This is a genomic window from Singulisphaera rosea, from assembly GCF_054877945.1.
In genome coordinates this window covers 230,687-288,048 of sequence record NZ_JBTYIP020000010.1, presented here as the reverse complement: position 1 = coordinate 288,048, position 57,362 = coordinate 230,687, and the positions used below count along the sequence as shown (strand labels likewise).

Below are 57,362 nucleotides of genomic sequence, written 5' to 3'. Positions count from 1 at the left end.
CGCCGAGAGGGGCTCGACCCGACCGTAGCCGAACAGCCCTCGCGAGGACATCCCCCGGCCCTTCGGCGCGTCGGGGCTCGGCCCCCCCGACCCCGAGACGCCGACGAGGGCGGTCAGGCCCCGGCCACTCGCGTCCCGGAACGTCTCCGGGTCGTCGGCGTGGCCCAGCACGAACGTGGTGATCACGGTCTCGACGACCCCTCGATTCGACGGGTCGTCCCAGGCGACGTCTTCCCCCGTCGTCTCCTGGCTGTGGAACCGGTCGGCCAGGTCGTTCCGGGCGAGGAAGGGGAGCAGCCGGGTGAGCCAGCTCGCCTGCTCCTCGACCGGCCTCCGGGACGCCGGTCTGCGGCTCGCGGGCTGCTGGGCGAAGTTGGCCACCGCGATGCCCAGCAGCTTCAGGTCGCGGGAGGCGGACGACCGGGACGACGGGGGCGCGTCGGACGACGCCCAGGACAGCCAGATCAGGGCGACGATGATGGTCGTCGGCAACCCCCAGCGGAGCGCACGCATTCGGTTCGGGCTCATGGTCTTCCCTCGCCGTTGCCTGGCCTTCGCGACGCGAGCGGGGTCGGATCCGTTCCTCGCCGGGTGTATCGCGAGAGCGTGACCACGCGAGGGACGGTGTCGTGTTCTGTCATCGTTTCCTGGAGGGTGTACGGACCTTCGACCGCGACGGGCGTCCCCTTGCCGGGCGCCTCGAAGACCCAGATCGTGGTGGCCCCTTCGAGGGGGCCGGGCGTCGGCCCGCCCAACTCGGCCTCCGCGATGGCAAACGGATAGAGAGAGGCGACGGTCGGTCGCTCGTTCAGGAGGATCGGCACCGACCCTCGGATAGCATGGGAGGCGGGGAGATACGTGAGGGGGGAGTTGCAGACGACCAGGTGCGAGGGCCTCGCCTCACGCCGGAGTCGGTCGATGCAACGCCCGATGCCGCCGGGGACCTCGCGGGCCGCCCAGACGTCGGCGGCGATCAGGGGGATGAGGACCCCGGCCGTCGCGGCGACCGCCAACGGGGCCGGGCGGACCCCGGCGAGCACCCGCGCGACCCCGACGCACGAGAACCCGAGCGACATCTGGAGGAATCGCGCGTGGAGCGTCGGGAGCCCGAGCGTCGCGCCGGTCGCATAAGCGATCACGCCGGGGACGACCAGGAGCGTGACCGCGAGCCGCTGGACGAGGTCTCGGCGCGCCGACCAGGCCAGTGCCACGAGCGCGACCATCGCGGCGAGGAGCATCGGCTCGTCACTCGAGGTCGGGAAGGCACCACCGCCGAGGAACGCGACCGGAGAGCTCCAGAAGTCGGCGAGATGGCGGACCGGGTTCGGGCGGAGGTGGGGGGCGATCAGCCAGAAGTTCCTCGACGCGACCCCAACCTGCCGGGCGAAGACCCCCAACCAGGGCGCGAAGGCGAGCCCGATCACGCCGTACGCCGCGGAGAGCGCGACGACCTCGCGACGCCAGGCCGGTCCTCGCCCCGACGCCCGCTCGACGATGCCGAACGCGGCGGCCGCGGCCAGGAACGCGAGCCCGAAGTAATGCGTGTAGGCGAGCGCCACGCCCGTGGCCACCAGCGCGAGTGTGGAGCGGGCCCGGGCCGACCCCCGGGTGAGCCACCCGAGGAGCGCCAACGCATGGGCGAAGCCGAGGGTCACGGCCAAGGGATAGGCCCTCGCCTCGCTCGTCGCGACGACGAGCGCCGGATTGGCCGCGACGAGCAGGGCCGCGATCCCCCCTGCCCCCGCCCACGCTCGAGATCCCTCCCCCTCGACGGTCGTCTCGCCCGGCGCCCATGCCGCGAGCCTGGCGGCCAGGAGGACCTGGGCCGCTCCCAGGGCGATCGACAGCCCGCGCAGGGCCGCGGACGAGTCGCCCGCGACCAGGGCGAACGCCTTCTCGACGACGAGGAACCCGGGGGGAAGGACGTCGGACTGCGAACGTCGGAGCATCTCGGCCCAACCGAAGGTGGTGAGCTTCCAGTCGGCGGCCTCGACGAGCCAGAACGATCGGGCGAGTGCCGGCGGGACCCGAAGCGCGACGGCCAGCGCGATCGCGGCGAACAGGGTGGCCCGCCGGATCGTGCTCATGCCGGTCTCCCGAGGTACGCCCGCCTCGCCGACTGCGCCGAGACCCACAACGCCGCGCCCGAGACGAGCAGCACATTCGCCCAGACGAACAGGTCGCGTGTGCCGGCCACCTTCGCCCGGATCCCCAGCGTCTTCACTTGCCGGACGCTCGACGTGACGGGGTCGGACGTCGGCGGCAGCTTGATGAGCTCGAGCTTGCGGATGTGGTCGGTGACGAGCGCCCCGTCGGGCACGTCGACCGCGAGCAGCGAGTCGTCGATGTCCGAGAGCTTCAGCGAGGTGATCCGATGGACCCGGCGGTGGGAGACCTTCCCCCAATTCTCCTTCAGGTCTTTCAGGCTGCAAAACTGCTCGACCACCTGCACGCGAGGGAGCCAGACCCCCGCCGGGCCGATCCGGATGTGGTCGAGGTTCTCGACCCGTCGGCGGAGCGGCTGGTCCAGGTACCACGAGGTCTCGCGGCGGAGGACGCTGCATCCCCGCTCCACGTCGACCCAGATCTTGTCGAATCCGGGATACTCGACCACGTGGCAAGGACGCCCATCGACGACCTCCGTGCTCGGGAGGACCCGGTAATGGCCCCGGTTCCGTCCGATCGCCTCCGGCAGCCACGGCTCGTTCTTGACGTTGTACTGCGTCGCGGTGACCACCTCGGGCAGTTCGATCCCGTCGTAGGTGTTGATGGAGAGAAAATCGGTATACATGTTGAAAATGAGGTGCCAAGAATTCAGGCCCGGGGTGATGTCGACGCCCATGTTGGTGCGGATCACGCCGACGCCGTCCTCGTATCCGCACCAACGCTTCAGGGGGGCCTCGCCCCGGAACCCGGGGTCGGAGCAGTAGGTGAAGATCCGGCCCCCCTTGCGGCCGTTGACCACGTCGATCCAGGGCCAGGCGAACTGCATGTCGCCGGTGAAGTTCTCGGCGGACACGCGATAAGACGCGTACCACTGCTTGTTGTCGACGAGGGCTTGTTTCCGACGCGCGAGGCCGGCCTCGATCTGGGATAGGCTCGAGGTCGCGGCCTTCTGCGCCTCGGCGGCCGGGGCGAAGGCCAGGTAGGTCAGCAGCAGGATCGTGGCCGGACGCGGGGAGTTCACGGGAGTTTACCTCGTCTTCGTCGGGCTCGAGGGGTGGAGGTACGCGTGGGGCTCGACGCCGCGGAGCAAGGCCAGCGCCCGGCCGGCGTGGGTCAGGGGGAAGCGGGCGTGGAAGCCGAGATCCGGGCTGCCGTCGAGCGAGCCGGTGTGCTCGCCGAAGTAGCGGATCGCCCGGGCGACGACCGCGTCGGCCGGGCGTTCGTCCTTCGGCGCGAGCGCGATCCATTCCAGGTGGTGCCCGGTTGCCGCCATCCGGTCGATCGGCAACGTGTATTGCACGCCCGACGGTTGCGGATCGCCCGACCAGTTGCGGTCCCAGCCCCCGCAGGGGAGTTGGGTCCGGTTGAGCTGGTCGGCATACTCGCGGAGGCGCTGGGAGATCCGGTGGCGCGTCGACTCCTGGAGGAAGGGGACGACCAGGTCGGCCCTCCGCAGGTTTACCAACCCGAAGGGGACGTGCATCCCTTCGCAGGCCCCTCGGCCGAACGGCTGGGCCACGAGCGCCTCGGCGACCTGATCGAGCGAACAATCCTGGCCGAACCGGTTGACCCAGGTCGACCGTGGCGGCAGGTAGCGCGCGTAGGCGCTGGCCGTGAACTCGAGCTCCTGGCCGCTCGAGAATCGGAGGAGTGAGTCGTGCAGGACGTCGCGGAGCGTGCCGGCCCGCCCGGACCGGGTGGCGACGGTCGTCGACAGCGGCATCCCGCACTCGCCCATGACCTGGAGGTACTTGTCGGGGTGGGTCGAGGCCGCGCGGCTCTCCAGGATGCGGTCCTGGTTGGTGACGACCCGGATGCCGTACTCGGACTCGAGGAGCAGGTCGTCGAGCTCTCGCCCGCCGAGCTCGTGGTAGACGCGGATGTCGCGCAGCATGCCGATCATCTGGTCGCTGCTAAACATCTGGTCGTGTTCATGTCCAATGTCTTTGAGGTTTCGAAAGTCGGAATCGGGACCCCAGAGCCGGAGCATGTGGAGGACCAGGGGGATGCCGACGGCCTGGAACCTCGGCAGGTTCATGCGGAGGACATGGTCGAGCTGGGCGTCGTCGACCTGGGCGGCGAAGTCGCCGTGCGGCCCGAAGGCGAGTGGTGTGGGGCGGCCGATCTCGGACGCGAGTCGCATGGCCGCCGCCGAGTCTCCGGCGGGGGCCCGGGTGCTGTGGATTTCCCTCGCGAGGAAGGGGGCGGCGAAGGCGCCGACCATCAGCGAGGAGAAGCCGAGGAGCCCCGCCATCCGGTGCTTGGTCACGGATTGGCCCCCAGGATCGCCGGGCCCCGGGCCGCCTCGACGCGGGAGGCTGTCGGGCGCCTCGAGAACGCGTAGATCTGGCACGCGACGACCCCGAAGAGCATGAGGCCCGTCAATCCCTTCGACGCCGCGATCGCGACCCGGAAGGGGGTGGCGGACGGGGGGATCAGGGCGTAGCCCGACCAGAGGGGCTCCAGGGTCGAGGGCTCGGCGTTATAGGTCGATCCCGTCGTGCCGTCGATGACCGCGAGGCGCCCCGCGCCGTCCCGGCCCGCCACGAGGATGTAATGGTCGCGATCGGACTTGCCCTTCTCGGAGAGCGATTGGTGCATGATAAACGGCGTCGGCAGGCTCGAGAGCTGGTCGGGGGTCGCGCGGATGACCGTCGTCTCGAGCCCGAAACGGCCGGCGAGTTGCCGCAGGTCCTCCAGCGATGCGCCCGAATCGCCGGGGGCGCCGGCCTCATCGAGCGACTCGCGTGGGGCCTTGATGTCGAACATCAACAGCATCGCCTGTAGCGCGTTCAGGCCGCAGTGCCCCTTGGCCTGCCATCGCCGTTCGAATCGCAGGGAGGGGGGCGTCTGGACCCCCTTGGGGTTGCTCCAGGTATACTTGTCGCCGGACTGGAGTCTCGGCGTCTCGGATGGGGCCTCCTGCCCGAGGGCGGTCGATGCGATCGCCATCCATCCCCATGCCGCCCGCAGCGTCCACTTCACTCGGCACCTCCCGGAGGTCCTCGGGCCAGGAATTGAACCGCCTCGGCCGCAACGGGGGAGGGCCCGAGGCCCTCGCCCCCCGTTGCGACCCGCGAGACCCGGCGATGCGACCGCTCCGGTCAGGAGCCGCCGCCGACGCACGTCCCGATATTCCACGTCGCCAGCACACACGTCGCGGCCGCGCCACACGTCGTGTTTGCCAGGTCCGACGGGCCCGGCGAAGTGCCGATCGTCGGGCCGAGGTAATAGCAACAGGTGAAGAAGCAGTAGAATTGTGTCCCCGCGGTCGTATAGCACGCCGCGCCGCGGACCCGACTCGCCTCCGCGGGGTCGACCGGCCGGTACTTGGGGCCCTCGGCGGCCCCGCCGATCTGCCAGCCGCCCGCTACGAGCGCGGCGACGACGAGCGCCGTTTCGAACCATCGCTTCATCTGAGACTCCTCCTCATACAGGGTCCAGACAGGTCCCCGGGCGTGACGATCTCGCCCGGTGGCTTGGGAAGCACCGTCCCGGGTGCTTGTGCGTCGGATCGACGGATGTGATAAAGAAGCACGCTGAGTGTGTCGGCCAAATTAATCGAGGTCAAGAGAAAAATCCGGAGATTCGAGAACGCCGAGTTCATTCTGAATTTAGTAGGTCTTGGGGCGTGACGAAAATTGATTTGGCTGAACCGTTTGTAGACGTCGGGGAGGCTCGGTGCGGCCCGCGAGGCGCCGGACGATCGCGGAATTTCCGGCGATTTTCGCCGCCGGGCCGCTTGTGGGTGTCCGATCGCCGTGATAGGAATAGAGGATGAGTGTACGATAGCTCATGCCAAATAGGCCGCGCACGCCCTCGGTCATGTCTCGCGGGATCGCGGGGGCCGCGGGCACATGAATGGCCTCGATATCTGGGATCGGCCAGGTCAGGCGTGTTTTGTTGTGCGCGAATCCTCGAAAAGTTCGGGATTGATGTCGAAGGGGTGGGATGGGATGCAAGGTCCAAGCCTCCTGGTCCGGGCCGTCGAATCGATTTGTGAAAGGATTCAGGAATGGATGCGCCCCGGGGAGAACGGCCGGGACCCGGAGGCCGTCGCCCTCTCCGCGCTGGCCCTGGAGGCGGGCGATGGGGACGACCCGAGGCTCTTGCCGCTTCGGAGGGCCCTGGCCGGTTGGCAGGGCCCCGACGGTGCCGTGTCCATGGGGCCCGGGGTGCCGCAAGCCTACTGGCCGACGGGTTGGGCGGCCCTCGCCTGGCGGAATGCCGGCGAGTTCTCGCCCCAACGCCGGAAGGCGACCCGGTTCCTGGCGGGCGTTTCCGGCCTCCACTGGCCCCTCGATCCCGGCAGCCCGTTCGCGCACAACACGTCCTTGCGCGGTTGGGCCTGGGTCGGCGGGACGCATTCGTGGGTCCAGCCCACCGCGTTGGCCGTCACGGTGATGGGCGTCGAGGGCCTCGGTCGTGACGGCCGGGTGGCCGAGGCGGTCGAGATGCTCTTGGACAGGCAACTCCCGGGCGGCGGTTGGAATTACGGCAATACCCGGGTCTTCCGGAACACCCTCCGGCCCCTGCCGGAGGATACGGGCTACGCGCTGGTCGCCCTCCGCCCGCACGTCGGCCGAGGCCAGGTGGATGCGAGCCTGGCCTACTTGTCCGACACGACCCGAGGCCTGCACGCCCCCGCGGCCCTGGCCTGGGCGGTGCTCGGCCTCGCGGCCTGGGAGGCCCGCCCGCCCGACGCGGACGACCGGATCGTGGAGTCGCTCGCGCGACAATCGCAATTCGGCGCCTATCCCGTGCGCTATCTCGCGCAGTTGGTCATCGCCTCGAGGCTCAAGGCGGGCCTCGTCTCTCTGTTCTCCCGGGGGGGATAAGCGGCATGGGCTCTCGACGATGGTCGTTTCCCGGCATGTTTTCCCGCCGCCGATTCCTGGGCGGGGCCGGCCTGGCCGGCGCGACGGCGGCCGGGGCCCTGGCGTGGAACGAGCTCGTCGTCCGGGACGCGGAACCCGTGATGATCGTACGTGCCCGGGACTACCGCGACGGCTTGAACGGGAAGCTGAAGGACGCGCTCCGGGAACTCGCGATCACCCCCGCCTTCGTCGCCGGGAAGCGCGTCGTCCTGAAGCCGAACCTGGTCGAGCCCCGCCGGGATGCGGAACATGTTAACACGCATCCGCTGTTGATCCAGGCCGCGGTCGAGGCCTTCCGGTCGCTCGGGGCCGCCTCGGTGACGGTCGCGGAAGGGGCCGGGCACGTCAGGGACCCTTACTATGTCATCGAGGAGTCGGGGCTGCTGCCCGTCCTCGCCGAAGGCCGGACGCCGTTCCTCGACCTGAATTTCGCCCCGACCGCGACGGTGGCGAATCGCGGCCGCCGGACCCGCATGGCGGAGCTGGTCCTCCCGAGGCCGGTCCTCGACGCCGACCTCCTGGTCTCGATGCCGAAGATGAAGACGCATCATTGGACCGGGGTGACGCTGAGCATGAAGAATCTGTTCGGGCTGATGCCCGGCTCGCACTACGGCTGGCCCAAGAACGTGCTCCACGAACGGGGGCTCGTCGAGTCGATCCTCGACATCAATGCCACCGTCCACGCCCATCTGGCGATCGTCGACGGGATCGTGGGGATGGGAGGGGACGGGCCCATCATGGGCTCGCCGGTGCCGTCGGGGGTGCTTGTGCTGGGGAGGAACCTCCCCGCCGTCGACGCGACGTGCGCGGAGGTCATGGGGTTGGTCCCGGCGGCCGTGGAGCACCTCCGCCTCGCCTCGGGGACGCTCGGGCCGATCGACCCGTCACGGATCCGGCAACGGGGCGAGCGCATCGAGGCCGTCCGGACGCCGTTCCCGCTGCTCGACTACATCCCGTCCCAACATCCCTTGCGGGCCTGAGCCGCCCCGGCCGATCGGGCCTCCCCTCACCCGCCCGGGGCCCATCCGGAATCGGTCAAGCAGGACGGGCAGAGCCCGCGTAAATAACCACCCTCTCGCCTCAGGTTGAATGCCGGCGCAATCCCCCAATGGCTCCCATGGTGATACGCGCACCTGTCGCAAAAGAAGCCGCCCGCCGATGACTCTCCCTCTCCTGGGACCGGGAGCTCGGGGCCCCGGTCCGATTTCCCATAAGCCTTGTGGATCTCGTCCGTCGAGGTGAGCGCCGACCTCGCGCGTCGTGCCCGAAACATCGCGACCCCCAGTGCCCCGAGACTCAGGGCCGCGATCATGACCACGAGGACGAGACGGTACGGCTTGCCTACCAACATCGGGGCCTCATCCTGCGGAGACGGATCGGCGGAACGTTTCTGTAGGGTGGGCACCGCTCGCCGATGTGAATCGGTGGTGTGTGTCGAAAATGGGTCTCTGCGGGTTTGGTGGTGCCCATGATATCAAATCGTACCAAGGTGATCGTGTCAATGTGGGGGATGCCCACCCTGCAAGGTCCGGTCGTATCGGGTGGGCGTCGCCCGTCTGTGTTGAGGAAAGGCCGGAGCCTGACGACCGGGGGCTGGGTGGTTCAGGGAGTCCCCGGGTTGTCGGCGTCGGCGTCGGCGTCGGCCCGTTGGCGGACGGCCTGGCGGATCCGGTCGCGGAGGCGCTCGGGCATCGCGTCGAGCTCCTCGCGGGAGAGCTTGCCGTCGCCGTCCTTGTCGAAGCGGCCGAGCTGCTCCTTGAACCGCTCGGGGATCGGGATCCCTTCGGCGGCCGGGTTGGGGCGACCCCCGCGGAGGATAGGGAGCCCGAGCCGTTTGGCGGCCCCGCCGAGGAGGGCGGCGCCGAGGCGGTTCCCGCGCAAGGCGAGGATCTTGAGGAGGTCGGCCGGGGTATCGGTGACGACCTGGACCCCCAGCAGGCACATCTCGTCGGTCGTCTGCTCGCCCCAGTGGACCGGCTTCGGGGGACGGCTCGGGTTGCTCGGATTGTCCTCGGAGTTGTCGTAGGAGGCCTCGAGCTTGATCACCGTCCCCTTCGCGAGCCGGACGGGCTCGCGGAACTGGTATTGGCCTTGCCAGTTGAAGTCCCAGTCCTTGATCCAGATCAAGGGGACGGTGCCGCCGTCGGGCGTCTCGGCCACCACCTTCATTTGCTTGCCGATGTAGTGCATGTGGGGCGCGACCCCGATGACGTCGACGTCGGCGGGGAGGGGTGGGCTCTGCGCCCGGACGCGATAGTCGCGGTCGCCGGGGGAGATGTCGAGGTCTCGGGTCCGGACGGCGATCCCGCCGACGATCTTCTTCGCCGGCGTCTTCGTGAAGTAGATCCCGACGACGGACTGGTCGGACTCGGCCTTGCCGTCGGGGTGGTAGTGGACCTGGAGGACCAGGTCGCTCCCCTTGCGGAGGGACTTGCCGATGCCGTCGGGCAGGAACCTCGGCATCGCCCCGGGTGCCCAGCCGCCGAGCCCTCCGGTCGGGAGGATGCCGGGGCCCGCGAAGCTCGTGTAGCCCGGGCCGGGATCGGCCTCGTCCCTCTTCCTCCCGGCGCCCGTACTATCGAGGAAGAGCAAGGCGTGGTGGACCACCCTCCGGCCCCCCGGCCGGAACTCGACGGCGGCGACCGTCTTGTTCGCGTCGATCGGGATCGGGATTACGAAGCATCGGTAGATGTCCGGCCCGCTCGCCGGGACCGGGAACGGCTCGCCCATCTTGAGCACCAGGTCGGGGGGCCCCAACTGCCACCCCTCGGGGAACGTCGGCGCGGGGGGCAGGTCCTTGGCGTCCCCCTCGGGGGCCCCGGCCTCCGCCCAGGCGGCGATCCGGGCGACTTCGGCGTCGGTCAACCGCCTCTCGTCGTGGAACGACCCGAAGCCCGGCGCCGGCTTCCACGGCGGCATCTTCCGCGAGTTGGTGACCTCCGCGAGGAAGTCCGCCCGCTTCGCCGCGTCCTTGTACGACAGCAGCGAGAACGGCCCCACCTCCCCCGGCCGGTGGCACCCCGCGCAGTTCTTCCAGAGGATCGGCGCGATATCCTTGGTATACGTCGGCTCGCCCGCCCCCGCAGCCCCGGCCCCCGACCCCACCAACCCCGCGACCACCACGATTCCCGCTAGACGCCCCATGGGCGGATCCCTCGACGAGACTCGATCTCCGCGGCCCGAAGAGGATCGGATCGCGCTACCCTGGAGATAACCCCTCAACTCGCCGAAGGTTTCCCGAAAACCGGATCCGATTTCAAGCAGCGACGCTGCGCCACCCTCTTTTCTTGAAACGGGAACAGGCGTATATAACGTGGATCGGGTCGATCTTCTTGTCGAACACGCCTTCTCGCTGGCCAATGCTTTTCCCGCTTGTTTGCTCCGTTGTTGCGCTATAGTTGGTGGGCAAACGTTTTTTTAGCTATTAATAATTTAAAGATTGAGATATTAAATATTTTTGCATGTGAATGTGGCGATGATAATGCAGGCTCCCAGCTTAAGGAGGGGGATAGCAAGGTCGCGGCACGGAGGGTCAAAGGGCATTGGGCATTCGGTCGGCTCTGCTGCGATGCTGGTGCGTGGGGAGACCACCAAACGACGTCGTCCTGGCCACCGGCCTGATCGTCGTCAAGTCGGAGGCGACCGAGTCGCGTGAAGTCCGCCGGTCGTTTTCGTCTGAGCCGGACTTCGGCGCCTCGAGCGCCAACGACCTGTTGGCGGCCCTGTCTGATCGACGACAATTATTTTTCCCGGTCAACGTCAATTAGAATTCCCGGCTCCTGACCCCTGGTAGGCTGTCCCATTTCGGCTTCTTCGAGCTGGAACACCGGGATGGTCACCGATCGACAATTCAGGAGGCTGCGGAAGTTGATCCCGACCGAATCGACTCTGGCCAACGCCGCCGACAGGGCCGACATCGACGAGAAGACCGCACGCAAGTATCGCGACTCGGACTTGCTCCCCAGCCAACGCCGCGTCCCTCACTCCTGGCGGACTCGGGAGGATCCGTTTCAGGAGGTCTGGCCCGAGCTCGAGGATCGGCTTCGGCTCAATCCCGGACTCCAGGCCAAGACCCTTTTCCTCGACCTGCAGCGTCGTTTCCCGGGGCGTTTCCCCGACGTCCAACTCCGGACCTTGCAACGGCGGATCAAACGATGGCGGGTCCTCGAAGGGCCCCCGAAGGAGGTGTTCTTCGGACAAGTCCACGAACCGGCACGCCTCGCCGAGAGCGATTTCACCCACATGGGGGGACTCGGCGTCACCATCGCGGGTGAACCATTCGACCATCTGATCTATCACTTCGTGCTCACCTACTCCAACTGGGAGACCGGCACGATCTGCTTCTCGGAGAGCTTCGAGAGCCTCAGCGAAGGGCTACAGAACGCCTTATGGGAACTGGGAGGGGTCCCCAAGCGGCATCGCACCGATCGCTTGTCCGCGGCGATCAACAATGATTCGGACGCCGAGACCTTCACGCGGAAATACCAGGCCCTCATCGCCCATTACGGGCTCGAGGCCCAGGCGATCCAGCCACGGAAAGCCAACCAGAACGGCGACGTCGAGCAGAGTCACCATCGCTTCAAGCAGGCCGTCGACCAGGCCCTCCTGCTGCGAGGGGGCCGCGACTTCGCCGGCCGTGGCGACTATCAGGCGTTCCTCCGCAAGCTCATGTCCGGTCGCAACGCCAACCGCAAGGGGCGATTCGCCGAGGAGCAGGCCGCCCTCCGCCCGTTGCCGACGAGGCGCCTGGAGATGAGCCGACGGGTCAAGGCGCGGGTCGATTCGGGCAGCACGATCCACGTCGGCGGCAACGCCTACTCGCTGCCGAGCCGCCTGATCGGCGAGCAGGTCGACGTCCACATCGGCCTGGAGTCCTTGGAGATCTGGCACGGGGCCCGCCTGGTGGACCGCATCCCTCGACTGCGGGGACGCGGCAAGCACCGCATCGAGTACCGCCACGTCATCGATTGGCTGGTACGCAAGCCCGGGGCGTTCGAGGAGTACCGCTACCGCGATGCGATGTTCCCCACCAGCCGATTCCGGATGGCCTACGACGCCTTGAAGGGCTGGCGGCCGGGCGGCGCGGTCAAGGAGTACCTGACGATCCTCCATCTGGCGGCGAAGGAGGGGGAGGGACTCGTGGACGAGGCGTTGCGATCCTTGCTCGATCGAGGGCGGCCATTCGACGGAGATGCGGTGTCCGATCTCGCCGGCGAGGGCCGGCGGCTCCCCGCGGTGACTGACGTCACAATTATTGATGTTGATTTAACGATGTACGATCGGCTCTTGGAGCCAAGGGAGGAGCATGGATCCCAGTACCACGGACCTGAAGGCACGACTGATCGCCCACCTCAAGGAACTCCACCTGCCGACGATGCGAGGCAGTTTCGAGGAGTTGGCGCGACAGGCGCAGCAGGAATCGCACAGCTATGAGCGCTACCTGCTCGAGCTGACGGAGCGGGAGCGCGAGGCCCGGCGAGGCCATCGGATCGAGCGTCTCCTGAGGGAGTCGCGGCTGCCGCCGGGCAAGGGCCTGGAGTCATTGGACCTGAAGCGGCTGCCGCCGAAGGTGGTCCAACAAGTGAGGGCGCTGCTGGACGGCTCGTTCGCCGACCGTTGCGAGAACGTCCTGGCGTTCGGCAACCCCGGGAGCGGGAAGACGCACGTCATATCGGCGATCGGACAAGAATTGATTCGTTCAGGAAGGAGGGTCTATTTCCGGAACTGCGGGCTGATGGTGCAGGACCTCTTGGCGGCGAAGCGTGACCTGAAGCTGAGCCGTTACTTCAAGAGCCTCTCACGCTACGACGTGTTAATCCTGGACGACTTGGGCTACGTGCAGCAGGGCCGAGATGAGATCGAGGTCCTCTTCAGCCTGCTGGCCGAGCGTTACGAGCGAGGGAGCGTGATGCTCTCGAGCAACCTGGCGTTCTCGGGTTGGGAGTCGATCTTCAAGGACGCGATGATGACGGCCGCGGCGATCGACCGTCTGGTGCATCATTGCGTGATCCTGGAGCTGAACGTTCCGAGTTACCGCGCGGAGCAGGCCAAGAAGGCCCGCCAAACACCCGTCGCGGCCCAATAACGACCGGTTTATGCGTCCGGGAAAAATAATTGACGCCAGCCGGGAAAAACAATTGACGCCAGACACCTGTCAGGTCAATCTGAGGATTCGATATGAGCAAGATGCCCAGGAAGGCACCCCGGAAGGCTGCTGCGATTAATCGCGGAGGTACAGGAACGCCGTCGCGAGCAGAATTCGATGAGGTATTGGCCTTCATCGAGGCTGCACGGTCCCGGGCGGTTGTCGCCGCCAACTCGACGTTGATCGATCTCTACTGGCAGCTTGGCGAGTACATCAGCCAGAAGATCACTGCCGCGGGCTGGGGCCAGGGGACCGTTGGGGCCCTCGCCGACCTCATCCAACGTCGCCATCCGGGGAGGTCTGGGTTTTCCGCCAGCAATCTGTGGCGGATGCGGCAGTTCTTCGAAACCTACCGCGACGCTCCAAAGCTCGCACCGCTGGTGCGAGAATTGCCCTGGACCCACAACCTGCTCATCATGAGCCGCAGCAAGCGTGAGGAGGAACGCGAGTTCTACCTGCGCGTTGCGGTGCGTGAGAGGTGGGGCAAGCGGGAACTGGAACGCCAACTCGCCGGGGCCTTATTCGAACGCGTCGTCTTGTCACCAACCAACCTTTCTTTGCCATTGCGGGAACACCATCCCGAGGCCAAGGAGGTCTTTAAGGACACGTATTTGGTCGAGTTCCTCGACCTTCCTCCCCTGCATACCGAGCCCGACTTGCATCGGGCGCTCATTGAAAAACTCAAGCAATTCCTGGTCGAACTGGGCCGAGACTTCTGCTTCATCGGAAGCCAATATCCGGTGCAGGTGGGTGGGCGCGATTTCGTCCTTGATTTACTGTTCTTCAACCGCGCGCTCAACGCACTGGTGGCGTTTGAATTGAAGGCTGTCGAGTTCGAGCCCGAGCATCTGGGGAAACTCCAGTTCTACCTGGAGGCCCTCGACCGGGACGTGAAGAAGCCCCACGAACAGCCTTCCATCGGCGTACTCCTCTGCGCCACGAAGAATCACGAGGTTGTCGAGTACGCCTTGAGCCGGTCCATGTCGCCTGCACTGGTGGCCCAATATCACACCCAGCTACCCGACAAGACGCTGCTCCAGGCCAAGCTGCACGAGTTCTACGAACTGGCCGAGTCGCAGGCTCGTCGCGAGACTTCGACGCAGTCTACGGCGAAATCGTCCGGCAAGATGTCACAAAAGGGCCGGAAAAGATCCTGACCACCGTCCCTACCTCGCTTCAACCAGACCGACGCGTTGAGGGCAGGCGCATCGCAAGGGGCTGCTCATCGCCGCTTTCAGGAGCAAGGCCAGGGAGATCGCGATGCAGGACCAGCCGAAAAGGTCGCCGATCCGGGCGTAGGGGGGCGGTTGGAGGTCCGGGATCGGGGCCTGGGCGAGGAGGGCCGGCGCCTCGGGCCCGCTCGGGGCTTGGGCGAGGACTCGGCCGTAGCGATCGCTGACGGTCATGTCGCCGCGTCGGGCGGAGCGGACGAGGGTGAAGCCTCCTTCGACGCCGCGCAGGACGGCCATTCGGCCGTGGAGCCAGGCGTCCTCGCCGAAGTCCCAGGCGGGGGCGGCGACGATCCTCGCACCTCCGGCGGCCAGGGCCCGGCTCGTCTCGGCGAAGTCGAAGTCCTTGCAGATGGCCCCGCCCAGACGAAGGTCCTCGACTCGCGTCGACAGCACGGGCCCCTCGCCGGGGACGACCTGTCCCGACTCCAGGCCCGGGATGAGGTAGCGCTTGTCGTAGGCCAGGCTCCGGCCGTCGGGCGTGAACATCAATAGGCGGTTCGACGCCCGGCCGTCCTTCCCGACGCGAAGGCCGATGACGAGAGTGGCTTTCGAGGCTTTGGCCCAGGCGCCGAGGTTATTTTCGAGGGGAGTTAACTCGTTGGGGGCAATGCGGGCGATCTCTTCAGGGAGGACGACGAGCTTTGCGCCTCGGGCGATGGCGTCCGCCAGGCGAGGCCGGTAGGAGTCCAGCACTCCTCGCCAGTCGTCGGGGAAGTCGCGTCCCTGGTCGAGAGCCGCGAGGGCGACAATGACTTCGGGCGATGTTGGTGCTCCGGCGAGCCGGACCCAACCGAAGAGGAGCCCCGCCGCCACGACGGCGAAGCCCGGGCCGGCGGCTGAGAGTCCCCGACGAGGCCGCCCCCATTCGTCGAGGAGGAACGCCAGGCTCGAGGTGAAGAGGTCGACCAGGAACACGATCGCTGGTGTGCCGCCCAACGCGGCGACCTGGAGCGCCGTGACGAAATCTATCTGGCTATAAGCAAAGCTGAACGCGGTGCCATGGGGCGAGGTGTTCGCAAGCAGCGTGTCGAAACCCGCCGCCCATACCGGGAAGACGAACACGGCAATCGCAGGGTGGATCCGGTGCCGTGCCTGCGAGGCGAAGAGGATGCCCGTCGCATAGATCAGCGCCAGGACAACGGACACCCCTCCTGCGATCGGGGGCGGGGCGACGTTCGACAGGTAGAGCGACATCGGCAGGCCGCCGATCAGGGCGGTCAGGAACGCCAGGCCGAAGGCGCCGCGGGCCCTCGAGCGGAAGGCTGTGACTAAGACAGGGACCGACGCCGGCCACGCCGCCCACCAGAGCGGGTGCAGCGAACCTGACAGGGCCAGGAGCCCTGCGCTGACGAGGCAAGCCACCAGCCTCGCGGGAAACGACTTGAATTTGAACATGAATCGCTCCACAATGTGAACGGCTCTCACATTAAAGGAGTCTCCCGTGCCTCCGTCAAGCCCGCGTCCGAATTACCATCACGGCGACCTCAAGCGGACGCTGATCTCGGCGGCCCTGGAAGCCGTGGAACGCCAGGGTTGGGAGGCGTTATCGCTCAGCGGCCTGGCCGAAGCCTCGAGCGTTGCCAAGAGCGCGCCTTACCGGCATTTTGAGAACCGCGACGCGCTCCTGGCGGCCGTGGCCGCGGAAGCGTTCGAGTTGTTGATCGTCGACATCGTATCCGCGGCATCAACCGGTGATCGGCCAGGAGCCTTGCGTGCGGCGGCCGAGGCCGTGCTCCGCTTCGCCGAACGGCGACCACAGTTATTCCGCCTCATGTTCCGGAGCGACCTCCTCGTCCGTCCGGGCGGCCCGCCGGACGTCTTGCAGGAACCCGCTCGCGTGGCCTATCTTCGCTTCGAAGCGGCGGTCGCCGAGAGGCTCTCGGGCGCGGACGTGGCGACCGTGAAAGCCTCGACGGTTGCGGTGTGGTCCATGGTCTTCGGCTTCGCCGTCCTCACCGCCGAAGGACGGATCAAGCCGTTCATGCGCGAACCCCTCAGCATCGAAGAACTGCGTGTCCGCGCCCTCGACATCATATCAGGGTTGGTTACCGAGACATCTCGCTGATGACCTCCGAGCTTTGTTAGGGGCACCTCCGGATCTTGACTTTCTTCGATGGTTGTCTATATTGATGGGCGTCGAAACAAGGATTGCCGTGACGAACATGACTGAGACCCAATTCCGGAAGGTGGCGAGGGCTTTGGCGGACCCGCAGCGGTTCGCGATCCTCGAGAGGATCGCGGGCGAGGCTGGGGAGATGCCGTGCAAGGCGCTCGTGCAGGAGCTCACCGTCTCGCAGGCGACGGTGTCGCACCATCTGAAGGAACTGACGGAGGCCGGCCTGGTCGAGTCGCGCAGGGAGGCGCAAAGCGCCTTCCTGAGCGCGAGGCGAGAAACGCTCGAGGCGTTCCGGGTTGAGCTCGGCCGGAGGCTGGGGCTGTCAGGCGAACAATGACCGAACTTCGAGCTAGGGGCAGCCACGGATAGGGCAAAGGATTTTTTGCCACGGATGGAACACGGATAAATCAAGGGATCGGAGGATTTATCAACAGATGGCGCAGATGGACACAGATTGGAAATTTGATAAAAACTAAAAAATTGTTGCTTGATTGTTTGTTTTGTATTGCTTGTTAATCATACTATTTCTTCGTCTTGTCCGTGTTTCATTCGTGTTATATCCGTGGCTAAACGATTCCCGTCTTCCATCCGTGGCAGATTCTAGCCAGCGGCCGGGATCAGTGTGCGCGATCGGGGGGCGTGGCATGTCGAGGATGATCGGCGGTTGCGCGTGGCGCCGCCGAGGTGGGCGGGCATGGCCTTGGAAAACGGGGAGATCCGACGATGTCGTGGGAAAAGGCCCTTGCGGGCAAGGTCGCGTTGGTGACGGGGGCTTCGCGGGGGATCGGGGCGGCGATCTCGGTCCACCTCGCGAAGGCGGGGGCGGAGGTCCTCGTCAATTACGCGAAGAGCGAGGAGTCGGCCCGGGCCGTGGTCGCGGCGATCGGCGAGGCCGGGGGGAAGGCCCACGCGCTCAAGGGGGACGTCAGCGACGCCGCCCAGGTCGAGGCGATCTTCGGCGAGGTCGACCGGAACCACGGCGGCCGGGTCGATGTCCTGGTGAACAACGCAGGAATCTACTTGCGGGGGCCCCTCGCCGAGTTCAGCGAGGCCGACTTCGACCGCTCGTTCGACGTCAATGTGAAGTCGATGTTCCTCGTCACCAAGGCCGCGCTCAATCGTTTGCCGGACGGGGGCCGCGTGATCAACGTCGGGAGCATGGTCGGCGAGCGCGTGCCGTTCCCCGGCGGGAGTGTGTACGCGGCGACGAAGTTCGCGGTCGCCGGCCTGACGAGGGCCTGGGCGCGGGAGCTCGCTCCGAGGAAGATCACGGTGAACGACGTCCAACCGGGCCCGATCGACACCGACATGAACCCCTCCGACGCCTCGAAGAACCCGGCCGCCGACTTCCTCCGAGGAGTCATCCCCCTGGGCCGGTACGGCACGGCCGACGAGGTCGCGGCGCTCGTCGCGTTCCTCGCCACGCCGCAGGCCTCGTTCATCACCGGGGCGACGATCAACGTCGACGGCGGCCTCGTGGCCTGACTCCGGTCCGCCCCGCCGGCTCGCGGAGCCGGCGGCCGGGCCCGGTACGAAACCCTTGGAGAATCCACCGATGCACAGGCGAGAATTGCTGACGACCGGCCTCGGCGCGGCGGGAGCCCTCTGGCTCTCGGGCTTCGGGAGGGCCGAGGAACCCGCGAACGACTCCGACCCCGCCGCGATGATCGCCAAGATAGGGCCGATGATGAAGTCGATCCCGATCGAGGTCGTCGGGGTCGCCGACGGCCTCGACGTCGTCCAGGGGCCCGGCGGCAACGTCGCCGTGCTCCGAGGCCCTGATGGGCTCTTCGTCGTCGATTCGGGCGTGCCCATGCGCGCCAAGGACATCCACGACAAGGTCAAGGAGATCGGCGGCAAGCCGGTCTCGATCCTGGTCAATACCCACTGGCACTTCGACCACGCCGGGGGGAACGAGGTCTTCGGCCAGGCCGGCGCGGTGATCGTCGCCACCGCCGCGACCCGGAGGCGCCTCTCGACCGAGCAGTACACGGCGATCTTCAAGGTGACCTCGCCCCCCTCCCCGCCGGTGGCCCTCCCGTCGCTGACCGCGGATGAGTTCGAGTTCCGCGCCGGGGATGAGACCGTCCACCTCGTCGCCGTCCCCCCCGCGCACACCGACGGCGACCTCTTCGTCCACTACACCGCCCGGGACGTGATCCACACGGGCGACCTCTTCAACAACGGCTTCTATCCGAACATCGACGCCTCGAGCGACGGCTGGATCGGCGGGATGATCGCCGCCGCCGACATCATCCTGAAGGTCGCCGGCCCGAAGACCAAGCTCATCCCCGGCCACGGCCCTGTGGGGACTCGCGACGACCTCGTCGCCTTCCGCAAGATGCTCGTCACCCTCCTCGACCGCCTCTCCCCCCTGCTCGACTCCGGCAAGTCCGTCGACGAGGCGGTGGCCGCGAAGCCGACCAAGGACCTCGACCCCTCCTGGGGCAAGGGCCTCTTCACCGGCGGCTTGTTCACCCGCGTCGCCTACGACGGCCTGGTGAAGCATCGCAGGCGGCAAGGCTAATGCCCCGTCAAGCCTTGATGTGGGGTGCCGCTTTCCGGCGTTGACGCGGTATGAAGCTTCCCCCCGGTAGGTGGGGCACTCTTGCCCCGTTCTTGTTGCGGGAGCCGAGGCGAAATCCGTGGGGCAAGATTGCCCCACTTACCGGGGGGATGGTTGGCGAAATCCGCAGGGCAAGAGTGCCACACTCACCAGGAGAATCCTCCTCCGAGTCGGACTCCCTCGACGCGAGTGTCCTCGGGATAGTTGGCCGGGTTGGAGCTTGCGACGCCCCGGCCATCAGGTCGTATTTCCTCGACGTCAGGGGCGTCGGCCAGATCAGGCTGTGTCGGACGTCGGATTACTCGGCCGTGAGTTGACGCTTCGCTTCGGCCAGCTTCTCCCGCTGCTCATCGCTCACCTCGGGATATCTGAGGTCCAGCGAGTGGAGCGTGGTCGTCACGATGTCCGCGACGACGGCCCGGGTGACCCACTTGTTGTCGGCCGGCACGACGTACCAGGGGGCCCATTCGGTGCTGGTGGCCGACAGGCAGTCGCCGTAGGCCTTCATGTAATGGCCCCAGTGGCTCCGCTCCGCCAGGTCGGCGTCCGAGAACTTCCACTGCTTCTCCGGCCGGTTGAGCCGGTCCAGGAATCGCTTCTTCTGCTCCTTCTTCGACACGTTCAGGAAGAACTTGAGGATCACCGTCCCGTTCCGGGTCAGGTGCCGTTCGAAGGCATTGATGTCCTGATAACGTTGGCGCCAGAACTTCTTCTTGAATCGGTCGACGGGCAGGCGCTGGGTCGCCAACAACTCGGGGTGGACCTTCACGACGAGGACATCTTCGTAGTAGGACCTGTTGAAGATCCCGATCCTCCCCCGCTCGGGTATGCATCGCATGTAGCGCCAAAGGAAGTTGTGGTCCAGCTCCTCGGTCGACGGCTTCTTGAAGCTGAAGACCTGGCAGCCCTGGGGGTTGACCCCGGACATCACGTGCTTGATCGTCCCGTCCTTGCCGGCCGCGTCCATCGCCTGGAGGACGATCAGCAGGGAGAACCGGCCGTCGGCATACAGCAAGTCCTGGGCTCGGGCCAGGTCTTCGAGGTTCTGGTCGAGGATCTGCCGGGCCCGCTCCTTGATGGCCTCCTTCCCGAGCTCCTCCAATTCGTCCGTCTGGGTCCACCCGGGGTTGTAATCCTTCAGCCGAACGGTCGCGCCGGGCGGCACGCGGAAGAGGTCGAGGATGTCCTTACGAAGCATGGGCAGCCTCCACGGATAGTGCCAAGCGATCCCAAGGGCATCGCGTCGCGGCGTCGGACTCGGAAGATTACCTTGAATTTGAAGGCTATGCTATAACTCCCCAACCATTCATTCCTGGAAATGACATCTGGGCGGCTCCCGCTCCTCATCGCCGCGACGGTTGGCTTGGCGGGAGGGTCGCCAGGCGCCGCAACGTGCGAATCACACAACGGCCCGAGAGGTTGCGAGCCGGCCCACGATCCCGGATTCCCTCCGGTGGTGAGCCGTCGCTTGAACTCCGAATGGCAAGCGGACAAGAATCGAAGGTGAAGGACCAGGATCTCCCTCCTCCGCAGGAATCGCTGGATGCCCACCACGACCACCCCTCCCGCATCCGATTGGACCGTCGCCGACCTCTTGGTTCATTTCGGCGCGATCCCGATCCGCCGCATTCGCCAGGATCCGGCCCCCGGCACGGCGAACGAGCAGGACGCGATCGATATCCGCGAGCGCGAGCGGAGACTGTTCGAGTTGGTCGACGGCGTCCTCGTGGAAAAGAGCGTGGGCATTCAGGAATCGTACCTGGCGGTCTTGATCGCAAGCCTTCTTGCCGGGTTCGCCGCAAGGGCCGACCTGGCATGGTCCTGGGCGCCGACGGAATGACACGATTGGCCCCCGGCCTTGTGCGGATCCCGGACGTTTCCTTCATCGCCTGGGAACGTCTCCCCGACCGTCAGGTCCCGGCCGGACCCGTGCTGAAACTTGCTCCCGACCTTGCGGTCGAGGTCCTGAGTCCGAGCAACACTTCCAAGGAAATGGAGCGCAAGCTTCTCGATTATTTCGAGGGCGGAGTCAGGCTCGTCTGGTACGTCGATCCTGCGTTGCGGTCCGTCCGAACCTTCCAGGCTCCCGACCGGTCCATCCTCCGGCACGAGAACCAGGTGCCCGACGGAGGCGCGGTCCTCCCCGGCCTGGCGATCCCGATCCGGACACTCTTCGCCCGCCTCGGACCGTCCCCGGCGCACTGATGGCCCGACTCCGGAGCGTCGAGGTCTCGAGTCGAGGAATGGGGAGTCGTCCGGCTCGGGTGGCTACCGGGGTCGTCATCGAGGGGCGAGTCTCGGAGATTTCGATGAGTGCGTCCTACGGTGTTCGGCTGACGGACTCCGGTCCGAACCGCCTAGCCGTGATGGTGATGGTCCGCCCGCTCCTGGGGCGGCCTCCCGCAGAAGTCAAAGCGGCGATCGATGGAGGTGAGATTGTCCTGCTGGCGATGGACGTCAGTCGGACGGAGGCCGTGGAACTGGCCGAGGGGTTAAGGCGTCTTGGGGCGTCGGTCGAGATCTTCGTTTCGGACCAATGCCCGTCCCTGTATTATGGCAATCGGGCCGATGCTTGGCTCGCAATTCAAGCGGAGCGGCCCTCAGCCATATCGTCCGATATCGATGTCAAGGGCTCCCGATGAGCGAAGCCGAGGCACTTGGTCGTTCGACGCGTGAGCCGATGCCAGTTGATGGCCTTGTCATCCCCGACCTGCTTCCGGTGATGCTGTACGAGTCGAGATGGCCGCGAGACGCCATCAAAGACCTCTCCTTGGTCGTCCCCGAGGATCGAAGGCGACGGTTCCGCAGGATCTGCTTGTATCCTCACCCCTTCGAGACGGTCGCGAAGTGTGTGGCCGCCGGGGATCGCTTCTATACCGAGTTCGGTGCTCGTCACGAGCTTGTCCCGGAGGCGGCCGTCCCGATCGCCGACTTCGGACTCGGTGCCGATGCGCCGATCCTCCTGGATTTTCGGGCTGGTCCCGCCGATCCCGTCGTCATCGCCCTGGAGTGGCCCGATGGCGATGAGCCGAATTATTGGAAGGTCATGGCACCTGATTTCGCGGGGTTTGTGGAATTGCTCGGCCTGTAGCAACCAAGACCACTCGCCAATAATCGGGCCGCAGTGGACTCGAGTGGCCGCGTGTCGGTCCTTGGTGTCAAGGCACGTCAGATCTCGGTCGTCACGGTCAGAAGGGCATACCCCTTCTGCGGTGGATGTAGGCGGTCCGTCAGTTCCGATGAGATTGCATGTACCTCGGGCATCCAGGCCCACTGGGTTTTGTCGTCATACGTCAATTGGAGTGCCGATGGTTCATCGCGAAGACGTGGAGCGTTACCCAGGGACGTTGGCCCAACTCGCTGGCGAGGTCGGCGATCTGCGATATGACGCCCTCTTGGGGTTCCTGCGGGCGCTGGCCGCGAAGCTCGAATCGGACGGGGAAGCCGACGCAGGACGTGATCGACGCAAGCTGGCGACGGCTCTGCACGCCGCGAGCATGTCTGTCTCGGCGGCGGCGGCCGACATCGAGCACGCGTGGTCGATTTGCGCCCCGCGAATGTAGCTCACCGCGACGCCACTTGTTACAAGGGGCACGCGGTGTGCAGACGCCCACATTCTGGGCATTGAATCGTTGGTGTTGCGTTGAAGCCTGGTGTTTTGCAATCGAGAGGTCTGATGATGACGACAAACCTGCTGCTCCTGGCCGTTCTCGTAACTTCGCAGGCGAAGGGCGGTGGTCCGAAATGGGTCGAGGCGACCTCGAAGGACGACACGTTCTCGTTCGCGATGCCGGCCAAGCCGGTCGAGAAGGCGGTGGTACAGCAGTCGCAATTTGGTCCGTTGAATGTTCTCGAATACTCCTGCGTCGTCGACGAGTGTCTCTATAGAATCGAGGAGAGCAAGCTTCCCGTCGAAATCCCGGACGAAAAGCTCGAGGGGGCCCTCGGCGCAGGGCGGGATTCGATCGCGAAGAAGACGAAGATCGTGAGCGATAAGGCGAAGGTCGTCGAGGGTTGGCACGCGCGCGAGCTCATGGTCGAGGCACCCCTCCGGCCAGGTGCCGACCCGTCCAAGATTGCTATGCTGATCTTGTATGCCGATCAGCGATATTATCAGGTCCGAGTCTTCTCGCTCCGGCCTGGGACTTCGCCGAAGCATGTCCGGAAGTTCTTCGACGCATTCAAGCCGAGAAAGGCCGGCCCGGTCGCGAAGACGAAGTCGTCATGAGTGTTCTTGAAATCGATAATCACGCCAGAGACGTTATCTCGGACGACCTGTGTGTAGGGGCATTGGCCAATACGGTGAGATCTTGACGGCTGATGGTACCATGCGGTCTCGCCTGTAAATATCCAAGGTCGTATGAGGAGAAGCGGATGTTGTTATTCTCGCCTCCGAAGACCTATGCTGGCCGAGGTGCGGTGATTGGCTGCGGTACGGCGATTGTGACCTGGGTTTTCCCGATACCCGTGGCCCTGGTCGTGTGGATGTTCGGCGTGGATGCCCCCTTCGGGGACGTGATGATCGGAGCCTTCCCTTTCTTCTTGGCCCCGCCGATCATCGGTGCGATGGTCGGTTCCCGCATCGGTCGAGGGGACGGATCTTGAAGATAGCCCCTTGTGGCACCTGACTTGCTCGATCGAGCTGAGTCCTCGGCGGACGTTTAGATCTGTGGACAAATCCAAACGCGTCAATGATCCTCGGATGGTTCCCGACCATTGGTCGAGAGCCATCCGGGATCGATCGTGAGGGGTCGTCCCTATGGGGCCTGACCTGATTGGAAGTGGTCAGCCCCCGGCGAGGCTCTCGAGCATGCTGTCGGGGGCGGCGGCGTACTCGAGGGGTTCCATGGAGTAGCTCGCGCGGCCCTGGCTCAGGCTGCGGACGGCGGTGGAGTAGCCGAACATTTTCTCGAGCGGGGCGCGGGCCTCGACGACCATCAGCTTGCCGCGGGTGTAGGTCTTGTCGATCAGGGAGCGGCGGCTGGAGAGGTCGGCGGTGACGTTGCCGAGGTAGTCTTCGGGGGTCACGACCTCGAGCTTCATGATCGGCTCGAGCAGCACGGCGCCCGCCTCCTGGACCGCCTTGCGCAAGGCGTCGGCGGCGGCGAAGCGGTAGGCGAGCTCGTTGCTGTCGACGTCGTGGTAGTCGCCGTCGGTGAGCGTGACCTTGAGGTCGACGAGGGGGAACCCGGTGCGGCCCCCCGACTTCGCCTCTTCGCGGAGGCCGGCCTCGATCGGCGCGATGAACTCGGAGGGGATCACCCCCCCCTTGAGCTTGTTCACGAACGCGAGCACCGGCGCCCCCTTGGGCTGCGCCTCGGGCTCGAGGTCGATCGTGACCTTGGCGTAGAGGCCCGAGCCGCCGGTCTGGCGGATGCAGGTCCCCTGCACGCGCTTGACCGCCTTCTTGATCGTCTCGCGGTAGCTGACGCGAGGGCGGCCGACGTGGACCTTCAGCTTGAAGTCGCGGGTCATCCGATTCTTGAGGATCTCGAGGTGCAGCTCGCCCATGCCCGAGATCAGGGTCTGGCCCGTTTCTTCGTTGACCTTGTAGTAGAAAGTCGGGTCTTCGCGCGCGAGCGCGGCGAGGGTGTCGGCGAGCTTCCCCTTGTCGGCCGAGCTGACGGGCTCGATCGACATGCTGATGACCGTCTCGGGGAACTCGATCTTCTCGAGCAGGATCGGGTGCGAGGCGTCGCAGAGCGTGTCGCCGGTCACCGACTCCTTGAGGCCGACGACCCCGACGATGTCGCCGGTCTTCGCCTCCTCGACCTTCTCACGTTCGTCGGCGCGAATATGATAAAGCCTCGAGCAGTTCTCTTTCTTGTCGCGGCCAGGGTTGTAGACCCGGCTCCCGGCCTTGAGCTCGCCCGAGTAGACCCGGACGAACGAGAGGTCGCCGTGCTGGTCGTTGGTGATCTTGAAGACGAGCCCGCAGAAAGGCTCGCTGGGGCTCGGCTTGCGGACGACCTCGGTCCCTTTTTTGGGGTGGTGGCCGACGACCGCGGGCTTGTCGAGCGGGCTCGGCAGGTAGGCGGAGACCGCGTCGAGGAGGCGCTGGACGCCGACGTACTTGAAGCTCGAGCCGCAGAGGACCGGCTGGGCCCGGCCGGTGAGGGTCGCCCGCCGCAAGGCCGCGATGATCTCGGACTCGGGGAGCTCGCCCCCCTCGAGGTGGGCCATGAAGATCTCGGTGAACGCCTCGTCGAAGTCGGCCAGGGCGTTGAGCATCCGCTCGCGCCAGAGTTCGGCGTCGGGGAGGAGTTCCTCGGGGATCTCGTCCTCGGTGAAGGTCGAGCCGAGGTCCTCGGTCTTGAAATGCAGGGCCTTCATCGCGATCAGGTCGATGAGCCCCTTGAACTCGCCCATCGTCCCTTCGGGCCCGGCGCCGATCGGGATCTGGACGGGGATCGGGTGGCTCTCGAGCCGCTCCTCGATCTCGCCGAAGACCCGCTCGAACTCGGCGCCGATCCGGTCCATCTTGTTGATGAAGCAGAGCCGAGGGACGTGGTACTTCGTCGCCTGCCGCCAGACCGTCTCGCTCTGCGCCTCGACCCCTTCGACCGCCGAGAAGATGACGACCGCACCGTCGAGGACGCGGAGCGAACGCTCGACCTCGGCGGTGAAGTCGACGTGCCCCGGCGTGTCGATGATGTTGATCGTCACGTCCTTCCACTGGCACGTGATCGCCGCCGCGACGATCGTGATCCCCCGCTCCCGCTCCTCCTCGAGGTAGTCGGTGGTCGTGGACCCCTTGTCCACGTCCCCCATCCGGTGGATCTCGCCGGTGTAGTAGAGGATTCGCTCGGTCGTCGTCGTCTTGCCGGCATCAATATGCGCAATGATGCCGATATTACGGAGCGAATTCAAAGACGCTGGGTCGCTGCTGTCCATGGGTGGCCGTCCGTGTGGTCACGGGGTGGAGGGTCGGTCGGCAGGGGTTGGGGCGCTTCGCCGTCTAGCTTAACGTCCGGAGGCCTGGGACGCAGCGCGGGTCAGGGACAAGGGCGGATTTCGGCCGATGATGGCGCAAGGGCCGACCCCGCGGCCCGGGTCGATGCCCGGTCGGCGAGGCCGGCCCTCACGTGTGTATCGTCATCGCATCCGAGCGAGGCGTTCGGGCCCGCGAGGAGTCACAATCACCAGGCGAAGTGCGCGAACGCCTTGTTGGCGTCGGCCATGCGGTGGACGTTCTCGCGGCGGGTGATGGCGGCGCCGTCGCGGTTGTAGGCGGCGATCAACTCGTCGGCGAGCTTGATGGCCATCGGGCGGCCCTTCTTCTCGCGGGCGGCCATCAGGAGCCAGCGGATCGACAGGGTCTGCTGGCGGACCTTGTTGACCTGCATCGGGACCTGATACGTGGCACCGCCGACGCGCTTCGAGCGGACTTCGATGACCGGCTTGACGTTCTCGACGGCGCGGCTGAACACGTCGATCGGGTTGTCGTTGGGGAGCCGGCGCTCGATCAGCTCCATGGCGTCGTAGAAGACTTTCTGGGCGACGCTCTTCTTGCCGTCGTGCATCAGGCAGTTGATGAACTTGCTGGCCAGCTTCGAGCCGAAGCGGGGGTCGGGTCGAAGCTGCGACTTGCTGGCGGTGAACTTGCGGGACATAACGCGTTCGTCCTGGGGATGGCGATGTACGGGTCGCGAATCGAAGTTCGAAAGGCCCGGCCTCGGCCTCGCTGCGGGCCTTCGCGTGGGCGACGGTCGGTTTCGGTATCGGGTCTTATCCGCGTTCGGCGCGGGTCTTGTCTTACTTCTTCTTCTTGGCCGGTGCCGCGGCCTTGGAGGAGGCCCCGTACTTCGAGCGGGCCTGCTTACGGTCGGCCACGCCGAGGCTGTCGAGCACGCCGCGGACGATGTGGTAGCGGACACCCGGGAGGTCGCGGACGCGGCCGCCGCGGATCAGGACGATCGAGTGTTCCTGCAGGTTGTGGCCTTCACCCGGGATATAGGCCGTGATTTCCTTACCGTTCGACAGCCGCACCCTCGCCACCTTACGGAGCGCCGAGTTCGGCTTCTTGGGCGTCATCGTCTTGACCTGGAGGCAGACCCCGCGCTTGAACGCGCAGCCTTCGAGCACCGGCGACTTGGTCTTGTACGTCACCGGGCGGCGCGGTTTACGGACGAGCTGGTTGATCGTGGGCATGAGTCGATAGTTCCATTCCCCCCGGCCAATCCCTACTGGCCGGGGTCGATCCTGTCGCGGGATGGCGTGCGAGCGCTCGCAAAACGGGTCCGAGGCCGAAACGCCGCGCACGGGCGCACCGCCAGACGGACAACGCCGAAGCTCGTAGTCTACCGTGCCGTTCAACCTTGTCAAGTCGAACTCTTCGGTTGTTCGCGAGGGACGACCGTGAGGATGGGGAAGGGTGAGTGGGCCCGGCGATCGAATTGACAGGCGAGTCTCCCCTGGCCTACCATCTCCGTCACCCGTCGGCAAAGGAAAACGGGCTGGAGGGAGCCGGCGTGTTTCACCGGGACGACGATTTCGACGACGAGTCCGGCCGCTCCGACGACGGGGATGACGACTCGGACGAGACGGTCCCCTGCCCTCACTGCGGCGACTCGGTCTACGAGGACGCCGAGCGTTGTCCCCACTGCGGCCTCTACCTCTCCCTGGAGGACGACGCCCAGGGCCGTCCTCGGCGCCCGTGGTGGTTCGTGGTCGGGTTTCTGCTCAGCCTCGCGGTGGCCCTGCGGTGGGCCCTCGGGTGGTGAGCCGGGTCTTGGGGCGAGTCCATGTCGGTTGAATCGGCTCCGTTGACGCACGCGATGCGAGTCGCCCTCGTCTACGACATGGACAGTTGCCGGGGGCCGACGGGAGTGACCCGCCACGCCCTCGCCCAGCTCGAGCGGCTGGATCGCCGGCCCGACGTCGCCCTGAACGTGGTCTCGGGAAGGATCACCGAGCCCGACGGACTGATGTTCTGGGAGAGCCTGGGCGAGCTCCCGAGGCGGCAGCTCCCGCTCCGCACCCGCGATGCCTTGCGGTGGTGGCGGATGAAGCCCTGGCCGCCGGTCGAGTGGTGGTCGGGCGAGGTCGACTGGGTCTACTGCCCGGCCGAGTACGAGATCCCCACCCGTCGGGCACGCCGGGCCGTGACCAGCCACGACGTCCTCCAGAACCTCCGGACCCACCCCAAGTATCGGCCGAGGCTCGCGCAGACCTTCGGGAAGGCCGACCTCGTCCTGTCGGTCTCGCAGTTCAACACCGACCGGCTCCTCGACGCCTTCCCCGAGCTCCGGACGAAGGTGGCCTACGTCCCCAACGGCGCCGAGGACCTGTTCTACGAGCCGGCGACCGAGCCGGAGCGTTCCTCGATCCGCAACGACCTGGGGCTGCCGCCGAAGGTCCCGTATCTGCTCTCCGTCGCCAATTTCCAGCCGAGGAAGAACCTGGTGCGGCTGGTCCGGGCCGCGTCGAGGCTGCCCGAGGTGGCCGCGGGTGAGCTTGCCCTCGTCCTCCTGGGCGAAGGCTCCGCGGCCGAGTCCCAGGCGCTCCGCGAGGCGCTCGCGCCGGCGGGGCCTCGGGCCCTGCTCGTGATGCCCGGCTATCGCCAAGGGCGGGCCTTGCGCGCGGCCTACGCCGAGGCCTCGGCGCTCGTCTTCCCGTCGCTCTGCGAGAGCTTCGGCATCCCGGCCGTCGAGGCGATGGCGCAGGGGATCCCGGCGGCCCTCGCCGACTCGACCGCGCTCCCCGAAGTCGGCGGTGACGCCGCCTGGTACTTCAACCCCGAGGACGAAGACTCCCTCCTCGCCGCCCTCCGATCCCTCCTCGACAGCTCCGAGGAACGTGCCCGACGCGTCGCGCTCGGCCGCGAGATCGCCGAACGCTTCCGCTGGAAAGCCGCCAACGACCGCCTCGTCGCCGCCCTGGCCGCCCCTCGCTGAGCCGAGGCTCCGCTGGAGTTTGTAGTGTCCAGGTCAGAAGTCGGCGAGGGCCGCCTTCTCGTTGGGATACACCTCGAGCAACTTGTCGAGCTGGCTGGCCCGGAGGATATCCTGGAGTTGCGGCGTCAGCGAGCAGAGCCGCAGCTTCCCCTTCGTCTTCGTGAGCTTCTTCTGGAGCCGGACCACGTGGGCCAGCACCGAGCTGGAGATGAACCGGACGCCGTCGAAGCTCAGCAGGACCTTGGCATGAGTCTTGTCTTCCACGAGCCCGACGAGCTCCAGGCCCGCCTTCTGGATCTCGTCCTCCGTCTGGAGGTAGGGCTTGGCAAAGCTGACGATCTGGGTGAAACCGATCTGCTGGACGCGAAGATGCTGGGGGGAGACCAGTGGCATTGGAACCGCTCCAGTCGGGCCGGACGCGTTGGAGACCACACCACAGTTGTTCGCTTGCGATCTTAAATGATTTGCGTGTCTTGGTCCATCATGCTCTGGTCCTTGGCGTTTCCTGATCCGGCCGATGGTTCGGCGCGACCGAGCCTCCGTCGATTCGACGCTTCGAGCGGGGCCGAGGTCCTTCGGGCGTTAGCCGTCCGGGGCGATCTCATCTCGAGCTCGGGGCGTTCGCGGCCCAAGTCCCCGTCCTGAAGTGCCGAAACGCCTCGCGACGTTCCGTCCAGCGGATTTGCCCCTGGCCTTCCGCCAGACGGAGATAACCCCCTCCTCCCCGGCTCCCGTCGTAGAGCTCGACGAACTGCTCGTTCCTGCCGATCTCGACCCAGTGGAACACGGTCCCTCCCTCGCCGTTCTCCCGCCACCGATTGCCTTCCTGATTCTCGAACCAGTGATCTTTCTTCACAACCCAGATTCGGCGGCGATCGGGCTGCGAGGCGGCGCGGGCCGCTGGTGTCGCTTTCACGATCTCGGGGGTGCCGATCTCGGCCGCCGGTGCGTCCTCCCGTGTGACGGGCTCTCCGGAATCGGAAAGCTCCTGGATCCGTATGTCTTTCAATTCGGTCGAGGCGCCTGCAGGGCAAACGAAGCGGATTGCACCGGCCCCGAGACCTCCGCGTTCGTCCGTAAACTCGGCGACGACCTGCCCATCCACGCTCGTGGTGATGCGGTTCTTGATCGCCGTGATCTCCATCGTCTGCCACTCGTGGATCGGGACGGGCACGGGCTTGGCCTTGACGTCCCAAAAGTCGACACGACTCCCCGGGTCCTGGTCGACGAAGACGCGGAGACTTCCGACGGGTTCCTCGTATCCCTCCTGAGGGTGCTTCGTCCCTCCGAACGAGGCGATGTAACTGTTGTACGTCTCGGTCCGCAAGAAGCGGAAGAAGACCGCTTTGCGAATGCCGTCGACATTCAGGGCCTCGAAGCGAAGGCGGTAATTCTTGAAATCCCTGCGATGCGTGTTCAAGATGGCCGTGAGATGGGAGTCCGCCTGGAGCGAAGCGACGACGAGCCTGCCGTCGTCTGTGACCCGCCATTCGCGCGGGGATTCCAACCACCAACCGGTTAGGTCCTTGCCGTTGAACAGTGGTGTGAATTGGCCGTCGAGCCCCTGGGCGGCGGTGGGTGTGGCGGGCAGTTGCCTTGTTGTTAGCTCCCAGACCTTCACCGTGCCATCACCGCTCGCCGAGGCGATTCGGCGACCGTCCGGGCTGAAAGCGACGCAGATGACCGCGTCTGTATGACCTTCGAGGGTGAGGAGCGGCTGGCCCGTCTCGGCATCCCAGAGCTTCACCGTTTTATTCCAGTGCGCGGAGGCGATCCGTCGGCCGTCCGGACTGAAGACTGCGCCGCCGACTTGATCGGCGTTCCCATTGAGCTCGAGGGCCGCCCGGCCCGTCGCGAGGTCCCAAACTTTGACGAGGCCGTCCCAACTGGCGGAGACGATCCGGCGACCCTCCGGGCTGAAGGACACGCTCCGCACCTCCTTCGCATGTCCCTCGAGCGTCTGCCTCAGCAGCCCCGTGGCGGCGTCCCAAATCTTGACCGTCTTGTCGCCGCCAGCGGTTGCGATTTTTTGGCCGTCCGGGCTGAAGGCCACATCGGCGAGACCCAGCGCATGCCCCTCGAGCGAAAGGAGTTCCCGACCCGTGGCGGTGTCCCAGACCTTCGCGGTGAGGTCATTGGACGCGGTTGCGACTTTTCGGCCATCCGGGCTGAAGGCCACACCGATAAGGTTATCCCGATGCCCCTTGAGTGTGAGCCTTTCCTGTCCCGTGGCGGCGTCCCAGATCTTCGCCGTGTGGTCGCCGCTCGTGGAAACGGCCTCTCGCCCGTCTGGGCTGAAGGCCACGCCGTTGACCCTCTGCGAATGCCCCTTGAATGTTAAGATCTCCTGTCCGGTGAGGGCGTCCCAGACCTTCGCGGTGCTGTCCCAGCTCGCAGAGACGATCCGACTGCCGTCCGGGCTGAAGGTCGACTCCTTGGCGCGGTCGCCATGCCCCTTGAGCGTCATCGACTCCAAAGCGACGAGCTCGAGGGTACGTGAAGAGGCCGGGGCCAAAGCCGTAACCGGTGGCGAGGGCTTGGGAGCCTCCCTCGATGCCTTCTCAACGAGGGGTTCGAGCCGAACCTTGAGTTCCTCCGAGCCGTCGGACGCGACGGTCACCACCTGCCCGAACACCTTGAACCCGTCCTTCTTGACTTCGACTCTGCGCTGGCCCGGGACGGCCCGGATCTCCAACGGCACCCCGATCCCGGGCCACCTGACGTTGATCTTGTCGCCGTCGACGAAGATCGTCGCGCCCTTCGGGACCTCGTCCAGCACGATCCATCCGTCCGCCGTCTTGAGCGAGAATGGGCCGACCCACCACGCCGCGAGGGAGGCAAACAGGATGACTCCAGCGGCCAACGCCGGCCGGGTCCACGGGGGTCGACGAGCCGGGGGGGCGGCCGGTGCCACCCGTATCGAGCTCTCGGATTCTTTAAAATCGATCAGGCTCTCCCAGGGACTTCCGGTTGTTGGCGGCCCTAATGAGCCCTTGATTTGGGGCCTCACCTCCGCCGGTTTGGCCGAGGGCGGAGCCGCTCCTGTCACGTCCTCGGTACTCGGCTGATTCGCGAAACTCTGGCCGTCGCTTGAGGCTTTCACCCGCGGTTCCCTGGACGCGAAGCTTGCTTTCTTGAAGAACGGCGTGAGCGCCCGGGCGACCTCTCCCGGGGCCTGGAACCGGCGATCGGGGTCCTTGGCCATCATCTTGGCGACGAGGGCGGCGAGCTCGGAGGGAACTTCGGGGCGGATGAAGTTCAGGGGGTCGGCATCTCGCGAGATGTGGGCCTGGTAGACGTCGTAGAGGGACTTCGCCCGAAAGGGCGGGTGGCCGGCCAGGAGGAAGAAGAGGGTGCCGCCGAGGCTGTAGATGTCGGACCGAATGTCCGCCGTTTGGGCGTCGAGGATCTGCTCGGGGGCGATGAAGTCGGGCGTCCCGAGCGCCTGACCTTCCGACGTCAATCCCCCGTCGACTTTCTCATCGCGTGTCGCCTTCACGAGGCCGAAGTCCAGGACCTTGACCGTGGCTTTGGCTCCCGATCGCGAGAGCATCAGGTTTCCTGGCTTGATGTCGCGATGGACGAGGCCCATCTCGTTCGCGTGCTCAAGGCCGTCGGCCGCCTGCGAGATGAAATGGCAGGCATGTGCCACGGGCATCGGGCCCTTGGCCTTGACCATCCTGGATAGGTCGAGGCCGTCGATGTACTCCATCGCCAGAATGACGCACGCGTCGAGCCGAAATGCGGAGTAGGCCGTGACGATGTTCGGGTGCCGGAGCTTGGCGATGGCCCGGATCTCGCGGAGGAAGCGGTCGAGCACCTTCGGGTGTTCGACGACCCGCCGGCTCATGACCTTGAGCACCTCGTCACGCCCCAACATGTGGTTGTGAGCGAGGTAGACCACCCCCATGCCTCCTCGGCCGAGCTCACGGAGGACCTTATAGTCCGGATGTTCGGCGAGGCCCGGCGGCAGCTCCTCCAGGGCGGCCTGCCCTGTTTCGACGGGAGGAGTGGTCGGCCGGACCTCAGCCGGGCCGGTAAGGCCAGGGGAGTGCGTGTCGGGGGCGATCCTGGCGTTTCGGAGTCGGTCCAGGAAACTGTCAGGCGCCAGCCGCGCCACCCTGCCTCGGCACGAGGGGCATCCTTCGAGGTGCGCCTCGATGCGCGCCGAGGAGGAATCGTCGAGTCGGCCAGTCCCGTACGCACGCAAAGCCTCGTCGCTGGGGTGTGTCGTAAGCGGGGAGTCCATCAAGAACGAACCTCCGAATCCCTGATCGACCGAACGAGAATCTGATCCTCTCATAGAACAAAGGCCGGAAAGGAGGTTCACCTGCCGCAAAATCCTCGAAAATCTTAGGGATTGCCCTCCGTTCGTTCTTGGGGACAGCATGAGCCGAGCAAGGAACCCATCCAGGTCGAGGCACATCCGTCAGGGGAGAGTCGGCGACGTTTTCTCACTTCGAGTGGGAAGAATTCTCGGGATTGGGCATGATTTTGAGATTTTTTCACAGAAGAGTCTTGGCTGTGCTGGATTATCACGGCTAGGATGAGGCCCGCGAACAATGGCTGGGGTCTTTGCCTTTGCTTCTGAGGTCGTGCGCATGGCGTCGTCGGACCGCCAGGAGATCATCCTCGAGGAGCTGGAGCGCCACGGGGCGTGCAGCTATCAGGACCTCGCCGAGCGCCTGGGCGTCTCGACGATGACGGTCCGGCGCGAGGTCGACCGCTTGGCGAGCCGAGGGGGCGTGGTCAAGACACTGGGCGGGGTGCAGCGGGCGACGGCCGGCGCGGGGGATTTTGAGACCGAGCTCGGCACGCGGCTCTCGGACAACGTCCCCCAGAAACGTGCGATTGCGGCGAAGGCGCTCGAGCTGATCTCGCCCGGGCAGACGATTTTCCTCGATCCGGGAACGACCTGCCTCGAGCTGGCGAAGCTCCTGGCCCGTCGGGTCCAGGGGATCACGGTCGTCACGAACTCGGCCCTGGCCTGCCTGGAGCTCGGACGCGGGGGCCCGAACACGATCATCGGGATTGGGGGCCAGTACGACCCGGCCAGCGGCGCCTTCGTCGGGCCGTCGGGCGAGGAGGCGGCGGACCGGTTCTTCGTCGATCTCGCCTTCGTCTCGACCAAGGGGTTTGTCCCTTCGGAAGGGACGTTCGAGTCGGCGATCGCGACCATCCGAGTTAAGCAGGCCGTCGCCAGGCGTTGCTCGGAGCTGGTCCTCCTGGTCGACCACACCAAGTTCGGGCAGCGGGCGCTCTGCAAGGTCCTGGACGTGTCCCAGGTCCACGCGGTGGTGACCGACTCCGACGCCCCGGCCTCCGAGCTTCGGCACCTCGAGTGGGCCGGCAAGAAGGTTCATGTCGCCGAAGTCGCCCGAGGGCGACCCCCGAAGGGGATGGAGGTGGGACATGCCCCTTGAGGCGATCGGGAACCTCCTGGGCCACGCGTTGGCCGGAGGCTATGCCGTCGGGTACTTCGAGAGCTGGAACCTCGAGTCGCTCCAGGGGGTGATCGACGCCGCCGAAGCCGCGCGGTCGCCGATGATCATCGGGTTCAACGGAGACTTTCTCAGTGGGCCTGATCGAAAGGCGCGGGAGCGGCTCTCCTGGTACGCGGCGCTCGGCAAGGCCGCGGCCGAGTCGGCGACGGTCCCTTGTGGCCTGATCTTCAACGAATGTCCTCGCGACGAATGGGTCCGCGAGGCGGTCCTCGCCGGCTTCAACCTCGTGATGCCCGCCGACCCTAAGGCAGCCCCCGGAGACTGGTCGCGGCGGGTGACCGAACTCGTCCGTTTCGCCCACGAGCGTGGCGTCGCCGTCGAGGCCGAGCTCGGCGAGCTCCCCTGCGGCGCCTCGGGGGGCGAGCCGAGCGGCGGCGAGCCGACCGACCCGGAAGCGGCCGCCGCCTTCGTCGAGGCGACCGGCGCCGACCTGCTCGCGGTGAGCGTCGGAAATGTTCATATTCTTGTCGACGGCGAGCGAAGTCTCGACCTCGCCCGGCTCGAGGCGATTCGGAAGAAGGTCGCGGTGCCCCTGGTCCTCCACGGCGGGACCGGGATCTCGGCCTCGTCGCTCCGCGAGGCGATCGCGATCGGCGTGGCCAAGGTCAACTACGGGACCTACCTCAAGCAGCGCTACCTCCGTGCAATCGCCGAGGCCCTCCGCGACCGTCCGGCCGGGGAGGATGTCGATCCCCACCGTCGGCTCGGGATCGGTGGCGACGAGGACGTGATGGTCGCGGGCCGCCTGGCCGTCCGAGACGCCGTGCTCGAACGCATCGACTGGCTCGGATCCGTCGGGAAGGCCGATCGGCCGAAGGGGGGCCGCTGATGGACGTCGCGATGCGGCTGCCCGACCTATCAACAAATGCCTCGGCTGTCACCGTCATCCGCTGGCTGGTCGAGGTCGGCCGGGCCGTCCGCCGGGGCGAGCCGCTCGTGGAGGTCGAGACCGACAAGGCGGTCATGGAGGTCGAGTCGGTCGTCACAGGCATCTTGCGGTCGGTCGCCGTCCCCGCCGGCGGCCAGGCCGACGTCGGCGAGGTCATCGCCCACTTCGAGGTCGAGGACGCGAGCGTCGCTCGCGGGGGCGAAGGTCCGCCCCCTGCCCCTCCTGCGCCGGTCGGGGGCCTGGCGAGTGGAACGACCTCGAATCTAGGGACAAGGCCCGTGACGGTATCGACAAGGGGCCGCGTCTCGTTCTTCGCCAGGAACCGAGCCGCTCGCGCCGGGGGACGAGTGGCGTCGCCGACGCGGGGAGCCGTTCCGCTCAGCGTACCGCACCGGACGTTGGTGCGTCGGATGAGGGAGAGCACGCAGACGGTCCCCCACTTCGCGCTGCAGAGCTCCGCGAACGCCGAGCCGATGGTCGCGCTCCGGGCCTCGGCCGCAGAGGCGGGCCGGAAGTTCGCCTGGGATGCGTTCTTCGTCGTGGCGGTCGGCAAGGCCCTGGAGCGGTTCGGCCGGATGGGCTACCGTTACGAAGACGACCGCCTGGTCCCGCAAGGGGATGGTGGTGTCGCGGTGGCCGTCGACCTGGACGATGAACTCTTCACGGTCGTCGTGGGTCGACCTGCCGGGAAGTCGCTCGAGGTGGTCTCCGACGAGATCCGCGCGGGGGTCGCGCGGCTCCGATCGGGCGACCCTCGGGCCCGAGTCTTGCAACCGGCCGCCCTCACCGTTTCGAACCTGGGTGGGTCGAACGTCGAGTCCTTCGTCGCGATCATCAACCCGCCCGAATCGGCGATCCTCGCGGTCGGCAAGGTCCTGCAAACGGCCGTGGTCGTCGACGGCCGGGTCGCGGTCCAGTCTCGGGTCACGCTCACGCTCTCGGTCGACCACCGCGTCGTCAACGGCAAGTACGCGGCCGGGTTCCTCGGGGCGATCGTCGAGGAGCTCGAGTCGTTTTGAACGATCCAGAAACCCGATTTCTTCGGAGAAGTCGGGTTTCTGGTGCGGAAGGCGAGGACTGCGTCGAGGGGCCCGGACGCCGGGTCCCGGGATAGGCTGTGGGTAGGCGGTGACCGTGGCAGAAACCCGGCTTTGAAGAAATAGCCGGATTTCGAAGACCCTCGTAGGCCGGTTAGTGGGTGGAGGCATTTGGGATGACGACGTCGACGACTGCGATCGACGGGATAGCACCCGATCTGGCGGGCCGCTACGCCCCTGAGTTCCTCCTGGGCTTATATGGCAAGATGCTCCTGATCCGGGAGTTCGAGGATGGGGTCAAGTTCCTCTTCCTCGAAGGGTCGATGCCGGGCACGATCCACCAGTGCCAGGGGCAGGAGGCGACGGCGGTCGGGGTCTGCTCGGCGCTCGTGCCGGGCGACTTCATCACGTCGACATTCCGAGGACATGGCCACGCGTTGGCCCAGGGTCTCACGATCGAGGAGCTCCTGTTCGAGCTCTACGGCGCCTCCAGCGGATGCTGCCGGGGCAAGGGCGGCTCGATGCACGTCGGGAATATGGCCAAGGGGATGGTCCCCGGCATCGCGATCGTGGCCGGGGGCGTGCCGCTTGCCTCGGGGATGGCCCTGGCGTTCAAGATGCGGAAGGAGCCGAACGTCGTCGCCTGCTTCTTCGGCGACGGGGCGATCGCCGAGGGGGCGTTTCACGAAGGGGTCAACCTCGCGGCGATCTGGGACCTACCCGTCGTCTTCGTCTGCGAGAACAACCACTACGGCGCCTCGACCCGCGTCGACCGCGTGATGCGGAACCCTCGGATCGCCGACCGCGCGGCCTCTTACGGGATCCCCGGGCGGACCGTCGACGGCAATGACGTCCTCGCCGTCTACGAGGCGGCCAAGACAGCCGTGGAAGACTGCCGAAGTGGGCGTGGCCCGATCCTCCTCGAGCTCCTGACCTACCGACGCACCGGCCACTCACGCCGCGACGCCTGCCACTACCAGCCCCAGTCCGAGCGCGACGAGTGGTTCGCCCGCGACCCGATCGACGTGCTGGGACGGCTCCTCGTCCAGCAGAAAATCGCCGACCAGGCCACGCTCGACGGCATGCGAGACGCCATCGTCGCTCGGTTCCAGGCCGCCGTCGAGGCGGCCCGCTCGGAGGCGTTGCCGACACTCGACGACTTGACGACGGATGTTTTTGCTTGACGTGTGCCGGTCGACGGGGTGATCGAGACCGGTGCCTGTCTTGAAACCTGTTTCCTTCTTGGAAAACGGGTTTCCGACGAGAGAGTTGGCGACGATTCATCAGAGAGGGGGGCGCCGTTGACTGCGCCAGAACCCCGTTTTCTAAGAAGAAACAGGTTTCCAAGCATAGAAACAAATCTAAAGGCAGGGACGCTGTGGGGGCCCGAATGAGACGAGTCAGCATCGCCGAATCGCTGCGAGAAGGGATCGCCGAGGAGATGCGTCGGGACCCGGCGGTCTTCTGCCTGGGCGAGGACATCGCCGTGCCCGGGGGCTGGGGAGGGGCGTTCACGGTGACGCTCGGCCTGGAGCAGGAGTTCCCGGACCGGATGCTCAACACGCCGATCGCCGAGCTTGGGTTCTTCGGGGCAGCGGTCGGGGCGGCGATCATGGGGATGCGGCCGATCGTGGACGTCCAGTACGGCGACTTCCTCTTCCTGGCGATGGATCAGATCGTCAACAACGCCGCCAAACTTCGTTATATGTCGGGGGGCGACATCAAGGTGCCGCTCGTCATGCGGGCCCCGATCGGCGCGACCGGCCGAGGCTCCCAGCACGCCCAGAGCATGGAGCGGTACTTCACGGGGGTGCCGGGCATCAAGGTCGTCGCCGTCTCGAACGCTTATGACGCCAAGGGGGTGCTCAAGTCGGCCGTGCGCGACGACAATCCCGTGCTGATCTTCGAGCACAAGCTGCTGTACGGCTCCAAGGGGGCACGGACGGAGCCCGGGGCCGTCGACGCGACGAGCGAGATCCCCGACGAGGACTACACCGTCCCGCTCGACCGCGCGGCCGTCCGTCGCGAGGGGGGACACGTCACCGTCCTCGCCTGGCTCCTGATGCTCCACGAGGCCCTCCGTGCCGCCGACCGGCTCGCGGCCGAAGGTGTCGAGGTCGAGGTGATCGACGTCCGCAGCCTCTCCCCGGTCGACTACGAGACGATTGGCGCATCGGTCCGGAAGACCGGGCGAGTGGTCGTCGTCGAAGAGGGACCCAAGACCGGCGGCGTGAGCGCCGAGATCGCCGCGGGGATCACCGAGCGGTTCCCGGAATCCCTGCTCGGCCCGGTCGTCCGCGTCGCCTCGCCCGACGTCCCCGTCCCCTTCACGCCGATCCTGGAGAACGCCTATCGGCCCGACGCCGACCGCATCGTCGCGGGCCTTCGCGAGGCCCTGAAAGACTGAGGGTCTTCCCCCGAAACCCGGTGTTTTCTTAAACACCGGGTTTCGGGTCCACTCGACGCTGACAACCCCGCCCGGGATGTCCTCATCGACTTCCACAGAAACCCGGTTTCAAGAAAATCCGGGTTTCGGGACTGGTTCTGAGCGAGCAACGAAGGAGGTAACTCATGCGGCCGTCTCGACACGAGACCGATGCAATGAACCTGCGACGGGACCATCGGGCGTCGAACCATTTCCGAGACTTGGCCCTGCTCGTGGCCTTGAGCTCGCTCGCCACCCTGATTCCCGCCTCGGCGGCCGAGAGGACCTCCGCTAACACGACGGCCGCCTTCCGAATCACGGTCGACCCCGGCCATCCCTGGCGGCCTCCGTTCGGGCTCGATCGGGTCGGCCGTCCGACCGTTGCGGTCGTCGAGGCCGGGGCGAAGCCTCCTTCGTCGCGCTACGAGCTCGTCGCGAATCGTCGGGGCAAGGAGGTCGGCCGACAACCGCTGCGATTTTCGGAGAGCCCTAAAATCGTCGCGAGGGCGAGCTTCGAGGGCTCGGTCGACGAACTCATCCTCTCGGCCGAGAAGGATCCCGGAGGCCCTCGCGTCGAACTGGCCCGGCAGAAGATCTCGCCGCCGGGTCTCGAGGCCGACGCCATCGTCAAGGCTCGAGATTCAGGTAATCCGGTCGACCTGGGAACCATCCTCGTCCCGTCCGGTTGGCTCCTCCTGGGACCCGACCCTTCCGCGACGGTCGAGGTCGCGGCGATCCGATACGACGGCCCTGCTCCCGAGGCAGAGGTCCGGGCCTGGTACGAGTCCGCGGTAGGGGAGGTCGCGACGATCGGGATCCCCCTCAAAGAGGGCGCACGGGCCAATCGAATGTTGACGCTCCCCGAGCTTCCGGCAGGCCGGGCCCACGACCGTTTGATCGTCGCCATCGACGACGGCCACGGGCAGAACCTTTGGCGGAAGGTGATCCCCGTGATGCGGGTCGCCAACCCTCCGCGTTGGCCCGCGTTCGGAGCGTCGGCGACGCATCTCCGCTTCGACGCGCCGATCTCGGTCCGCGACCCGGCCAGAGGCACGTTTTCAAGCTTGCCCTATGACCACGGGTGGGATCCGAAACGCGAAGACGTCGTGGTCTCGTTCCCGAACGGGGCCCGATTCGTCTTCTGGCGAGGGTCGAGCTACATCCCGTTCTGGGCGGGCCGGAACAACACGGGGGCCTGCTACGAGTGGGCCGAGATGCTCTCGAGGCCCAAGGACGCCGTCGACTGCGTCGAGCCCTTGATGGACAAGGACCTCCGCTTCGGCCGAGTCGAGATCGTCGAATCCACGCCCGCCCGCGTCCTCGTGCGTTGGCGGTATCAGTCGACCGACCTCAACTACCAGGTCTGGGGCGACTCGGCGGTCGAGGACTACTGCTTCTATCCCGACGGCTTCGGGACGAGGGTCGTGACCTTAACATCGGATCCGAAGGCTGAGTACGAGCTCGCCGAGTTCATCCTGCTCACTCCCCAGGATGCGTATCCGTTCGCGGTCTTGCCCGAGGATCCTGTCGATGCCCTCTTCCTCGACGGCCAGGCGCAGCACTACCGGACGCCCCACCTCGCGTCGAACGGTCCGGTCTTTGGCGGTCGACAAGACCTTCCCGCGGTTTATCGCCTCCGGCTCGGAAAGGACGAGCGACTGGCGGCGATCTCGTTCAACCCGAACCTGCGGAAAGTCCCTTCGGTCGTCTTCGGCCCCTTCTCCGACGCGGGCGAGGTCGTCACCCCGTGCTACTGGGGGAGCCACTGGCCCCTGGCGCGGGGCAACGCGACCGGCAGCACGATCGACGAACGGATCCACGCCTCCCCTTGCCACAACAGCGTCATGAGCTGGGCCGGCGACCGCCCTCCGCCCTTGCGGACGCCCGAGTTCGTCGGGCCCGATGCCCTGGGACGTTCGCGACCGCTCGCGGAGCGTCGCTGGGCCTGGTTGATCGGGATGAGCGACGACCCGGACGATCGCCTGCTCGAACGGGCCCGGAGCTTCGCGACGCCTCCGACCTTGGAGAACCTCCGCGGGGCCCGCCTCGAGGCCGAGGCGTACGCCCCCGAACGCCGGGCACTTCGGCTCGCGGTGGAGGCCTCTGATGTCTCGATCACGATCCGTCCGGGCTCTCCGTGCGTGAACCCGGTCTTCGAGCTCGCCGGGGCCCCTCGAGGAGCGATCACGGTCTCGCTCGGGGGCCGATTGCTGGACGCGACGCACTTTGCCTGTGACGGCCGCACTCTCTGGATCGACGCGACGATCGCGGTCCCCACCGAGCTCCGCCTGCGCTTCGGCGCCGACTCCAAACCCTCGGCCCCTTGAACCGGACGCGACTCTCCCCACCTTCGATGAAAGGGAACGACTCATGAACCTTCGACATGGCCTGCTCGCGGCGATCGGCCTGCTCGGCCTCTCGGCCGCACCCTCCCCTGCCCTCGCGGACGAGCCGTCGGGGGCGAGTCCGAAGCCGGCCCCGAAGTCAGAGACGTTCTGGGTCATCCCGCACACGCACTGGGAGGGGGCGGTCTTCAAGACCCGCGAGGAATATCTGGAGGTCGGGTTCCCGCACATCGTGAAGGCGTTGCGGCTCCTGAAGGAACAGCCCGAGTTCCGGTTCACGCTCGACCAGGTCGCGTACATCCGCCCGTTCCTCGAACGCTACCCCGAGCACGAGGCCGCCTTCCGTCGCTACATCGCCGAGGGTCGGCTCCAGATCGCCGGTGCGCTCGACGTCATGCCTGATATCAACATGCCGGGGGGCGAGACGTTCATCCGGCAGATGATCTACGGCAAGGGATACTGCCGCGAGAAGCTCGGCGTCGAGGTCGCCACCGCCTGGCTCATCGACTCGTTCGGCCACCACGCCCAGATGCCCCAGCTCCTCACCAAGGGGGGATACAAGACCTTCTGGTTCTTCCGAGGCGTCCCCCGCCAGGACTTCCCCGCCGAGTTCCTCTGGGAAGGGCTCGACGGCACGAAGATCCCCTCCTTCTGGCTCGCGCACTCGTATGCGGTGATGTACCCCGCTCCGAATGTTTATGCGGCGTTCCGCGACTTCGCCAAGGCCCGGTTCAAGCTCCTGGATTCGAACGCCAAAGGGTCGCCAGACCGGGTCGGCCTCGCGGGGGCTGACGTCGTCGAGCCGCAGGAGCACCTCGTCCCGCTCGTCGACGAGTTCAACCGCAAAGGGGAAGCCCCGTTCTCGCTCCGGATGGCCGTCCCCGCCGACTACGAGGCGGCCGTGGCCAGGCGCGGCGACTTCACCACCTTCAAAGGAGAGCTCACCCCGATCTTCCAGGGGATCTACAGCAGCCGGATCGAGCTCAAGGGCTGGATGCGGACCCTCGAGCGGCAGCTCCTCACCGCGGAGAAGCTCGGCGTCCTCGCCGGCTGGCTCGGGGCCTCGCCCTGGCGTGATTCACTCATGAACACGTGGGAACCCGTCCTCTTCAACGAGACCCACGACCTCGCCTCGGGCGTCATGACCGACCACGTCTACGAGGATACGATCCGGAGCTACGAGTACGCGAACCGACGTTCCGGCGAGCTGATCGACGCGAGCTGGCAGGCGCTCGCCTCGAAGGTCGACACCCGAGGCTCGGGGGCACCCGTGGTCGTCTTCAACCCGCTCGGCTGGGCCCGGTCGGACGTCGTCGAAATCAACCTCGGCTTCGACGAAGGGGGAACCCTCGGGGTCACCCTGGCCGACGACGAGGGGAAGCCGGGCCCCGTCCAGATCCTCGAGTCGGAGCGCTACGCTGACGGCGGCCTGAAGACGGCGCGCGTCGCCTTCCTGGCTCGCGAGGTCCCCGCGCTCGGCTATCGAACCTTCCACCTCAGCCCCGGCAGAGAGGCCGCCCCGTCGTCTGCTTCAGGCTCGGGTGACACGCTCCTCGAGAACGAGTTCTACCGCGTCGCCGTCGACCCGACGTCCGGGGCCTTGACCGGCCTCCGGGTCAAGGACGGCGACTGGGACGCCCTCTCGGGGCGAGGCAATGTCGTCTCTCGCGAAGTCGACCGCGGCGATCTCTGGGAGCTCAAGAAAGGACTCGACGGCGGAAGCCGGATCGCGATGACGACCAAGCAGCCCGTCCCGAAGCCCGGCGAGGCCGTCTTCAGCGACGACAAGCCGGGGGCGAAGGGGACCATAATGACGGGCCCCGTCCTCTCGGAGTTCCGGATCGCTCGTCCGTTTGACAACGGCCGGTTCGCGACGACCGTCCGCGTTGCCTCGGGCCTGCGCCGGGTCGAGTTTACCACCAAGCTCGTGAACCAGGAAAAGTATGTGCATTACCGCGCCCTCTTCCCGACCACGGTCCGGGGGGGCAAGGGGACCCATGAAATCCCCTTCGGCGCGATCGAGCGGGCCGACGCCATCGAGTTCCCCGCCCAGAATTGGGTCGACTACGGCGACGGTCGTCACGGGCTCGCGCTCCTCAACGCCGGATTGCCCGGGAACCTCGTCACCGACGGGACGATGATGGTCTCCCTCCTCCGCTCCCACACCCTCGGCGCCTATGGGTTCGGCGGTGGCTACGAGCCCGGCATGTCGTCCGAGACCGGCCTGCAACTCGGCCAGGAACGCACGCTCCGCTACGCGGTCGTCCCCCACACCGGCGATTGGCGCGAGGCGGGCGTCTTCCGCGACGGCCTCGAGTTCAACCACCCGCTCGTGTCCCGCAAGGAAGCCCCCCACCCCGGGACTTTGCCGAAGCGCTGGGGCTTGCTCGAGGTCTCCAGCCCGAACGTCGTCGTCTCGGCTCTCAAGCCCGGCCGCGACGGCTCGGTCGTCCTGCGGCTCTATGAGGCGACGGGCAAGGCTACTCCGGGCGCGACCGTCAAGCTCCGGGCCAAGGTCCTCTCCGCCCACGACGCCAACCTCCTGGAAGACGCCGGCCCCGCTCTCAAGGTCGAGGGCGACACCGTCCGCCTCGACCTCGGCCCGTTCGAGATCAAGACGCTCGTCCTCCGCCTCGCCGATAGGGAACGGCAGGCCGTCGAGGCGGAGTAAGTCCGCGTCCCGCAACCCGGTTTTTTCTTGAAAACCGGGTTTCTGTGCTCTCGACCTTGACGACCCCTCCCGGGATATCACCACCGACTCCGACAGGAGCCCGGCCACTCTTTCTCCTCCCGCTACGATCTCGAGAGTTTATCCGTCGCGCCCGGGTCACTTCGGTTTCCCCTATCTTCTTTCTGCATCCAATCAGGCGTGACATCTCCCGGAAGCTGTATCGTTCTGATACGATCGCGATCAATCGGCGTCGCCTATGGGCGTGCACGTGTTTAAAGGCGAGGTACTCCGGTCGGAGCGAGTGAGATGTTTCCCCCCGAAGCTTCGGCGTCGATGCCCTGGTGGCGTCGCCCCATACGCATGGCCCTGACCGTGCGGCGGCTGATGGCGTTGGTCCTCGTCATCGCGTGCGCCCTGGGTTGGTTCATCGGCCGCGCGAACACCCAACGCGACGCCGTCGCCGCGATCCGACGGGGGGGAGGGAACGTCAAATTCGACGCCCATGTGGGGACCATGGACCTCTTCCGGGACGACGGCACGAGTTGGCCCCTCTGGCTCGCGGACCGGGTCGGCCACGACTACTTCATGAACGTCAAGAGCGCCAACGTCGGGTCCCGGGACGACGACGCCGTCATGCGATATGTCGGGAGACTTGGGAAGCTCGAATATTTGTATGTTCCAATGGATTGTACTCTGAGCGACGCCGGCCTCGCCGAACTTCGACGGTCGTCGAGCTTGAAGTCCCTGAACTTCCCCGCGGCCGGGGTCACGGCCGAGGGCTTCGCCAACCTCAAGGGCTTGGCCAACCTGGAGAGCCTCACCCTCCTGAACGGCACCATCGACGACGGGGGCATGGCCAACTTGCAGGGCCTGACGCACCTCGGGGCCTTGCGACTCTCGGGACGTGGCATCACGGACGTGGGGTTCGCCCACCTCGACGGCCTGGACCGACTGTTCTACCTCGTGTTCGATCGGTGCTCGATCACCTCCACCGGGCTGGCGGCCCTGGGCAAGATGTCTCGGCTGGAGACGCTCCTTCTGCAAGGGACTCGCATCACCGACCTGGCTCCGATCCGACACCTCGCCGGCCTCAAGAACCTCGGCATCAACGGCAGTTCCATCGACGACTCCGGTCTCGAGCCGGTCGCGAACCTCCACAGTCTGGAGATTCTCGCGCTGAGCGACTCGAGGGTTACCGGCCTCGGCTTAAAGGCGTTGAGGGGGCTGCCGTCGCTGAGCACCCTGAACCTCGCCGGTTCACCGATCCAGGATGAGGGGCTGACCGCCCTCGTCGGCTCCCCGAAGCTGAATTCCATCAACCTCGCCCGCACGAAGATCACCGGCGCGGGCCTCGGTGCTCTGAAACGGCTCCCTAACACCTGGCGTCTCGACCTCTCCGAGAATGCGATTACCGACGTTGGGCTAGATAACCTCGCCGGCCTGCCCCTCCTTATCGACCTGAACATGGCCGGCACGCGGGTCACCGACGTCGGGCTGGAGGTGTTGGGCCGATTCCCCAATCTGAACAGCGTCGATTTATCCCGCACCCAAATCACGGACGCCGGGCTCGCGGCCTTTGGCGGCCTTCGCGGGCTCGGCACCCTCAAGCTGTCGCATACGCGGGTCACCGACGCCGGACTCGCGGCCCTGGGCCGGATCCCGAGCCTGAGCAGCATCGACCTGTCCGGCACGCAGGTCACGGACGCCGGACTCGCGGCCCTGGGGACCAGGACGTATTTCCTCACGCTCAAGGGGACTCCGGTAACGGAGGCCGGGATCCTCGCGTTCAAGAAGACGCGACCCCAATCCTTCATCGAGCACTGATGGGCCATCGCCAACGTGGCGGGATCTCGGGAAGCGTCCCCTTGGAGATGGTGCCCTCTATGGTCGGTTTTTTGAAAGTTCGAATAATGTTGATGTTTAAATTGCTTGATGTAAAAAATCTATAAATTATCTGAAACTCTTGTTTTTCTAGACTTTTTCCTTTGTGTCTTCGTGCCTTTGTGGTGAAAAAATCCCGAGTGCCCTGTCGTTCAAAAGATCTTGCTATAAGGCTGGGGTGCCGGGGCGGCCTTCGGGCCCTCGACTTCCAGGAGCGTGGCCACGTTCGAGCGGATCATGGCGGCGATCGAACCGGTCGGGAGGTCGTTGCAGTCGGTGCCGAACGGGTCCTCGATCTCCTCAGCCATCAGCTCGAGGCCGAGAAGGGCGAAGACGATCAGCATCGTCAACGGGACGGCGAGGTAGCCGTACTCCGGCACCAGGCCGACCGGCAAAATCGCGGCATAAAGAAGGATAAAAATCTTGATGAAGACGCTGTAGGAGAACGGGATCGGCGTCTTCCGGATCCGCTCGCAGGCGCCCGCGACATCCAGCAGGGCCTGGGTGTGGGGCTTGAGCAGGAGCAGGTCCATGCCGTCAACCTCTCCGTCTCGCCTCGCCGTGTGGACCCTGGCGAGGATCTCGTGGGCGATCACCATCGGGAGCCGACCCGGCGCCGGCGGGCCGTCGCGGCCCGACTCCGCGGGTTGGATGACGGGGAGCGACGCGGGCGAGCCGAGGACCTCCCCGCGGAGCTGTTTGCTCAACGCGAGGGCGAAGTCGGCAATCAGGCCGGCGTAGATCGACCGGGCCTCTCGGTCGTCGGCCGGGAGGACGACGTCGAGCTGGATCGCGAGATTTCGCGAGTGGTTGACCAGGGTGCCCCACTGCTTGCGCCCTTCCCACCAGCGGTCGTACGCGGTGTTCGTGCGGAAGACCAGGATGATGCTCAGGATCACGCCGAGGAGCGAGAAGGTCCCCGAGATCGAGCGGTGTCCTTCCAGGTTCAGGCGGAGGATGAGGAAGCTGAGCACCAGGGAGTACGCCCCGATCAGGAGGGCGGCGCGCACGAGTCGCTGGAGCGTCCAGCTCGTGCCGAGGTGGATGAGGTCGCGGTACCAACTGCGGTTGGGGCTATATTCGATCATATCGCCAATTCTTCGACCCAGGACCGGAGGATCTCCATCGCCCGCCCGACGGCGTCGAGGTTGTCGGGGTCGTTGAGCCAACGACTGACGCCCGACGGGTGGGGAAGCGGCAGGTAGCGGACCCCGTCGCGGACCGTCGCCGTGCCGACAGCCCCCGAGAGCGATGGGACCCGGCCGAGGAACGTCCGGATCGCCAGCAAGCCAACCAGGAGGATGACCTCGGGCCGCAGCACCTGGATCTGCTCGTCGAGCCAGGGGCGGCAGAGCCCCTGCTCCTCCGGGGACGGGACTCGATCCCCTCGGGCACCCGGGAGCCTCCCGGGATAGCATCGGGTGATGGCGCTGAAGTGGATCTTACGCCAGAAGTCCTCGCGCGGAATCCCCCCTCGCTCGAACCACGCTCGGAGCTTCTCCCCCGCCGCCCCCGCGAACGGCCGAGCATCCCGACTCACCCGCAAGCCAGGGGCCTGCCCGACCAGGAGGATCCTCGGCAACGCCGCGTCCGGCTCGGGATCCCGGGCAAAGGGGACCGACACGGCCTCGTCGAGGAACCCCGCAGCATGGCATCGGCGACAGGCTCGGAGCCGGGCGTTGAGCGCCACGGCCTTCGCTCGTCGGCCTTCTTCAGTCTGGAGGCGAGACGCCATCAATCCTCCGGCTCGAGGTCCGTGGCTTCTGCCGCCGCCCAAAGATCGTCCAGCGGGACGGCAAAGTCGGGCAAGACGAGCCCCCCGGCGACTTGGCCCTCGCCGAACGTCCGCTCAACCCACGAATCGCCGTCCCTGACCAGGACGAGGATTCGCCGGCGGATCGAGTCAACGATCCAATATTCGTGAATTCCGAATGCGAGGTACTCTTCACGCTTGGTCACGTAATCGCGGGCGTGGGCCTCGGCCCCCGCCGAGACGACCTCGACGACGAGCGAGGGCGGGCGGGACCCTCGAGAATCCGCAGGGGTCCCCTTGAGGACGACCGCGACGTCGGGGTTCCTCCCCGAAGCCATCGTCGGGAGCCAGAGACGGAACTCGCCCGCACCGCCGTACCGCTGGATGGTAGCGGGATGGGCCTGTCGGTAACGTTCGAGGGCTCCGTAGAACGAGCAGACGATCAGGCCATGGGACTCGCCAGGGACGTTGGTCACTTCAAGGACCCCCCTGGCGAGTTCGTAGCGATAGCCTGCTTCCTCTTCCGCATCCCAGAACTCCTGGAGGGCGATCCTTCGGCCGTGGTCGGCCGGTCCGATGCGGATTGCGGCGGTCGTGGCCATGGGGAGTTCGCTCCCAGATCAAAAGGGGCGGGCGTGAAATGGGGCCGGCCCGCATCCCCGAGAGGAGATGTGGGCCGGATGTCGGAGATCCGAGGATCCAACAGGGTATGGTGACGAGAGGCGAGGCCTGCCCTTATTCGGCGGCCTTGCCGGCGGGGGCGGGGGCCTCGTCGCGGGGGTACCGGCTGTAGCCGGGGCCCTTCTCGGCGAGCGCCTCGAGCGCCTCGGGGCGGATGCGGACCTCGGCGTCCTGGTGGGACTTGAACCCGGTCCCGGCGGGGACGAGGTGGCCGAGGATCACGTTCTCCTTGAGGCCGACGAGGTAGTCGACCTTGCCCGCCAGGGCGGCCTCGGTGAGCACCTTGGTCGTCTCCTGGAAGCTCGCGGCCGAGATGAAGCTGTCCGACTGCACGGCCGCCTTGGTGATCCCCAAAAGCTGGGTGCTCGCCGCGGCCGGCTTGGGACGGATCCACTCCGCCTTCTTCGCGCTGGTCGACTCGACCCGGAGGTTCTCCTGGTCGAAGTGGTCACGCGGGACGATGTCCCCCTGGCGGAAGTCGCTGTCGCCGGGATCCTTGATCTTGACGCAGCTCATCAGCTCGAGGTTCTTGCCCCGGAACTCGAACTTGTCGATGACCGAGCCGGGCAGCAGACCCGTGTCACCGACGCTCTCGACGCGCACCTTGCGGAGCATCTGGGCGACGATGATCTCGAGGTGCTTGTCGTCGATTTCAACACGCTGGGACCGGTAGACGTTCTGGATCTCGCGGAGGAGGTACCGTTGCACGGCCTCTTCGCCGGAGATCCGGAGGATGTCGTGCGGGACCAGCGGCCCTTCGACCAGGGCGTCGCCGGCGCGGACACGGTCGCCGCCGTGGACGCGGAGGTACTTGCCGTGCGGCACGAGGTGCTCGCGCTCGATGCCGCTCTCGTTCTTGACGATGATCGTCCGCTTGCCGCGGCGCTTCTCGTCCAGGAGCTCGACGCGGCCGTCGATCTCGGCGATGACCGCCGGCTCCTTGGGTCGCCGGGCTTCGAAGAGCTCGGTAACTCGCGGCAGACCGCCGGTGATGTCCTGGGTGCCGCCGACCTCTCGAGGGGTCTTGGCCAACAGGGTGCCGGCCGTGATCTGCGCCCCCTCCTGGACTTCGATACCGGCCCCTTCGGGGATGTAGTTGTAGGCGAGGATGTGCCCTTCGCCGTCCTCGATGAGGATCTGCGGGTGCAGGTCGCCCTTGTGCTCCATGATCGTACGGCGGGCGTGGCCCGAGACGTCGATCTCGATTCGCATCGTCTCGTTCTCGACGATGTCCTCGAAACGGACTTTTCCGCCGACCTCGGCGAGGATCGGGATGTTGTGCGGGTCCCACTCGCAGATCATGGTGCCGCGGGTGATCATCGACCCGTCTTCGACCTTCATCTCCGCACCGTCGGGGACGTCGTACTTCTCGAGCTCGCGGTTCTTGGGGTCGAGGATCTGGATCTCGCCGTTACGCGAGAGCGCGATCTTCTTGCCCTCGTTGTTGGTGACGAGGTTGATGCCGACGTACTTGACCTTACCGTCGCGCTTCGCCTTGTGGTCCTTCTCCTCGACGCCTCGGGTGGCGACGCCGCCGATGTGGAAGGTACGCATCGTGAGCTGGGTGCCCGGCTCGCCGATCGACTGGGCGGCGATGATCCCGACCGCCATGCCGGGCTCGACGAGCTGGCCGGTCGCCAGGTCCATGCCGTAGCAGCGTCGGCAGATCCCCAGGGTGGCCTCGCAGGTCATCGGGCTGCGGACCTGGATCTTCTCGATCTGCATGTCCTCGAGCTTGCGGGCCGCGGCGACCGTGATCATCTCGTTCTCGCGAACGACGATCTCGTCGGTGATCGGGTTGACGATGTTCACCCGGCTCACGCGGCCTCGGATCGACTGGACGAGGCTGACCTCGACCTTCTCGCCCTTGTAGATGACCCCCTTCGTGATCCCCTGCGAGGTCCCGCAGTCCTCCATCGTGATCACGACGTTCTGGGCGACGTCGGCGAGCTTACGAGTGAGGTAGCCCGAGTCGGCCGTCTTGAGCGCCGTGTCGGCCAACCCCTTCCGGGCCCCGTGGGTCGAGCTGAAGTACTCGAGCACCGAGAGGCCTTCTCGGAAGTTCGCCTTGATCGGCGTCTCGATGATCTTGCCCGACGGCTTGGCCATCAGGCCTCGCATGCCGGCGAGCTGTCGAATCTGCTCGACGCCGCCTCGGGCACCCGAGTCGGCCATCAGAAAGATCGGGTTGAGGTACACCTGGCCGTTCCGGACGTCGTGCCGGAGCTGCTCCATCATCTCGTTGGTGATGCGCTCGCGGGCGTGCGTCCAGGCGTCGAGGACCTTGTTATACCGCTCCTGCTCCGTGATGATGCCGCGCTGATAAAGCTTGGCGGCCTTGGCGACCTCTTTCTCGGTCTCGTTGAGGATCGTGTCCTTCGAGGCCGGGGTCTTGAGGTCGTCGGTGGCGAACGACAGGCCCGAGCGGGTCGACTCGCGGAACCCGAGGTCCTTCATATTGTCGAGCAGGTTGATCGTCTCGGCCCGGCCGAGGATCTGGTAGCAGTCGGCGATGATGCCCTGCAACTGCTTCTGCCCGAGCGCCATGTTGTAGTACGGCATCTTCGGCAGGAGGATGTCGTTGAAGATCACGCGACCCGTGGTGGTCTTGATGATCATCCCGGGGGTGAATTCCTTCTCCCCCTCGCCGCGGAGCTTCTTGTGCGCCGGCAGGCGGAGGTTGATCATCGCGTGGACGCCGACCTTCTTCTGGCTGAAGGCCAGGAAGACTTCGTTGGGGCTCGAGAACGTCATCCCTTCGCCGGGTTCGCCCGGGCGCTGGACGGTGACGTAGTACGAGCCCATGACGATGTCCTGCGTCGGGCTGATGATCGGGTTGCCGTTGGCGGGGCTGAAGATGTTGTTGGTCGACATCATCAGCGTCATCGCCTCGACCTGTGCCTCGATTGAGAGCGGCAGGTGGACGGCCATCTGGTCGCCGTCGAAGTCGGCGTTGAAGCCCTTGCAGACGAGCGGGTGGATCCTGATCGCGTTGCCTTCGACGAGCACCGGCTCGAATGCCTGGATGCCCATCCGGTGCAGGGTCGGGGCACGATTCAGGAGGACCGGGTGGTTGTGGATCACCTCTTCGAGGATATCCCACACCTCCTCGACCTTCCGCTCGAGCATCTTCTTCGCCGACTTGATGGTGTCGGCGTGGCCGAGCTCCTTGAGCCGTCGGATGATGAACGGCTGGAAGAGCTCGAGCGCGATCTTCTTGGGCAGGCCGCACTGGTGCAGCCGGAGGTCGGGGCCGACGACGATGACCGAACGGGCCGAGTAGTCGACGCGCTTGCCCAGGAGGTTCTCGCGGAACCGGCCCTGCTTACCCTTGATCATGTCGGTGAGCGACTTCAAGGGGCGGTTGCTCGAGCCGAGCACCGGTCGCTTGCAGCGGTTGTTGTCGAAGAGGGCGTCGACGGCCTGCTGGAGCATCCGCTTCTCGTTGCGGATGATGACCTCGGGCGCGTTCAGGTCGACCAGCTTCTTGAGCCGGTTGTTCCGGTTGATGATCCGGCGGTAGAGGTCGTTCAGGTCGCTCGTGGCGAAGTTGCCCGAGTCGAGCAAGACGAGCGGCCGGAGGTCGGGCGGGATGACCGGGATGCACTCGAGGACCATCCACTCGGGGCGGTTGTCGCTGTCGCGGAGCGACTCGACGACCTTCAGCCGCTTGGTCAGGTCCTTGGTCTTCTGCTTGCTGGAGGTCTCGCCGAGCTCGCTGCGGAGCTGCTTCGAGAGGGTGACGAGGTCGAGCCGGGCCAGGAGCTTCCGGATCGCGTCGGCCCCCATGTCCGCCTGGAACGTGTCGCCGAACATCTCGCGCGACTTGCGGAAGTCCTCCTCGGTGAGGAGCTGCCGTTCCTTGAGCGGGGTGTCACCCGGGTCGATGACGACGTAATCCTGGAAGTAGATGATCCGTTCCAGGCTCGTCGTCTTCATGTCCAGCAAGGTGCCCAAGCGGCTGGGCATCGCCTTGAAGAACCAGATATGGACGACCGGCGCCGCCAGCTCGATGTGGCCCATCCGCTTGCGGCGGACCCGCGAGTGCGTCACCTTGACGCCGCAGCGGTCGCAGATCATCCCCTTGTATTTCATCCCGCGGTACTTGCCGCAGGCGCATTCCCAGTCCTTCTCCGGCCCGAAGATCCGCTCGCAGAACAGGCCGTCCTTCTCAGGGCGGTAGGTCCGGTAGTTGATCGTCTCCGGCTTCTTGATCTCGCCGAAGGACCAGCTCCGGATGTCGTACGGGCTGGCCAGCCCGATCTTGACGGCGCCGTAGTCGTTGATACGATCGTAGGCACTTTCGCCCATACTCACGAGACACTCTCCTCTGCACGCAACTGGCCGTGCCGAAGCGGGGTTGTTTCGGGGGAAAGTCAATTCGAGCGGTCGGTCAAGCGAACGGAATCCCTATCCCAAGTCGCGGGCATCGACCAAAAAAAGTCCGCGGCCCGGCCCCCTCAACGTCGGGTTGCGTCGAGGCGAGAGGACCGCCGCGGTTCAGACGGTCATCCGAGACCATTGGTGCCACGCCGGCCTTCTCCTTCGCCGGATGGTGAGGACTCCCAAGAACCAAGCCCAATGACCTCGATATCAGGGCAGGCGCAGCTTCGAACCTCGCCGAAGCCGGCCTTCGATGGAGTCGATTACCGCCGATGATACGAAATCTCAACGCTGATTCCAAGAAAATTCTGCTTGACAGTACGGATTTTGTCTGAAGTTTCCTGCGGTTAGGCTCTCAATGGTCGCCGAGCGGGCGATCGAGGTTCGCGGCATCACACCAGAGACTCCACAGGAGCCCCTCGAATCCCGGCAAGGCGTGGCTGACGATCGTGTCGTCGCCGAGGAAGACGTGCTCCTCCCATGTCCAGTCTCCTCCTCCGTCGCCCTGCTTCCGTTCGAGCACCGTGACTTGTCGGAGCATCGGGTCGACAATCCAGTATTCGTCGATGTCGAGGCCGAAGGATTCCCCTCGCTTGGCGACGTAGTCCCGGTCCCTGGCCGCCCGCCCGGCGGAGACGACCTCGACGACCACTCCCAGACGGCCGCGGCTGCCTTGGGATGGGCTTCGGAACGCCATCCCAAGGTCGGGATGGCGGGCCGAGACCGCGTCCGGGATGACCAATCGGAGGTCGCTCCCGTGCCCGATGCGGAGGATGCGGTTGGGATACCGGCGTCGGTAATCGCTGAAGCCCTCGTGCAAGTTGTCGACGACCTGTCCGTGGTCATCGCCGGGGACTTCCCCCACCTCGAGGACTCCCCTCGCCAGTTCATACAATGAACCCGGGATTTCGTCGGCTTCGTGGAATTCCTCCAAGGTCATCCTCCGACCTTGGTCCATCGGCCCGATCCGGGTTTCGCACGGTCGCCATCGACGTCGTACCCCCGTACGGTGGGCGCCGCCCACCGACCAACTTCGGCCCCCATTCGTTGAGGGTCGAAACCGGGTGGGCGCCGCCCAACCGGCTCGATGAGAACCTCAAGGGGACTTGGGTAATACCACAAATGGGGCCTTGAACGCCCCGAGTGTAGCGTGTGATTGTATTCTGGTGTGAGACTTCTCAAATGGGAAGCCGGGGGGCGGGGAATACCCGATTCCCCCGGCGTCACCGGTCGTCGCGGCCTCAGATCCGCTTCTTCTCGAGCTGCATGTTGAGCCCGAGGCCGCGGATCTCGTTGGTGAGCACGTCGAAGCTGGCGGGAGTGCCGGCCTCGAGGGTGTTCTCACCCTTGACCATCGACTCGTAAATCTTGGTCCGGCCCTCGACGTCGTCGCTCTTGACCGTCAGGAGCTCCTGGAGGATGTAGGCGGCGCCATAGGCTTCGAGCGCCCACACTTCCATCTCGCCGAACCGCTGGCCGCCGAAGCGGGCCTTGCCGCCGAGCGGCTGCTGCGTGATCAACGAGTACGGGCCGGTGGCCCGGGCGTGGATCTTGTCGTCGACCAGGTGGTGAAGCTTGAGCATATAGATATAGCCCACCGTCACTCGCTGGTCGAACATCTCGCCCGTGCGGCCGTCGTAGAGCTGGGCCTTGCCGTTCTCGGGCAGGCCGGCGTCCTTGAGGCACTGGCGGATGGTGTCCTCGCTCGCGCCGTCGAAGACGGGGCAGATCGCCTGGAACCCGAGCTTGGCGGCGGCCCAGCCCAGGTGGGTCTCGAGAATCTGGCCCACGTTCATACGGCTCGGCACGCCGAGCGGGTTGAGGAGGATCTCGACGGGGGTGCCGTCGGCGAGGAACGGCATGTCTTCTTCGGGGAGGATCTTGGCGATAACCCCCTTGTTGCCGTGTCGGCCCGCCATCTTGTCACCGACCGAGATCACCCGCTTGGTCGCGATGTAGATCTTGACCATCTGGAGGACGCCCGAGGGGAGCTCGTCGCCCCGCTTCAGGCTGTTGAGCTTGCGCTCCTTCTCGTCCCGCAGGGCCTCGATCCTCGGGGCATACTGGCGGACGACCTTGCGCGCCTCGACGGCCTTCTCGGGGCTCCTCAGGTCGAGGGCCTCGAGCTTGAACCGTTCGCTCTCGTCGGAGAGCACCTTCGGGTCCTTGTCGCGGCCCAGGGGCTTGCCCGTCGACGGGTCGAGGACCGGCCCGCCGGCCACCTCCTCGAGCGCCTTGATCATCTGCTTGTATTCTTCCGAGACCTTGACGTTCTCGGCCTGCTCGGTGTCCTTGAGCTCCTTCTCGAAGGCCTTGCGTTCGTCTTCGTTCAGGCTCATCCGGCGGCTGAACCGCTGGGTGTTGATCACGATCCCTTCGACGCCCGAGGGGACCTCGAGCGAGTCGTTCTTCACGTCCTCGCCCGCTCGCCCGAAGATCGCGTGGAGCAGCTTCTCTTCCGGCGTCAGCTCGCTCTTGCTCTTGGGCGCGACCTTGCCGACGAGGATGTCGCCCGGCTTGACGTAGGTCCCGATCCGGACGATCCCGTTCTCGTCGAGGTTCCGAAGCGCCTTCTCGGAGACGTTGGGGATGTCGCGGGTGAACTCCTCGCGACCGAGCTTCGTCTCGCGGATCTCGATCTCGAACTCCTCGATATGGATCGACGTGTACACGTCTTCCTTAACGAGGCGTTCGCTGATGATGATCGCGTCTTCGAAGTTGTAGCCGTCCCAGGCCATGAACCCGACGAGGACGTTGCGGCCGAGCGCGAGCTCGCCCTGGTAAGTCGCCGCGCCGTCGGCGAGGATCTGCCCCTTCACGACCTTCTGGCCGGGGACGACCACCGGCTTCTGGTTCAGGCAGGTCCGCTCGTTGAGGCCGACGTATTTTCGGAGCTTGTAGATCTGGTTGTGGTCGAGGATGACCCGCGACGAGTCGACGTAGGTGACGGTCGCGTCGGCGGGCGCCTTGACGATCATCCCCGAGTTCATGGCGACCGCCCGCTCGAGGCCGGTGGCGACGATCGGCGGCTCCGCGATCAGGAGCGGCACGGCCTGCCGCTGCATGTTCGAGCCCATGAGCGCGCGGTTGGCGTCGTCGTGCTCGAGGAACGGGATCAAGCCCGCCGAGACTCCCACCATCTGCTTCGGCGAGATGTCCATGAACTGGACTTGGTCGACCGGGATCGAGTGGAAGTCGGTCTGATACCGGGCGATGACCAACGGACCTTTGAGCTTGCCCGAGTCCTCGGCCGGGGCGTCGGCCGGGGCGAGGTAAGCCTCGCTCTCCTCGTCGGCTCGCATCCAAACGACTTCTTCCGTCCGCTGGCCGTGCTGGATCTGGCGGTACGGGGTGACGAGGAAGCCGTACTCGTCGACGCCGCCGTAGATCCCCAGCGAGCTGATCAGGCCGATGTTCGTCCCTTCGGGAGTCTCAATCGGGCAGATCCGGCCGTAGTGGGAGATATGGACGTCACGCACTTCGAAACCGGCACGCTTCCGATTCAAACCGCCCGGGCCGAGGGCCGAGAGCCGGCGTTCGTGCGTGAGCTGGGCGAGCGGGTTGGTCTGGTCGACGACCTGGGAGAGCTCACCCCGGCCGAAGAAGTACTCGATCGCGGCGCTGATGCTCTTGGGGTTGATCAACGACCGAGGGGTCATGTCCTCGGCATCCTTGAGGCTCATCCGCTCCTGGACGGTGCGGCGGAGCTTGAGGAAGCCCTTGCGGAGCTCGTCCGCGGCGAGCTCGTCGATCGTGCGGAGGCGGCGGTTGCCCAGGTGGTCGATGTCGTCGACGTGTCCCTTACCGCGGCGGAGGTTGAGGATGTACCGGATCGCGTTGACGTAGTCCTCGGGATCCAGGGTCATCTGGTCCTCGGGGATCGTCTGGCTGAACTTCCGGTTGATCCGGAACCGGCCGACCTTGCCGAGGCGGTAGCGGTTGGTGTCGAAGAACTTTTCGTGGAAGAGTTCCTTGGCCTTCTCGAGCTGGGGCGGGTTGCCCGGCCGGAGTCGCTGGTAGATCCTGAGCAGGGCGCTCTCGTGGTCGGTGGTCGGGTCTTCCTGGAGCGACTGGAGGATCAGCGGATCCTTGGCTTCCTTGAGGACCGTGATGCCGCCGAGGTCGGGGGCGTCGGCGAGGACCTGCGCCGAGGTCTTGGAGATGGTCGTGCCGCTCTCGATCAGGACTTCGCCCGTATTGGGGTCGACGATGTCGCCGCAGGCGATCCGGCCTTCCAGCAAGGAGGCGGCCTTGGGGTCGCCGGCCTCGACGACCTCGGGCTCGTAGAAGGCGGAAAGGATCGCCTCGTCGGACGAGAACTGCGGGCTCATGGCGCGCAGCAGGGTCATCGACGAGAATTTGCCCGACTGGTCGATCCGGACGCCGAGCGTTTCTTTCTTGGTGACCTGGAGTTCGATCCAGCTTCCGCGCTCGGGGATGACGCGGCAGGCGTGGAGCTTGCGGTCGCCGGCCTCGATTTCGACGACGAAGTCGACGCCCGGCGAGCGGTGGAGCTGGCTGACGACGACGCGCTCGGCGCCGTTGATGATGAACTCGCCGCCGCCGATCATGATCGGCATGTCGCCGAGGTAGACCGACTCTTCGATGGCGGTCTCACCCTTGTTGAGGCGGAGCCAGACGTGGAGCGGCCGACCGTAGGTCAGGCGGAGTTGGCGGCACTCGTCCGGTTCGTAGCGCGGCTTGCCGAGGTCGAACTTGATGTATTCCAGCTTCAGCGTCTTGTCATAGCTCTCGATCGGGAAAATTTCCCGGAAGACCCCTTCGAGCCCGCTGT

General features: G+C 66.1%; 45 protein-coding genes and 1 pseudogene (2 of these 46 running past the window's edge). 26 read left to right on the top strand and 20 right to left on the bottom strand.

What is annotated here, in order from left to right:
* From ACYOEI_RS19155 to ACYOEI_RS19130, 6 genes are all read right to left on the bottom strand, one after another.
* Nucleotides 1-528: the 5' portion of a DUF1559 family PulG-like putative transporter gene (locus ACYOEI_RS19155; protein ID WP_462851152.1), read on the bottom strand. Its footprint begins 210 nt before the window's first position; the window shows 528 of its 738 coding nt (coding positions 1-528); its start codon is at nucleotides 526-528; the stop codon falls past the left edge of the window.
* Nucleotides 525-2,087, bottom strand: coding sequence for a hypothetical protein (locus ACYOEI_RS19150; RefSeq protein ID WP_462851151.1), 1,563 nt, complete (start codon nucleotides 2,085-2,087; stop codon nucleotides 525-527). The genes ACYOEI_RS19155 and ACYOEI_RS19150 overlap by 4 nt, the downstream gene beginning before the upstream one ends.
* Nucleotides 2,084-3,187 (bottom strand): hypothetical protein, encoded by a 1,104-nt coding sequence (locus ACYOEI_RS19145; protein WP_462851150.1) that lies wholly within the window; start codon nucleotides 3,185-3,187, stop codon nucleotides 2,084-2,086. Before ACYOEI_RS19145 ends, ACYOEI_RS19150 begins: the two co-directional genes overlap by 4 nt.
* Before the next feature lie 6 nt (nucleotides 3,188-3,193).
* Nucleotides 3,194-4,435, bottom strand: coding sequence for a hypothetical protein (locus ACYOEI_RS19140; RefSeq protein WP_462851149.1), 1,242 nt, complete (start codon nucleotides 4,433-4,435; stop codon nucleotides 3,194-3,196).
* Entirely contained in the window at nucleotides 4,432-5,151 is a 720-nt protein-coding gene (locus tag ACYOEI_RS19135; protein ID WP_462851148.1) for a cysteine peptidase family C39 domain-containing protein, read from the bottom strand. Before ACYOEI_RS19135 ends, ACYOEI_RS19140 begins: the two co-directional genes overlap by 4 nt.
* Before the next feature lie 119 nt (nucleotides 5,152-5,270).
* Nucleotides 5,271-5,582, bottom strand: a complete 312-nt coding sequence (locus tag ACYOEI_RS19130; RefSeq protein WP_462851147.1) for a hypothetical protein — start codon at nucleotides 5,580-5,582, stop codon at nucleotides 5,271-5,273.
* A 603-nt stretch (nucleotides 5,583-6,185) separates the two neighbouring features.
* On the opposite strand from ACYOEI_RS19130, the gene ACYOEI_RS19125 reads away from it, so the two are divergent.
* Nucleotides 6,186-7,004 (top strand): hypothetical protein, encoded by an 819-nt coding sequence (locus ACYOEI_RS19125; RefSeq protein WP_462851146.1) that lies wholly within the window; start codon nucleotides 6,186-6,188, stop codon nucleotides 7,002-7,004.
* Between the two features lie 5 nt (nucleotides 7,005-7,009).
* Nucleotides 7,010-8,023, top strand: a complete 1,014-nt coding sequence (locus ACYOEI_RS19120; RefSeq protein WP_462851145.1) for a DUF362 domain-containing protein — start codon at nucleotides 7,010-7,012, stop codon at nucleotides 8,021-8,023.
* A 622-nt stretch (nucleotides 8,024-8,645) separates the two neighbouring features.
* On the opposite strand, the gene ACYOEI_RS19115 is transcribed toward ACYOEI_RS19120, so the two are convergent.
* On the bottom strand, nucleotides 8,646-10,187 hold the full coding sequence (locus tag ACYOEI_RS19115; protein ID WP_462851144.1) for an ascorbate-dependent monooxygenase: 1,542 nt from the start codon (nucleotides 10,185-10,187) through the stop codon (nucleotides 8,646-8,648).
* A gap of 434 nt (nucleotides 10,188-10,621) precedes the next feature.
* Here ACYOEI_RS19115 and ACYOEI_RS19110 point away from each other — a divergent pair, with 434 nt between their 5' ends.
* The 4 genes and pseudogenes from ACYOEI_RS19110 (at nucleotide 10,622) to ACYOEI_RS19095 (ending at nucleotide 14,345) form a co-directional block, all read left to right on the top strand.
* Entirely contained in the window at nucleotides 10,622-10,810 is a 189-nt protein-coding gene (locus ACYOEI_RS19110) for a hypothetical protein (protein ID WP_462851142.1), read from the top strand.
* Nucleotides 10,811-10,913: 103 nt separating this feature from the next.
* Nucleotides 10,914-12,332, top strand: a pseudogene (istA, locus tag ACYOEI_RS19105) (IS21 family transposase); the annotation flags it as partial.
* Nucleotides 12,333-12,348: 16 nt separating this feature from the next.
* Nucleotides 12,349-13,128: an IS21-like element helper ATPase IstB gene (gene istB, locus ACYOEI_RS19100; protein WP_462851141.1), complete on the top strand. Its 780-nt coding sequence runs from the start codon at nucleotides 12,349-12,351 to the stop codon at nucleotides 13,126-13,128.
* A gap of 92 nt (nucleotides 13,129-13,220) precedes the next feature.
* Complete coding sequence (locus tag ACYOEI_RS19095; protein WP_462851140.1) at nucleotides 13,221-14,345, top strand: PDDEXK nuclease domain-containing protein; 1,125 nt, start codon at nucleotides 13,221-13,223, stop codon at nucleotides 14,343-14,345.
* A gap of 9 nt (nucleotides 14,346-14,354) precedes the next feature.
* Here ACYOEI_RS19095 and ACYOEI_RS19090 read toward each other — a convergent pair whose 3' ends face one another.
* Nucleotides 14,355-15,815, bottom strand: coding sequence for a nitrilase-related carbon-nitrogen hydrolase (locus tag ACYOEI_RS19090; protein WP_462851139.1), 1,461 nt, complete (start codon nucleotides 15,813-15,815; stop codon nucleotides 14,355-14,357).
* Nucleotides 15,816-15,861: 46 nt separating this feature from the next.
* Here ACYOEI_RS19090 and ACYOEI_RS19085 point away from each other — a divergent pair, with 46 nt between their 5' ends.
* The 4 genes from ACYOEI_RS19085 (at nucleotide 15,862) to ACYOEI_RS19070 (ending at nucleotide 19,063) form a co-directional block, all read left to right on the top strand.
* Nucleotides 15,862-16,485 (top strand): TetR/AcrR family transcriptional regulator, encoded by a 624-nt coding sequence (locus ACYOEI_RS19085; protein WP_462851138.1) that lies wholly within the window; start codon nucleotides 15,862-15,864, stop codon nucleotides 16,483-16,485.
* A 97-nt stretch (nucleotides 16,486-16,582) separates the two neighbouring features.
* Entirely contained in the window at nucleotides 16,583-16,873 is a 291-nt protein-coding gene (locus ACYOEI_RS19080; RefSeq protein ID WP_462851137.1) for an ArsR/SmtB family transcription factor, read from the top strand.
* 386 nt (nucleotides 16,874-17,259) lie between these two features.
* Complete coding sequence (locus tag ACYOEI_RS19075; protein WP_462851136.1) at nucleotides 17,260-18,021, top strand: SDR family NAD(P)-dependent oxidoreductase; 762 nt, start codon at nucleotides 17,260-17,262, stop codon at nucleotides 18,019-18,021.
* A 70-nt stretch (nucleotides 18,022-18,091) separates the two neighbouring features.
* Nucleotides 18,092-19,063 (top strand): MBL fold metallo-hydrolase, encoded by a 972-nt coding sequence (locus ACYOEI_RS19070; RefSeq protein ID WP_462851135.1) that lies wholly within the window; start codon nucleotides 18,092-18,094, stop codon nucleotides 19,061-19,063.
* A 337-nt stretch (nucleotides 19,064-19,400) separates the two neighbouring features.
* Here ACYOEI_RS19070 and ACYOEI_RS19065 read toward each other — a convergent pair whose 3' ends face one another.
* Complete coding sequence (locus ACYOEI_RS19065; protein WP_462851133.1) at nucleotides 19,401-20,300, bottom strand: polyphosphate kinase 2 family protein; 900 nt, start codon at nucleotides 20,298-20,300, stop codon at nucleotides 19,401-19,403.
* A gap of 345 nt (nucleotides 20,301-20,645) precedes the next feature.
* On the opposite strand from ACYOEI_RS19065, the gene ACYOEI_RS19060 reads away from it, so the two are divergent.
* The 6 genes from ACYOEI_RS19060 to ACYOEI_RS19035 all read left to right on the top strand — a co-directional run bounded on the left by ACYOEI_RS19060 (nucleotide 20,646) and on the right by ACYOEI_RS19035 (nucleotide 23,707).
* Complete coding sequence (locus ACYOEI_RS19060; protein ID WP_462851132.1) at nucleotides 20,646-20,942, top strand: hypothetical protein; 297 nt, start codon at nucleotides 20,646-20,648, stop codon at nucleotides 20,940-20,942.
* Nucleotides 20,939-21,307 (top strand): Uma2 family endonuclease, encoded by a 369-nt coding sequence (locus ACYOEI_RS19055; protein WP_462851131.1) that lies wholly within the window; start codon nucleotides 20,939-20,941, stop codon nucleotides 21,305-21,307. The genes ACYOEI_RS19060 and ACYOEI_RS19055 overlap by 4 nt, the downstream gene beginning before the upstream one ends.
* 433 nt (nucleotides 21,308-21,740) lie before the next feature.
* A complete protein-coding gene (locus ACYOEI_RS19050) occupies nucleotides 21,741-22,193 on the top strand; it encodes a hypothetical protein (protein WP_462851130.1) in 453 nt (150 codons plus the stop codon).
* Nucleotides 22,194-22,410: 217 nt separating this feature from the next.
* Complete coding sequence (locus ACYOEI_RS19045; protein ID WP_462851129.1) at nucleotides 22,411-22,665, top strand: hypothetical protein; 255 nt, start codon at nucleotides 22,411-22,413, stop codon at nucleotides 22,663-22,665.
* 113 nt (nucleotides 22,666-22,778) lie between these two features.
* Nucleotides 22,779-23,330: a hypothetical protein gene (locus tag ACYOEI_RS19040; protein WP_462851128.1), complete on the top strand. Its 552-nt coding sequence runs from the start codon at nucleotides 22,779-22,781 to the stop codon at nucleotides 23,328-23,330.
* A gap of 146 nt (nucleotides 23,331-23,476) precedes the next feature.
* Entirely contained in the window at nucleotides 23,477-23,707 is a 231-nt protein-coding gene (locus ACYOEI_RS19035; RefSeq protein ID WP_462851127.1) for a hypothetical protein, read from the top strand.
* Between the two features lie 180 nt (nucleotides 23,708-23,887).
* Here the strand turns inward: ACYOEI_RS19035 and fusA are convergent, their stop codons facing one another.
* The 3 genes from fusA to rpsL all read right to left on the bottom strand — a co-directional run bounded on the left by fusA (nucleotide 23,888) and on the right by rpsL (nucleotide 27,253).
* Complete coding sequence (fusA, locus tag ACYOEI_RS19030) at nucleotides 23,888-25,996, bottom strand: elongation factor G (RefSeq protein WP_462851126.1); 2,109 nt, start codon at nucleotides 25,994-25,996, stop codon at nucleotides 23,888-23,890.
* 245 nt (nucleotides 25,997-26,241) lie between these two features.
* Entirely contained in the window at nucleotides 26,242-26,715 is a 474-nt protein-coding gene (gene rpsG, locus ACYOEI_RS19025; RefSeq protein ID WP_462851125.1) for a 30S ribosomal protein S7, read from the bottom strand.
* Nucleotides 26,716-26,857: 142 nt separating this feature from the next.
* Nucleotides 26,858-27,253 carry a 30S ribosomal protein S12 gene (rpsL, locus tag ACYOEI_RS19020; RefSeq protein WP_462851124.1) on the bottom strand — a complete coding sequence of 132 codons (396 nt, stop codon included), beginning with the start codon at nucleotides 27,251-27,253 and terminating at the stop codon, nucleotides 26,858-26,860.
* 320 nt (nucleotides 27,254-27,573) lie between these two features.
* Here rpsL and ACYOEI_RS19015 point away from each other — a divergent pair, with 320 nt between their 5' ends.
* Together ACYOEI_RS19015 and ACYOEI_RS19010 are read left to right on the top strand one after the other, a co-directional pair.
* Complete coding sequence (locus tag ACYOEI_RS19015; protein ID WP_462851123.1) at nucleotides 27,574-27,825, top strand: zinc ribbon domain-containing protein; 252 nt, start codon at nucleotides 27,574-27,576, stop codon at nucleotides 27,823-27,825.
* Nucleotides 27,826-27,846: 21 nt separating this feature from the next.
* A complete protein-coding gene (locus ACYOEI_RS19010) occupies nucleotides 27,847-28,998 on the top strand; it encodes a glycosyltransferase family 4 protein (protein WP_462851122.1) in 1,152 nt (383 codons plus the stop codon).
* Between the two features lie 33 nt (nucleotides 28,999-29,031).
* Here ACYOEI_RS19010 and ACYOEI_RS19005 read toward each other — a convergent pair whose 3' ends face one another.
* Nucleotides 29,032-29,391, bottom strand: a complete 360-nt coding sequence (locus ACYOEI_RS19005) for an STAS domain-containing protein (protein WP_462851121.1) — start codon at nucleotides 29,389-29,391, stop codon at nucleotides 29,032-29,034.
* Between the two features lie 208 nt (nucleotides 29,392-29,599).
* Nucleotides 29,600-33,247 carry a protein kinase domain-containing protein gene (locus ACYOEI_RS19000; RefSeq protein WP_462851120.1) on the bottom strand — a complete coding sequence of 1,216 codons (3,648 nt, stop codon included), beginning with the start codon at nucleotides 33,245-33,247 and terminating at the stop codon, nucleotides 29,600-29,602.
* Nucleotides 33,248-33,599: 352 nt separating this feature from the next.
* Between ACYOEI_RS19000 and ACYOEI_RS18995 the strand changes: the two genes are divergently transcribed.
* From ACYOEI_RS18995 to ACYOEI_RS18960, 8 genes are all read left to right on the top strand, one after another.
* Complete coding sequence (locus ACYOEI_RS18995) at nucleotides 33,600-34,421, top strand: DeoR/GlpR family DNA-binding transcription regulator (protein ID WP_462851119.1); 822 nt, start codon at nucleotides 33,600-33,602, stop codon at nucleotides 34,419-34,421.
* Nucleotides 34,411-35,331 carry a class II fructose-bisphosphate aldolase gene (locus ACYOEI_RS18990; RefSeq protein ID WP_462851118.1) on the top strand — a complete coding sequence of 307 codons (921 nt, stop codon included), beginning with the start codon at nucleotides 34,411-34,413 and terminating at the stop codon, nucleotides 35,329-35,331. The genes ACYOEI_RS18995 and ACYOEI_RS18990 overlap by 11 nt, the downstream gene beginning before the upstream one ends.
* Nucleotides 35,331-36,410 (top strand): 2-oxo acid dehydrogenase subunit E2, encoded by a 1,080-nt coding sequence (locus tag ACYOEI_RS18985; RefSeq protein WP_462851117.1) that lies wholly within the window; start codon nucleotides 35,331-35,333, stop codon nucleotides 36,408-36,410. The genes ACYOEI_RS18990 and ACYOEI_RS18985 overlap by 1 nt, the downstream gene beginning before the upstream one ends.
* A gap of 194 nt (nucleotides 36,411-36,604) precedes the next feature.
* Entirely contained in the window at nucleotides 36,605-37,612 is a 1,008-nt protein-coding gene (locus tag ACYOEI_RS18980) for a thiamine pyrophosphate-dependent dehydrogenase E1 component subunit alpha (RefSeq protein ID WP_462851116.1), read from the top strand.
* A 206-nt stretch (nucleotides 37,613-37,818) separates the two neighbouring features.
* Entirely contained in the window at nucleotides 37,819-38,835 is a 1,017-nt protein-coding gene (locus ACYOEI_RS18975; RefSeq protein ID WP_462851115.1) for an alpha-ketoacid dehydrogenase subunit beta, read from the top strand.
* A 164-nt stretch (nucleotides 38,836-38,999) separates the two neighbouring features.
* Nucleotides 39,000-41,180 carry a hypothetical protein gene (locus ACYOEI_RS18970; RefSeq protein WP_462851114.1) on the top strand — a complete coding sequence of 727 codons (2,181 nt, stop codon included), beginning with the start codon at nucleotides 39,000-39,002 and terminating at the stop codon, nucleotides 41,178-41,180.
* Between the two features lie 43 nt (nucleotides 41,181-41,223).
* Nucleotides 41,224-43,869, top strand: a complete 2,646-nt coding sequence (locus tag ACYOEI_RS18965; protein ID WP_462851113.1) for an alpha-mannosidase — start codon at nucleotides 41,224-41,226, stop codon at nucleotides 43,867-43,869.
* A 306-nt stretch (nucleotides 43,870-44,175) separates the two neighbouring features.
* Nucleotides 44,176-45,693 carry a leucine-rich repeat domain-containing protein gene (locus ACYOEI_RS18960; RefSeq protein WP_462851111.1) on the top strand — a complete coding sequence of 506 codons (1,518 nt, stop codon included), beginning with the start codon at nucleotides 44,176-44,178 and terminating at the stop codon, nucleotides 45,691-45,693.
* Nucleotides 45,694-45,902: 209 nt separating this feature from the next.
* On the opposite strand, the gene ACYOEI_RS18955 is transcribed toward ACYOEI_RS18960, so the two are convergent.
* The 6 genes from ACYOEI_RS18955 to rpoB all read right to left on the bottom strand — a co-directional run.
* Nucleotides 45,903-46,838 carry a bestrophin family protein gene (locus ACYOEI_RS18955; protein WP_462851110.1) on the bottom strand — a complete coding sequence of 312 codons (936 nt, stop codon included), beginning with the start codon at nucleotides 46,836-46,838 and terminating at the stop codon, nucleotides 45,903-45,905.
* Nucleotides 46,835-47,485 carry a uracil-DNA glycosylase family protein gene (locus tag ACYOEI_RS18950; RefSeq protein WP_462851109.1) on the bottom strand — a complete coding sequence of 217 codons (651 nt, stop codon included), beginning with the start codon at nucleotides 47,483-47,485 and terminating at the stop codon, nucleotides 46,835-46,837. The genes ACYOEI_RS18955 and ACYOEI_RS18950 overlap by 4 nt, the downstream gene beginning before the upstream one ends.
* A complete protein-coding gene (locus tag ACYOEI_RS18945) occupies nucleotides 47,485-48,105 on the bottom strand; it encodes a Uma2 family endonuclease (RefSeq protein ID WP_462851108.1) in 621 nt (206 codons plus the stop codon). The genes ACYOEI_RS18950 and ACYOEI_RS18945 overlap by 1 nt, the downstream gene beginning before the upstream one ends.
* Before the next feature lie 133 nt (nucleotides 48,106-48,238).
* A complete protein-coding gene (gene rpoC, locus ACYOEI_RS18940) occupies nucleotides 48,239-52,495 on the bottom strand; it encodes a DNA-directed RNA polymerase subunit beta' (protein ID WP_462851170.1) in 4,257 nt (1,418 codons plus the stop codon).
* Nucleotides 52,496-52,922: 427 nt separating this feature from the next.
* The gene (locus ACYOEI_RS18935) at nucleotides 52,923-53,525 is read right to left on the bottom strand and encodes a Uma2 family endonuclease (protein ID WP_462851107.1); all 603 of its coding nucleotides are present in this window, start codon (nucleotides 53,523-53,525) and stop codon (nucleotides 52,923-52,925) included.
* Between the two features lie 283 nt (nucleotides 53,526-53,808).
* Nucleotides 53,809-57,362 carry the 3' portion of a DNA-directed RNA polymerase subunit beta gene (gene rpoB, locus ACYOEI_RS18930; protein WP_462851106.1) on the bottom strand. The gene runs 157 nt beyond the window's last position, so only the last 3,554 of its 3,711 coding nucleotides appear in the window; the start codon falls outside the window, past its right edge; it ends in the stop codon at nucleotides 53,809-53,811.

What these genes read in the sequence shown, in the direction of transcription:
- fusA (WP_462851126.1), bottom strand. Translation starts at nt 25,996, where the DNA reads ATGGACAGCAGCGACCCAGCGTCTTTGAATTCGCTCCGTAATATCGGC.
- ACYOEI_RS19125 (WP_462851146.1), top strand. Translation starts at nt 6,186, where the DNA reads ATGCGCCCCGGGGAGAACGGCCGGGACCCGGAGGCCGTCGCCCTCTCC.
- rpsL (WP_462851124.1), bottom strand. Translation starts at nt 27,253, where the DNA reads ATGCCCACGATCAACCAGCTCGTCCGTAAACCGCGCCGCCCGGTGACG.
- ACYOEI_RS18955 (WP_462851110.1), bottom strand. Translation starts at nt 46,838, where the DNA reads ATGATCGAATATAGCCCCAACCGCAGTTGGTACCGCGACCTCATCCAC.
- ACYOEI_RS18980 (WP_462851116.1), top strand. Translation starts at nt 36,605, where the DNA reads ATGACGACGTCGACGACTGCGATCGACGGGATAGCACCCGATCTGGCG.
- ACYOEI_RS18950 (WP_462851109.1), bottom strand. Translation starts at nt 47,485, where the DNA reads ATGGCGTCTCGCCTCCAGACTGAAGAAGGCCGACGAGCGAAGGCCGTG.
- ACYOEI_RS18945 (WP_462851108.1), bottom strand. Translation starts at nt 48,105, where the DNA reads ATGGCCACGACCGCCGCAATCCGCATCGGACCGGCCGACCACGGCCGA.
- ACYOEI_RS19040 (WP_462851128.1), top strand. Translation starts at nt 22,779, where the DNA reads ATGATGACGACAAACCTGCTGCTCCTGGCCGTTCTCGTAACTTCGCAG.
- ACYOEI_RS19150 (WP_462851151.1), bottom strand. Translation starts at nt 2,087, where the DNA reads ATGAGCACGATCCGGCGGGCCACCCTGTTCGCCGCGATCGCGCTGGCC.
- ACYOEI_RS18985 (WP_462851117.1), top strand. Translation starts at nt 35,331, where the DNA reads ATGGACGTCGCGATGCGGCTGCCCGACCTATCAACAAATGCCTCGGCT.
- rpsG (WP_462851125.1), bottom strand. Translation starts at nt 26,715, where the DNA reads ATGTCCCGCAAGTTCACCGCCAGCAAGTCGCAGCTTCGACCCGACCCC.
- ACYOEI_RS19115 (WP_462851144.1), bottom strand. Translation starts at nt 10,187, where the DNA reads ATGGGGCGTCTAGCGGGAATCGTGGTGGTCGCGGGGTTGGTGGGGTCG.
- ACYOEI_RS18975 (WP_462851115.1), top strand. Translation starts at nt 37,819, where the DNA reads ATGAGACGAGTCAGCATCGCCGAATCGCTGCGAGAAGGGATCGCCGAG.
- ACYOEI_RS19095 (WP_462851140.1), top strand. Translation starts at nt 13,221, where the DNA reads ATGAGCAAGATGCCCAGGAAGGCACCCCGGAAGGCTGCTGCGATTAAT.
- ACYOEI_RS19065 (WP_462851133.1), bottom strand. Translation starts at nt 20,300, where the DNA reads ATGCTTCGTAAGGACATCCTCGACCTCTTCCGCGTGCCGCCCGGCGCG.
- ACYOEI_RS18995 (WP_462851119.1), top strand. Translation starts at nt 33,600, where the DNA reads ATGGCGTCGTCGGACCGCCAGGAGATCATCCTCGAGGAGCTGGAGCGC.
- ACYOEI_RS18935 (WP_462851107.1), bottom strand. Translation starts at nt 53,525, where the DNA reads ATGGACCAAGGTCGGAGGATGACCTTGGAGGAATTCCACGAAGCCGAC.
- ACYOEI_RS19130 (WP_462851147.1), bottom strand. Translation starts at nt 5,582, where the DNA reads ATGAAGCGATGGTTCGAAACGGCGCTCGTCGTCGCCGCGCTCGTAGCG.
- ACYOEI_RS19090 (WP_462851139.1), bottom strand. Translation starts at nt 15,815, where the DNA reads ATGTTCAAATTCAAGTCGTTTCCCGCGAGGCTGGTGGCTTGCCTCGTC.
- rpoC (WP_462851170.1), bottom strand. Translation starts at nt 52,495, where the DNA reads ATGGGCGAAAGTGCCTACGATCGTATCAACGACTACGGCGCCGTCAAG.
- ACYOEI_RS18990 (WP_462851118.1), top strand. Translation starts at nt 34,411, where the DNA reads ATGCCCCTTGAGGCGATCGGGAACCTCCTGGGCCACGCGTTGGCCGGA.
- ACYOEI_RS19120 (WP_462851145.1), top strand. Translation starts at nt 7,010, where the DNA reads ATGGGCTCTCGACGATGGTCGTTTCCCGGCATGTTTTCCCGCCGCCGA.
- ACYOEI_RS19075 (WP_462851136.1), top strand. Translation starts at nt 17,260, where the DNA reads ATGTCGTGGGAAAAGGCCCTTGCGGGCAAGGTCGCGTTGGTGACGGGG.
- ACYOEI_RS19050 (WP_462851130.1), top strand. Translation starts at nt 21,741, where the DNA reads ATGAGCGAAGCCGAGGCACTTGGTCGTTCGACGCGTGAGCCGATGCCA.
- ACYOEI_RS19045 (WP_462851129.1), top strand. Translation starts at nt 22,411, where the DNA reads ATGGTTCATCGCGAAGACGTGGAGCGTTACCCAGGGACGTTGGCCCAA.
- ACYOEI_RS18970 (WP_462851114.1), top strand. Translation starts at nt 39,000, where the DNA reads ATGCGGCCGTCTCGACACGAGACCGATGCAATGAACCTGCGACGGGAC.
- ACYOEI_RS19035 (WP_462851127.1), top strand. Translation starts at nt 23,477, where the DNA reads ATGTTGTTATTCTCGCCTCCGAAGACCTATGCTGGCCGAGGTGCGGTG.
- ACYOEI_RS18965 (WP_462851113.1), top strand. Translation starts at nt 41,224, where the DNA reads ATGAACCTTCGACATGGCCTGCTCGCGGCGATCGGCCTGCTCGGCCTC.
- ACYOEI_RS19000 (WP_462851120.1), bottom strand. Translation starts at nt 33,247, where the DNA reads ATGGACTCCCCGCTTACGACACACCCCAGCGACGAGGCTTTGCGTGCG.
- ACYOEI_RS19055 (WP_462851131.1), top strand. Translation starts at nt 20,939, where the DNA reads ATGACACGATTGGCCCCCGGCCTTGTGCGGATCCCGGACGTTTCCTTC.
- ACYOEI_RS19010 (WP_462851122.1), top strand. Translation starts at nt 27,847, where the DNA reads ATGTCGGTTGAATCGGCTCCGTTGACGCACGCGATGCGAGTCGCCCTC.
- ACYOEI_RS19005 (WP_462851121.1), bottom strand. Translation starts at nt 29,391, where the DNA reads ATGCCACTGGTCTCCCCCCAGCATCTTCGCGTCCAGCAGATCGGTTTC.
- istB (WP_462851141.1), top strand. Translation starts at nt 12,349, where the DNA reads ATGGATCCCAGTACCACGGACCTGAAGGCACGACTGATCGCCCACCTC.
- ACYOEI_RS19060 (WP_462851132.1), top strand. Translation starts at nt 20,646, where the DNA reads ATGCCCACCACGACCACCCCTCCCGCATCCGATTGGACCGTCGCCGAC.
- ACYOEI_RS18960 (WP_462851111.1), top strand. Translation starts at nt 44,176, where the DNA reads ATGTTTCCCCCCGAAGCTTCGGCGTCGATGCCCTGGTGGCGTCGCCCC.
- ACYOEI_RS19080 (WP_462851137.1), top strand. Translation starts at nt 16,583, where the DNA reads ATGACTGAGACCCAATTCCGGAAGGTGGCGAGGGCTTTGGCGGACCCG.
- ACYOEI_RS19070 (WP_462851135.1), top strand. Translation starts at nt 18,092, where the DNA reads ATGCACAGGCGAGAATTGCTGACGACCGGCCTCGGCGCGGCGGGAGCC.